41 protein-coding genes (1 of these 41 running past the window's edge) are annotated in these 57,671 nt (G+C 41.9%); 17 read left to right on the top strand and 24 right to left on the bottom strand.

The window, feature by feature from the left end; genetic code table 11:
- Window positions 1–229: 229 nt before the first annotated feature.
- Both BMW53_RS04000 and BMW53_RS03995 read left to right on the top strand, forming a co-directional pair.
- Window positions 230–3,493: a SusC/RagA family TonB-linked outer membrane protein gene (locus tag BMW53_RS04000; RefSeq protein WP_038558835.1), complete on the top strand. Its 3,264-nt coding sequence runs from the start codon at window positions 230–232 to the stop codon at window positions 3,491–3,493.
- Between the two features lie 107 nt (window positions 3,494–3,600).
- Complete coding sequence (locus tag BMW53_RS03995) at window positions 3,601–5,055, top strand: SusD/RagB family nutrient-binding outer membrane lipoprotein (RefSeq protein ID WP_038564721.1); 1,455 nt, start codon at window positions 3,601–3,603, stop codon at window positions 5,053–5,055.
- Window positions 5,056–5,525: 470 nt separating this feature from the next.
- On the opposite strand, the gene BMW53_RS03990 is transcribed toward BMW53_RS03995, so the two are convergent.
- Both BMW53_RS03990 and BMW53_RS03985 read right to left on the bottom strand, forming a co-directional pair.
- Complete coding sequence (locus BMW53_RS03990) at window positions 5,526–6,227, bottom strand: hypothetical protein (protein WP_038558838.1); 702 nt, start codon at window positions 6,225–6,227, stop codon at window positions 5,526–5,528.
- Window positions 6,228–6,366: 139 nt separating this feature from the next.
- Window positions 6,367–6,567: a hypothetical protein gene (locus BMW53_RS03985; RefSeq protein WP_038558851.1), complete on the bottom strand. Its 201-nt coding sequence runs from the start codon at window positions 6,565–6,567 to the stop codon at window positions 6,367–6,369.
- 270 nt (window positions 6,568–6,837) lie between these two features.
- Between BMW53_RS03985 and rlmF the strand changes: the two genes are divergently transcribed.
- Window positions 6,838–7,800, top strand: a complete 963-nt coding sequence (gene rlmF, locus BMW53_RS03980) for a 23S rRNA (adenine(1618)-N(6))-methyltransferase RlmF (protein WP_038558854.1) — start codon at window positions 6,838–6,840, stop codon at window positions 7,798–7,800.
- Window positions 7,801–7,896: 96 nt separating this feature from the next.
- Here the strand turns inward: rlmF and BMW53_RS03975 are convergent, their stop codons facing one another.
- From BMW53_RS03975 to BMW53_RS03940, 8 genes are all read right to left on the bottom strand, one after another.
- Window positions 7,897–9,162, bottom strand: a complete 1,266-nt coding sequence (locus tag BMW53_RS03975) for a hypothetical protein (RefSeq protein WP_038558857.1) — start codon at window positions 9,160–9,162, stop codon at window positions 7,897–7,899.
- A gap of 431 nt (window positions 9,163–9,593) precedes the next feature.
- Entirely contained in the window at window positions 9,594–11,126 is a 1,533-nt protein-coding gene (gene dnaB / locus BMW53_RS03970; protein WP_038558860.1) for a replicative DNA helicase, read from the bottom strand.
- A gap of 136 nt (window positions 11,127–11,262) precedes the next feature.
- On the bottom strand, window positions 11,263–12,252 hold the full coding sequence (locus BMW53_RS03965; protein ID WP_038558863.1) for a D-alanine--D-alanine ligase: 990 nt from the start codon (window positions 12,250–12,252) through the stop codon (window positions 11,263–11,265).
- A complete protein-coding gene (locus BMW53_RS03960) occupies window positions 12,245–13,285 on the bottom strand; it encodes an RluA family pseudouridine synthase (protein ID WP_038558866.1) in 1,041 nt (346 codons plus the stop codon). The genes BMW53_RS03965 and BMW53_RS03960 overlap by 8 nt, the downstream gene beginning before the upstream one ends.
- Window positions 13,286–13,288: 3 nt before the next feature.
- Window positions 13,289–14,095: a PASTA domain-containing protein gene (locus BMW53_RS03955; RefSeq protein WP_051567851.1), complete on the bottom strand. Its 807-nt coding sequence runs from the start codon at window positions 14,093–14,095 to the stop codon at window positions 13,289–13,291.
- 209 nt (window positions 14,096–14,304) lie between these two features.
- A complete protein-coding gene (rpmH, locus tag BMW53_RS03950; protein ID WP_074780230.1) occupies window positions 14,305–14,463 on the bottom strand; it encodes a 50S ribosomal protein L34 in 159 nt (52 codons plus the stop codon).
- Window positions 14,464–14,712: 249 nt separating this feature from the next.
- On the bottom strand, window positions 14,713–15,420 hold the full coding sequence (locus BMW53_RS03945) for a response regulator transcription factor (RefSeq protein WP_038558868.1): 708 nt from the start codon (window positions 15,418–15,420) through the stop codon (window positions 14,713–14,715).
- 3 nt (window positions 15,421–15,423) lie between these two features.
- Window positions 15,424–16,689: a sensor histidine kinase gene (locus tag BMW53_RS03940; protein WP_038558871.1), complete on the bottom strand. Its 1,266-nt coding sequence runs from the start codon at window positions 16,687–16,689 to the stop codon at window positions 15,424–15,426.
- Window positions 16,690–16,847: 158 nt separating this feature from the next.
- Between BMW53_RS03940 and BMW53_RS03935 the strand changes: the two genes are divergently transcribed.
- The 4 genes from BMW53_RS03935 (at window position 16,848) to BMW53_RS03920 (ending at window position 22,732) form a co-directional block, all read left to right on the top strand.
- Window positions 16,848–17,945 (top strand): DUF1573 domain-containing protein, encoded by a 1,098-nt coding sequence (locus BMW53_RS03935; RefSeq protein WP_038558874.1) that lies wholly within the window; start codon window positions 16,848–16,850, stop codon window positions 17,943–17,945.
- A 93-nt stretch (window positions 17,946–18,038) separates the two neighbouring features.
- On the top strand, window positions 18,039–19,151 hold the full coding sequence (gene meaB, locus BMW53_RS03930) for a methylmalonyl Co-A mutase-associated GTPase MeaB (RefSeq protein WP_038558878.1): 1,113 nt from the start codon (window positions 18,039–18,041) through the stop codon (window positions 19,149–19,151).
- A 210-nt stretch (window positions 19,152–19,361) separates the two neighbouring features.
- Complete coding sequence (gene lpdA / locus BMW53_RS03925; RefSeq protein ID WP_038558881.1) at window positions 19,362–20,753, top strand: dihydrolipoyl dehydrogenase; 1,392 nt, start codon at window positions 19,362–19,364, stop codon at window positions 20,751–20,753.
- A 338-nt stretch (window positions 20,754–21,091) separates the two neighbouring features.
- Window positions 21,092–22,732, top strand: a complete 1,641-nt coding sequence (locus BMW53_RS03920) for an OmpP1/FadL family transporter (protein WP_051567852.1) — start codon at window positions 21,092–21,094, stop codon at window positions 22,730–22,732.
- Between the two features lie 378 nt (window positions 22,733–23,110).
- Here BMW53_RS03920 and BMW53_RS03915 read toward each other — a convergent pair whose 3' ends face one another.
- Window positions 23,111–23,764: a NigD1/NigD2 family lipoprotein gene (locus tag BMW53_RS03915; RefSeq protein WP_038558884.1), complete on the bottom strand. Its 654-nt coding sequence runs from the start codon at window positions 23,762–23,764 to the stop codon at window positions 23,111–23,113.
- 50 nt (window positions 23,765–23,814) lie between these two features.
- Window positions 23,815–25,047, bottom strand: a complete 1,233-nt coding sequence (locus BMW53_RS03910) for a serpin family protein (protein ID WP_051567853.1) — start codon at window positions 25,045–25,047, stop codon at window positions 23,815–23,817.
- 464 nt (window positions 25,048–25,511) lie between these two features.
- Here BMW53_RS03910 and BMW53_RS03905 point away from each other — a divergent pair, with 464 nt between their 5' ends.
- The 4 genes from BMW53_RS03905 to BMW53_RS03890 all read left to right on the top strand — a co-directional run bounded on the left by BMW53_RS03905 (window position 25,512) and on the right by BMW53_RS03890 (window position 31,395).
- Window positions 25,512–26,087 (top strand): RNA polymerase sigma factor, encoded by a 576-nt coding sequence (locus tag BMW53_RS03905; RefSeq protein WP_038564731.1) that lies wholly within the window; start codon window positions 25,512–25,514, stop codon window positions 26,085–26,087.
- The gene (locus tag BMW53_RS03900; RefSeq protein ID WP_038558887.1) at window positions 26,072–27,499 is read left to right on the top strand and encodes a porin family protein; all 1,428 of its coding nucleotides are present in this window, start codon (window positions 26,072–26,074) and stop codon (window positions 27,497–27,499) included. Before BMW53_RS03905 ends, BMW53_RS03900 begins: the two co-directional genes overlap by 16 nt.
- Window positions 27,500–28,017: 518 nt before the next feature.
- On the top strand, window positions 28,018–30,111 hold the full coding sequence (pta, locus tag BMW53_RS03895; protein WP_038558890.1) for a phosphate acetyltransferase: 2,094 nt from the start codon (window positions 28,018–28,020) through the stop codon (window positions 30,109–30,111).
- A gap of 87 nt (window positions 30,112–30,198) precedes the next feature.
- Window positions 30,199–31,395: an acetate/propionate family kinase gene (locus BMW53_RS03890; protein WP_038558893.1), complete on the top strand. Its 1,197-nt coding sequence runs from the start codon at window positions 30,199–30,201 to the stop codon at window positions 31,393–31,395.
- A 214-nt stretch (window positions 31,396–31,609) separates the two neighbouring features.
- Here the strand turns inward: BMW53_RS03890 and BMW53_RS03885 are convergent, their stop codons facing one another.
- From BMW53_RS03885 to BMW53_RS03840, 10 genes are all read right to left on the bottom strand, one after another.
- Window positions 31,610–35,143 (bottom strand): PAS domain S-box protein, encoded by a 3,534-nt coding sequence (locus BMW53_RS03885; RefSeq protein ID WP_051567855.1) that lies wholly within the window; start codon window positions 35,141–35,143, stop codon window positions 31,610–31,612.
- 164 nt (window positions 35,144–35,307) lie between these two features.
- Complete coding sequence (locus BMW53_RS03880) at window positions 35,308–37,323, bottom strand: transketolase family protein (RefSeq protein ID WP_038558896.1); 2,016 nt, start codon at window positions 37,321–37,323, stop codon at window positions 35,308–35,310.
- A gap of 316 nt (window positions 37,324–37,639) precedes the next feature.
- On the bottom strand, window positions 37,640–38,812 hold the full coding sequence (locus BMW53_RS03875; protein ID WP_038558899.1) for a phosphoglycerate dehydrogenase: 1,173 nt from the start codon (window positions 38,810–38,812) through the stop codon (window positions 37,640–37,642).
- Window positions 38,813–39,266: 454 nt separating this feature from the next.
- Window positions 39,267–39,896 carry a Crp/Fnr family transcriptional regulator gene (locus tag BMW53_RS03870; protein WP_074780227.1) on the bottom strand — a complete coding sequence of 210 codons (630 nt, stop codon included), beginning with the start codon at window positions 39,894–39,896 and terminating at the stop codon, window positions 39,267–39,269.
- Window positions 39,897–40,093: 197 nt separating this feature from the next.
- Complete coding sequence (gene dnaJ / locus BMW53_RS03865; protein ID WP_038558904.1) at window positions 40,094–41,260, bottom strand: molecular chaperone DnaJ; 1,167 nt, start codon at window positions 41,258–41,260, stop codon at window positions 40,094–40,096.
- A gap of 18 nt (window positions 41,261–41,278) precedes the next feature.
- Window positions 41,279–41,869, bottom strand: coding sequence for a nucleotide exchange factor GrpE (locus BMW53_RS03860; protein ID WP_038558907.1), 591 nt, complete (start codon window positions 41,867–41,869; stop codon window positions 41,279–41,281).
- A gap of 159 nt (window positions 41,870–42,028) precedes the next feature.
- Window positions 42,029–42,553: a peroxiredoxin family protein gene (locus tag BMW53_RS03855; RefSeq protein ID WP_051567857.1), complete on the bottom strand. Its 525-nt coding sequence runs from the start codon at window positions 42,551–42,553 to the stop codon at window positions 42,029–42,031.
- 83 nt (window positions 42,554–42,636) lie between these two features.
- Window positions 42,637–43,941 (bottom strand): UDP-N-acetylglucosamine 1-carboxyvinyltransferase, encoded by a 1,305-nt coding sequence (murA, locus tag BMW53_RS03850; protein ID WP_038558909.1) that lies wholly within the window; start codon window positions 43,939–43,941, stop codon window positions 42,637–42,639.
- A gap of 25 nt (window positions 43,942–43,966) precedes the next feature.
- Window positions 43,967–44,551 carry a DUF4290 domain-containing protein gene (locus BMW53_RS03845; RefSeq protein ID WP_038558912.1) on the bottom strand — a complete coding sequence of 195 codons (585 nt, stop codon included), beginning with the start codon at window positions 44,549–44,551 and terminating at the stop codon, window positions 43,967–43,969.
- 188 nt (window positions 44,552–44,739) lie between these two features.
- Window positions 44,740–47,070: an ATP-dependent helicase gene (locus tag BMW53_RS03840; protein ID WP_038564739.1), complete on the bottom strand. Its 2,331-nt coding sequence runs from the start codon at window positions 47,068–47,070 to the stop codon at window positions 44,740–44,742.
- A 315-nt stretch (window positions 47,071–47,385) separates the two neighbouring features.
- Between BMW53_RS03840 and BMW53_RS03835 the strand changes: the two genes are divergently transcribed.
- Window positions 47,386–48,678 carry a T9SS type B sorting domain-containing protein gene (locus BMW53_RS03835; RefSeq protein ID WP_038558915.1) on the top strand — a complete coding sequence of 431 codons (1,293 nt, stop codon included), beginning with the start codon at window positions 47,386–47,388 and terminating at the stop codon, window positions 48,676–48,678.
- 443 nt (window positions 48,679–49,121) lie between these two features.
- On the opposite strand, the gene BMW53_RS03830 is transcribed toward BMW53_RS03835, so the two are convergent.
- Entirely contained in the window at window positions 49,122–50,069 is a 948-nt protein-coding gene (locus BMW53_RS03830) for a DUF7544 domain-containing protein (protein WP_074780225.1), read from the bottom strand.
- Window positions 50,070–50,606: 537 nt separating this feature from the next.
- Between BMW53_RS03830 and BMW53_RS03825 the strand changes: the two genes are divergently transcribed.
- Window positions 50,607–51,056, top strand: a complete 450-nt coding sequence (locus BMW53_RS03825) for a hypothetical protein (RefSeq protein ID WP_038558934.1) — start codon at window positions 50,607–50,609, stop codon at window positions 51,054–51,056.
- Window positions 51,057–51,797: 741 nt separating this feature from the next.
- On the opposite strand, the gene fusA2 is transcribed toward BMW53_RS03825, so the two are convergent.
- On the bottom strand, window positions 51,798–53,954 hold the full coding sequence (gene fusA2, locus BMW53_RS03820) for an elongation factor G2 (RefSeq protein WP_038558937.1): 2,157 nt from the start codon (window positions 53,952–53,954) through the stop codon (window positions 51,798–51,800).
- 636 nt (window positions 53,955–54,590) lie between these two features.
- Between fusA2 and BMW53_RS03815 the strand changes: the two genes are divergently transcribed.
- From BMW53_RS03815 to cysI, 4 genes are all read left to right on the top strand, one after another.
- Window positions 54,591–54,830 carry a DUF2061 domain-containing protein gene (locus BMW53_RS03815; protein ID WP_217642879.1) on the top strand — a complete coding sequence of 80 codons (240 nt, stop codon included), beginning with the start codon at window positions 54,591–54,593 and terminating at the stop codon, window positions 54,828–54,830.
- A gap of 18 nt (window positions 54,831–54,848) precedes the next feature.
- Entirely contained in the window at window positions 54,849–55,301 is a 453-nt protein-coding gene (locus BMW53_RS03810; RefSeq protein WP_038558940.1) for a precorrin-2 dehydrogenase/sirohydrochlorin ferrochelatase family protein, read from the top strand.
- 41 nt (window positions 55,302–55,342) lie between these two features.
- Entirely contained in the window at window positions 55,343–57,166 is a 1,824-nt protein-coding gene (locus BMW53_RS03805; protein WP_038558943.1) for an assimilatory sulfite reductase (NADPH) flavoprotein subunit, read from the top strand.
- Between the two features lie 149 nt (window positions 57,167–57,315).
- A protein-coding gene (gene cysI, locus BMW53_RS03800; RefSeq protein WP_038558944.1) for an assimilatory sulfite reductase (NADPH) hemoprotein subunit crosses the window boundary here: on the top strand, window positions 57,316–57,671 show its 5' end (the start). It continues 1,345 nt past the right edge of the window; the window shows 356 of its 1,701 coding nt (coding positions 1–356); the start codon lies at window positions 57,316–57,318; the stop codon falls past the right edge of the window.

Raw genomic sequence — 57,671 nt, 5'->3', positions numbered from 1 at the left:
TATTTATGAATGGAATGGAATAGGAAAAATTACTTTTTAAAGACAGGAGTTCTCAAAAGTGAAACAATAGAAAAAATGTTGAAAAAATATGACCGGGAGGTGCTCACTCTACATTTACTCACAATTACCCTTCGTAGAATCTTGAATCCTCCCGGTTTTTCTCAAATATGAATAAAAATGCTAAAAACAATTTTTATAGCGCTTTAATTAATAACTTAAAATTATTTCTATGAAAAAAATTGCGATTTTTCTATCGATTCTCCTTTTCATGGGTAATTTGGTAGCTTTCGCTCAAACGCAAACAATAACCGGTACGGTTATTTCTGCTGAGGACGATATGCCAATACCTGGGGTTTCGGTTTCGGTTAAAGGTACTACATTAGGAACAGTCACCAACATTGATGGTGAATATACTATAAAAGTACCTCAAGACGCACAGTCACTGATGTTCAGTTTTGTTGGTATGAAAACTGAAGAAGTGGCCATTGCCGGTTCTACGGTTGATGTTACTTTACAACCTCAGACCATTGGTGTTGACGAGGTAGTTGTAACAGCTCTTGGTATTTCAAGAGAGAAAAAGTCACTGGGTTATGGTGCGCAAAGTGTACAAAGCGACGCTTTAACAAAAGCAGCATCACCTAACGTTATGAACTCTCTTTCGGGTAAAGTTGCCGGTGTACAGATTAACCAAACCGGTGGTCAGGTTGGAGCTTCTTCACGTATTGTTATTCGTGGTAACAGCTCGTTTGGCGATAACCAACCACTTATTGTTGTGGATGGTATTCCAATTTCAAACTCAAACCATACTGCCGGCGACGTTGACTTTGGTAGTGGTTTGAATGATATTAACCCACAGGATATCGAAAATATCTCGGTACTAAAAGGTGGTGCTGCGGCTGCACTTTATGGTATGCGTGCAGGACACGGTGTTATCCTTATTACAACAAAATCGGGTAAAGGCGCCGCAAAAGGTGTTTCTGTTACCTACGATGGTAATTATAATTTCGACCAGGTATCACGTATCCAGGAATTCCAGAACAAATACGGACAAGGTTACTTAGGTAGTGAATTTTGGCATCAGTACTATGCTCCTGAAATGTCGTACCAGGAATTTGCAACAGGAGGTTTCGATCCGGGTATGGGTTTCTCGTATTACGATGGTATTGGTAATGGTGTAAACGATGGTGTTGACGAAAGTTGGGGACCACGTTTGGATATTGGTTTAAATATTCCGCAATACAACAGCCCTGTTGACGGTAGTGGAAACAGAACTGCAACTCCATGGATCTCTCGTCCTGATAATATTAGAGACTTATACGTTGTTGGACATACAACCAGTCATAATATCGGAATTACTTCGGTAGGCGATAATTCAAGTACTCGTTTTTCATTAGGTTATATGGATCAGGCCGGTACATTGCCTAATACTGGTTTAACACGTTACAATGCCGGTGTTAATTCAAAAGTAACTTTGAATAAATACGTAGAGTTTAACACCACAATTAACTATGCACGTACCGAAAGTGATAACCTGGTACAAACAGAGTACAACGCAAGTAACCCGTTGCAATCAATTGGTCAGTGGTTCGGTCGTCAGGCCGATATGGTTGACCTGAAAGAAAACTGGCAAACCAAAATGGACAATGGTTTCCCATACAACTGGAACAGTAATTACCACAACAACCCTTACTGGAGTTTGAATAACAACACCAACGAATTGCAAAAAGACAGGGTATTTGGTAAAGCATCTATTTTTGTAAAACCGGTTACCGGTTTAACTATCGAAGGTCGTTTAGGTATGGATTACTACAGCCAGCGAATGATGCGTGTCACTTATTCTGGTTCAAACGAAACCATTTTGAGCGCATCAAATGCTGAATTCCACGGTGGTAGTTTTAATCAAGACAAAATCAGCCGTTCTGAAATAAATGCAGACATTATCGCTTCTTATCAGATAAATTTTGGTGATTTTGACCTGAGTGCACTTGCAGGTGCTAACTACCGCGATATGCAGTACGAAAGTTCTGCTCTTGGAGCATCTCAGTTAACTGTACCAAACTTGTTTACTGTTTCGAATGTTAGTGGTAGCCCTTCTACTGGGATGGATCACTCATGGGTTCGCACAAACAGTGTGTATGGTAATGCTTCATTAGGTTATGATAATTTTATTTATGTAGATGTAAGTGTACGTAACGACTGGAGTTCAACTATTGAGGATCCTTTCTTTTACCCTGCAGTAAGTATGAGTTTCTTGCCACTTGAAGCATTTGATATTGAATCAAACACTATCTCGTACCTGAAACTTCGCGGCGGTTGGTCTAAGGTTGGTGCAGCAACAGGTGCATACAGAACTGATCCTTATTTCACTGCAAGTTCAAGCACTATTTATGGTGTAACTCAGTATTCTCAGGCAACTACATATCCTCCACTTAGTTTGAAGCCGGAAAATATTCAAACTACAGAGGTTGGTCTTGAAGCGAACTTCTTTAATAACCGTTTGGGTGTTGATTTAGCGTACTACGATAAAACAACTACCGACCAGATTATGAGTGTTTCAATCTCAAAAGCTACCGGTTATAACGCAACATTGGTTAATGCCGGTGAGATAAACAACAAAGGTATTGAAGTACAGTTAACAGGAAGCATCCTGAAGAAACGTAATGGTTTGAACTGGGATGTAACGCTGAACTGGGCAAGAGATAAATCAGAAATTATTGAGCTTTATACCGACCCTAATACAGGTCAGGAACTTGAGTCGTACCAGATTGGTAGCCAGTGGGGAACTACTGTTGAAGCACGCCCGGGTGATGAGTGGGGTGTAATTTACGGAAACGGTATGGTTCGCGTTGAAGAAGGAGCAAATAAAGGTGCTATTATCGTTGGTAGCAACGGAAGACCAAAAATAGAAGGTCCTAAAAAATTAGGTGCTGTTAACCCTGACTGGATGGGCGGTATCAGCAACGAATTCTCATACAAAAACTGGAGCGCCGGTTTCTTAATCGAAGTGCGTAAAGGTGGTGATATATTTAGTGTATCGAATATGTTTGGTGCTTATGGTGGTCAGCTTGGTTTTACTGCTACAGGCGATGTTCGTGAAAACGGTATCGTTCTTGGCCAAAACTTCTTTACCGATAAAACTTTCGTAAAAGAAGATGGTTCGCCTAACGATATTACTACTTCAGCTCAAAGTTTCTTCGAGTCGTACTATAGTAACCGCGAGTTATCTGTTTACGATGGTTCGTATGGTAAATTGCGCGAAGCACATATTACCTACAATTTCCCTAAAGGGCTTTTTGGTAGTGGAAACTTCATTAAAGGAGGTTCGGTATCGTTGGTTGGAAACAACCTGGCAATTCTGTGGTTGCACGATTCAAACATGGCAAAAATCGATCCTGAAAACATAACAGGTTCAGGTAACGGTGGTGTTGGTCTTGAGTCAACTTCTCTTCCTTCATCAAGAAGTTTTGGTGTTAAATTGAATTTGAAATTCTAAAACCATAACAAGAGATGAGAACACATGTTATAATACGTAACCTTTTAGGAAAAGGGAAGTATTCGGGCGATGTTCTAAATTCAATTGATAAAATAAAAATGATAGATATGAAAAATATAATAGGAAAATTACTTGCAGTTAGTTTTCTCATGGCCTTCCTAGTAGTGGGATGTACCGATGATTTCGAGGAGATTAACACCGACCCGGACCGCGCCAAAGACGCACCGGCAACAAACGTACTGGCCTGGGTGCTGCGTTACCATACCGATACTTTTTACGATTCGTGGAACAATATGAACGAGCCTTCTACTTACGGAGGCCACATCGCAAAAATTCAGTACATCGACGAAGCTCGTTACGTTTTCCGTCCGGGTACTGTAGAAAACAAATGGTACTATGGTTATATTCAATTAAATAACCTGTACGAAATCCGTAAAAAAGCAGAAGCTGACGGTGCCGACAATATGTTGGCGGTAGCTAAAATTTTGGAAGCAATGATCTTCCAGATTATGACTGATACATGGAGAGATATACCCTATTTTGAGTCAATTAAGTTGGGGGATGGCGTATTACTTCCATCGTATGACACTCAGGAAGAGATTTATCCTGCCATGTTAGCTTCGCTTGAAGAAGCCAATACTTTGCTTAACTCAGGGTCGAATGATAACCTGGGCGACGGTGATGTTCTTTTTGATGGTGATACTGAAAAATGGCAAAAATTCTGTAACTCTTTACGTTTGCGTATGGCAATGCGTATTTCAGAGGTTGATCCACTAGGAAAATCGACCATCGAAACCATTATGGGAAATCTTTCGGCTAACCCAATTATGGATAGCAACGATGATAACGCTTTCTTCTGGTACCCTGGAAGTACTCCATACCAGGAGACTTGGTACGAAGATGGAACAGGTCGTGATGACCATGGTGTTGCTGATGTTCTAATTGATGCTTTAAAGGATCTAAATGACCCAAGATTATCGATTATTGCAAAACCTGCAACTGAGGATGGCGAATTCCGCGGATTTACTATTGGTGCTACTGCACAACCTGCTTTACCAACTATTTCGCGTATTGGTGCTATTTACAGAGACGACGCTGCCGGATTCTCTCCATTCATGCGTTATGCCGAAGTAATGTTCCATGTTGCTGAAGCTGCCCAAAAAGGATACAATGTTGGTATGAGTGCTGAAGAGGCATACGAAGCTGCTGTTACCGCATCTTGTGAAGAGAATGGTGTAGAAGCTGCCGATATCACTGCTTATTTAGCTGCTGATGCTGCTTACGACGGAACATTGGAGCAAATTTACTGGCAAGAGTGGATTGCCCTGTTCAAACAAGGTATGGAAGCCTGGTCGTTGTACCGCAGAACCGGTGTGCCAACAACACACTATGTGGCTCCTGGTTCTCCTTATACAGGTCATAACACACCTCCTTTCCGTTACCCTTATCCGAACAATGAGCTTACATTGAACGGTGGTAACTCAAGTTCTTTTGCTGCTGAAGTAACAGACGACTTCTGGGGAAAACAAATGTGGTGGGATACCCGTACCGGTGTTCAATAGATCACGTTTAATCGAACGTCAGATTATAAAATACAGAGAGCTGCGGCAATATGCCGTGGCTCTTTTTTTTAAAAGTCACTTTGGTAAAAACAAAAAAGTTCACGCAGAGTAGATCACTAAGTTTTCGCAAAGCACGCAAAACAGATTCTATATCTTTGCGAATTTTGCGCTTCTTCTTTTCTTTGCGTGAAACAATATTGATGTCCTTTCATCATATTGTTGGTGATTTCCGGGAATCATGAATGTTTGATGTTGTAATTAGTTACACCGATTGACTGATTAATTCGTAGTTCTCGCTGACTACGCTATTACGTATCGAACTTTCAGTCCGGTGAAATCAATAGGGGCAAAGCCCCGATACTTTACAGCATCGGTCGTTAAGCGCGATGAAATTAATTGGGGCGACAATTTTTTTGCGTACAAGCTATTCAACAGGTTACTTTACGTCAACTGCTGAATAGGTTATAGGCTTACAACGAGTTATAATACTCAACAAGTTGTGTCAGGTCTTCGGCATTTTTAAATTTTATCTTGTTTTTCTTGATATAAACATCAATCTCTTTTTGGTGCTGATCGATCAGTTCATCCATATCTTTACTTTTTCTGATCTTAATGGCCGGCGCTCCTGGCTTTTGCATGTAGTATTCGTCGGGTTTCGGAATAAACTTCGGCGGCTGTGCTTCTTTGTAGGCGGCTTCTTCTTTGGCTTCCTGGTAAAAAATATCAGGTTTGGCCAATAGGGTAAGATCGCCTTCTGCCAATAGTTTAAAAAATCCCTTCCTGGTACTGTTTGTAGTGGTAAGGTAATTGGTAAAAATCATTTCGGTTTCGCCCAGTTTTGCCCGCTCAACTGTTTCGGGGTGGGCCAGCTCCAGAATAGTGCCATCGCTTGTTTTAAACTCAAGGTTGTCGTTGTAAATGTTGTAGCGAAGCGGAACGTCAGGCACCTGGGTTTTGGCAGTGGTGTAAATAGTGCCGTTAACAAAAGCATCGTCGAGGTAGGGCGAGCCTTCAATTTTATACTGGGCAATTGTAGGGCTTGGTTTATTGGTGGTCATCTGGTTGGTTCTCAGATAATCCATTTTTTCTATAATCTCGTAATTCAGGTATTGGGCCTGCGCGAACGCAATACAAACGATTACAAGTAAAAGTGTTACTGATAATTTCTTCATTTCTTGTTGTTTATTGTTCTCTTTAAAGATATAAAATTACGCTGAAGCAGAAAATAGCCGCAAAAAAGGGAGACGCGCACCAGGCAACGTCCCCTTTTAATTTTTGTTTACCCCAGAAGTTTACTTTATTCTGTTACTACTACATTTTTTCTGCGTCGCTTTTTAACCGCTTCATTGTTTTTTCGGCTATAACGAAGGCTAAGGTGCCGGCATAAGTGCCCTGGGTTTCTACATCAACAATTTCCATGGCACGCAGGTAGGCCACAATTTTATCGTTGATTGGATAAGTAACTTCATTTGGGATTGAGATACCTCGTTCGCATGCAACGGGGCAGCTCATTAATAGTTGGTAACATTTAGTAACAAGGGGTTTATACTATTAATTAGTATTTATTACTTTTAAGCAACCAGAAAACCAAAATTACCAAATACATTGATCCCGAATCTCTAAAATAACAAACTGCAAATCCATCAAAGGATGGCGAGCAAAATGAATTATTTTAGCCATGTACAGATTTGTGGTATATTAGAATGTAAGTTTCATAGTTACGAACATAAATGTTCTACATAATTAGGATTTTAAATAGAATATAAAAACCCATAATAAATCATGTCAGCAGAAAAAAGACAAGAAGAAAAAACAAGGTTACATCCTCGAAACAAAAACAGGAAAAGATATGATTTAAATGCATTAATAACATCCAATCCTGAATTAGTAAATTATGTAAGGTCTAATAAATATGGCGATGATTCAATCGATTATTCAAATCCTGTTGCAGTAAAAGCTCTAAACAAAGCAATACTAAATTATTATTACGGTATTAAAAACTGGGATTTCCCGGATGAGAATTTATGTCCTCCGGTTCCAGGCAGAGCAGATTACATTCACCACATTGCGGATTTATTAGCTGAAAATAATTTTGGCACAATACCATTTGGTGATAAAATTACTTGCTTTGATGTTGGAGTAGGAGCTAGTTGTATTTACCCTTTAATTGGAGTTACAGAATATAATTGGAAATTTATTGGGTCTGACATTGATCCTAAATCAATAAAATCAGCTATTAATATTGTAAATTCTAATCCCTCGCTTAATGGTAAGATTGAGTGTAGATTACAAAAAAGCAGGAAAAATGTTTTTATTGGAATAGTAGGTAGTGAAGATAAAATCGATTGCTCGATATGTAATCCTCCTTTTCATTCTTCTTTCGAAGATGCACAGAAAGGAACACGAAGAAAAATCAAGAACCTCTCAGGGAAAAAGGAAAAAGCCCCAACACTTAATTTTGCGGGAATTAGCAATGAACTTATATGTGATGGTGGAGAATCTAAGTTTATTCATAAAATGGTTATGGAAAGTAAAAAGTTCTCTAAAAACTGTTTTTGGTTTTCAACTTTAGTATCTAAACAGTCTAATCTAAAAGGAATTTATAATTCATTAAATGCAATTGAGGCTAGTCAGATTAAAACGATTCCCATGGGAACCGGGAATAAAACCAGTCGGATTGTAGCTTGGACATTCTTCACAAAGGAAGAACAAAAAGCATGGAGAAAAACCAGATGGAAAACATAAGTTACGCACTAATGTAAAAAAGGGTAATAGCTACAGCATTGCATATAGCTTATGTTCTGTAAAAGACTAAATTCAAGGTTTAAAACATCCAACGGCTTAGGTTTTCCTTTTCTTCTTTTTAGCCGCAGGAAACAGCACGTTATTCAGAATAAGCCGGTAACCCGGTGAGTTGGGATGAAGGCTCAGGTCGGTTGGCGGGTCGCCAATCAGGTGGCGGTAATCTTCCGGATCGTGGCCGCCATAGAAGGTCCAGAATCCTTTGCCTTTTTCTCCGTGGATGTAGCGTGCCTCGTTGGCCGGTTTGTTTTCGCCCAGCACCAGCACGTTCGATTTCAGCACCTCTTTGCGGTAAGCTGTTGTTTGCCCCATAAAACCTTTAATCAGGTTGCGGTGGTTTTGGCAAAGCATGGTGGGGATAGGGTCCCACTTGGCCGAAAAATCAAACAGGGTAAAGTAATCGTTTTCGCGGGCAACATGGCGGTGGTCGGTAGCATCGATATTCGAAAACTCGTACACATACGGGCTTTTCTCCAGCGTAAAATTCTCGAAGGCAAAGGTGTTGTGGAAATCAAGTTTCTCATCAACGTTGGCTTCCATCGGGTCGCCGTCGAACATATTTTCGCAAATATCAACACCCACCGCAGCCAGCGAAATATCGTACGTATCGGTAGCTGCGCACATGGCAAACAGAAAACCTCCGTTTTGAACGTATTGCTGTATCTCGCGGGTAACAAACGATTTCATTTCCGACACCTTCAGAAAACCCAGTTTTTGTGCCAGCTGTTTGTTAATGTTCACTTCCTCCTGGTACCACGGCATGTGCTGGTACGAACGCCAGAATTTGCCAAACTGCCCGGTAAAATCTTCGTGATGCAGGTGCAGCCAGTCGTAATCTTTTAGGTTGCCGTTCAGTATTTCTTCGTCGTAAATAATATCGTAATTAATTTCGGCGTAGGTTAGCACCAGGGTTACGGCATCGTCCCAGGGCTGTTTGTTGGGCGGCGAATACACTGCAATTTTCGGTGCTTTGTTCATGGCCACGGCATCCTGGTTTGCATCGGGCTGGGCAATTTCGTTTAAAATTCCCGTCGCCTGTGCATCACTTATCAGCTCGAAACTTACACCCCGAATCACACACTCATTTTCAATTTCGGGGTAGTGCTCCATTAAAAAACTTCCTCCGCGGTAGTTAAGCAGCCATTTAACCTCAATGTCCTGCTCCAGCACCCAATAGGCAATGCCGTACGATTTCAGGTGATCCTTTTGCACGTCATCCATGGGAATGAGCAGCGAAACGGCTCCGGCTTGCAATGCCATAAAAAGCATTACCGGCAACAGGAATATTTTTATGAGTATGCGCATGTTGTTTTTGTATTAGTACAGCAAAACAGGCAATTGGTTCAAGTTGATTTGCGAATGCTGATTAACGATTTTCGATTTCAGAAGTAATTTCATCGGGTACGCGTATTCTAAATCTCAAATCTCAAATCTGCAATCTTCAATCATCATTCAATATTCATCCTTCAACTTGATTTTCGAATGCTGATTAACAATTTTTGATTTCAGAAGAGGTTTCATCGGTTACGAGTATTGTAAATCTCAAATCTTCAATCGTTAATCTTCAATCATCATTCAATATATATCCTTCATCCTTCAACTTGATTTTCGAATGCTGATTAACGAACTATGATTTTCAGAAGTGATTTCATCGGGTACGCGTATTCTAAATCTCAAATCTACAATCGTTAATCTTCAATCATCATTCAATATTTATCCTTCATCCTTCATCTTTCCTAAAACGGTGCATCGCTGGTTGATGAATGATGGCTGTCGAATCCGCTGTTTGACGACATTCCGGCCGCCAGGTTGTCGTCGTCTTCATTCATCGATGAGCCAAAAGTTTGAACCTCCTGCCTGAAATCTCCCGAGTCGAATTGCGGATCGAGATCGGAGAAGCGTGCCATTTCTTTCTGGAAGCGCAGTGGAACATCGGCCGTGGCACCGTTACGGTGTTTGGCAATGATGAGTTCAGCAATTCCCAGCAGCGAGTTCCCCGATTCGTCTTCGGTAATACCAAAATACTCCGGACGGTGGATAAAACACACGATATCGGCATCCTGCTCAATCGCTCCCGATTCACGAAGGTCGGACAGCTGCGGACGTTTGCCTTCGCGCGATTCAACGGCACGGCTCAACTGCGACAGTGCAATAATTGGCACATCCAGCTCCTTGGCAATGGCTTTCAGCGATCGCGAGATCATACTTACTTCCTGTTCACGACTTCCGCGGGTATCGGTTCCGGCGGTCATCAGCTGCAGGTAATCGACAATGATAATATCGATGTTGTGCTGCATCTTCAAACGGCGGCATTTGGCCCTGAACTCAAAAATTGAAAGGGCAGGCGTATCGTCGATAAAAATAGGCGCTTCATCAAGCGTTTTAATTCGCTGGTTCAGCTGTGCCCATTCGTAATCTTCCAGTTTCCCGGTTTTAATTTTTTCACCACCCAATTCCGATTCAGCGGAAATCAAACGGTTAACCAACTGCAACGACGACATTTCGAGTGAGAAAACAGCCACTGCCTGACGGTGATCAACAGCCATGTTTCGGGCCATCGACAGTACGAATGCTGTTTTACCCATTGCCGGACGTGCAGCAAGAATAACCAGTGCCGAGCGTTCCCAACCCGAAGTAATCCGGTCAACCGCAGTAAATCCCGATGGCACACCACTTAAGCCGTCAGGCTTGCTACGTGCAGCTTCAATTTGCAGCACCGCCTGGTTCAGGATGGGTTTAATAGGTACAGTCTCTTTCTTAATATTTCCTTCGGATACCTGGAATAATGCCGATTCTGAAAAGTCGATCAGGTCGTCAACGTCGATGGTATCGTCGTAAGCTTTTGTTTGAATTTCGGAAGAAACACGAATTAACTCGCGCTGCATAAATTTTTGGGCAATAATACGCGCATGAAATTCGATGTGCGCCGCCGACGCCACACGGCGGGTAAGCTGGGTAATGTAACCCGGTCCGCCAACCTCGTCGAGCTGGTTGCGGTCTTTCAATTCCTGGGTTACCATCAGCAAATCGACTGGCTTTTCCTTTCCCGAAAGGGTCTTTATCGCGTCGAATATTTTGCGGTGTTCCTCTTTGTAAAAACTGTTTGAATCAATCGTGTCGGCAACCGTAACATACGCGTCGCGCTCAAGCATTAGCGCCCCAAGCACAGCTTCCTCAACGTCAACTGCCTGAGGCGGCAATTGTCCGTATTGAGCGTTAATTTGTTCTACTGTGCTTTGTTGTTGATTGGTTCTTTTTCGTTGTGCCATGTTGTTTCTGTGTGCATAAAAATTTACCGCTACCTTCTTTGTTAGCGGCTATCAAAAATAGAAATTTACCTTGCCTGTTACAAGAAATTCTGCTCTCTCTTATCAACTCGCGCTATTCACAATTGTTGATAGTTTTCTAGCCTAATTTTTCTTCAATTATTTGGGTAATAATGCTTTTTAGTGTGCTTCCCATTGCGCTAATTTGCTGCGGAATAAAGCTGGTGGCAGTCATTCCGGGCGTGGTGTTTACTTCCAGGAAATAGAACTCTTCTCCTTGCAAAATAAAGTCGATTCGAACGATTCCGGAACATTCGCATAAGTCGTAAATCTTTGAAGTCAGTTCCTGGCATTTTTTGAAAAGCGGTTCGGGCAACCTTGCCGGCGTAATTTCCTGTGCAGCTCCCGGCGTGTATTTTGCTTCGAAATCGAAAAATTCATTTTGCGGAATTACTTCGGTAACCGGGAAAACCACTTTTTCTTCTTTCAATCGAACGGCGCCGCAGGTAAACTCGTGCCCGTCGATAAATTGTTCTACCAATGCCTCGTCGCTTTCCTCCCAGGCCTTTTCAATGGCGGCTATAACAGCGCCGGTTTCTTTTACTTTGGTAATTCCAAAGCTTGAACCTCCGGCATTTGGTTTCACGAAAATGGGTAATCCCAGATCTTCAACAATCGCTTCGGCATCAACTGCTTCGCCTTTTTTGAACTTTTTCGAGACGGCCATTTTAATGCCGTGCGAGCGCAGGTAGTTGTTGCAAAACCACTTGTTAAAAGTAAGCGACGACGAGTGAACGCTGCAGGTAGAGTAGGGAACTTTCAGCAATTCGAAATAAGCTTGTAAAATCCCGTCTTCGCCGGGTGTTCCGTGAATGGTGATGTAGGCAAAATCGAATTTTATCTTGTCGTTGTTTATGGTAAAACTAAAATCCGATTTGTCGATGTCGGCAATTTTCTGCTCGTTTTGAAAAACTTCCCAGTTTAGCCCCTGCATTTGCACCAGCCACGGGGTGAATTTTTCAGTATCCACAGCCTTTAAAACGTTTGCTCCGCTTTTTACCGACACCACAAATTCCGATGAATCGCCTCCGGCAATTACCGCTATATGGGGCTTGTTGTTCTTACTCATTTCTGTTTGCTATATAATTTTCCCATTTATCAATTGCCGTGGCCATGTCTTCAGGCAATTCCGAATTGAATAACATCTTTTCTCCTGTTGTTGGATGAATAAACCCGAGTGTTTTGGCATGCAGCGCCTGGCGGGGCAGCACTTTAAAACAGTTTTGTACAAACTGGCGGTATTTACTGAAAGTAGTACCGCGCAAAATCTGGTCGCCACCATAATTGCTGTCGTTAAACAGCGTGTGGTTTATGTGTTTCATGTGCACCCTAATCTGGTGTGTGCGCCCGGTTTCAAGGCGGCATTCAACCAGCGTAACATAGCCAATTCGGCGCAATACTTTGTAATGGGTAACGGCATGTTTTCCGTAATCGCCTTCAGGAAATACGGTAAAAACCTGCCTGTTTTTCAGGCTGCGGCCAATGTGCCCGGTTATTGTGCCTTCGTCTTCTTTTACGCTTCCCCAAACCAATGCATGGTAGCGACGCTCGGTGGTTTTCTCGAAGAACTGTAGCGCCAGTTTGTTTTTTGCCAGTTCGGTTTTGGCAACCACCAGCAATCCCGACGTGTCTTTATCGATCCGGTGAACCAGCCCCGGACGCGGATCTTCGCTGTTAAACAACGGAAGGTCGCGAAAATACCAGGCCAATGCATTCACCAACGTTCCGGTGTAGTTGCCATGTCCGGGATGTACCACAAGGCCCGGTGGTTTATTTATCACGATCAGCTGATCGTCTTCGTAAACAATATCCAGCGGAATATCTTCGGGGATAATCTTGAGCTCGCGCCTCGGAAAATCCATTACGATCAATATTTCCTCGTTGGGTTTTATTTTGTAGTTGGGTTTTACGGGTTTCCCGTTCACCAGAATATTTCCGGCGTCGGCAGCAGCCTGTATGCGGCTTCGCGAGGCATTGTCGATCCTGTTCGAAAGAAATTTATCGATGCGCAGGGGAGATTGCCCCGGATCGACAGATAAACGGTAATGTTCATATAAACCGTTCTCTTCCAGCTCTTCGTTTTCCTGATTGTAATCTTCCATGAATTAAAAATTTCTTTCGTAAGCCTGATTAATAATTGTAGTGTCGGTGGTTAACCAGATATCAACTGATGATCCCAGGTTTACCTGTTTGGTAAATTGTGGATTTGGTTGTTGTTTCCATATTCTTGCACTGGCCGAGTCTTTGGCAGTTTCAGCAGTTTCGTCGTAAATAACAGCGCCCATATTCAACATGGCGTCGGTAATGGTCGATTTCGCTTCTTCCAACGAAAAACCGGTGAGGTTGGGTAAAGTTGTTTGCATATTTCCCTGGCTGCGACCCACAACCAGATCAACCTCTGAGCCTTTAATGATTTTGTTGCCTTCGAAAATCTCCACCGAATCCTGCAGCGATTTTAATACAAGGTCGTTGTATTCCGATGGCTGATAAGAAATATTTCCCACCTGTAATCCGGCACTTTCAATAAGTACCTGTGCCTGGCGGAACGAGATATCGGTTAAGCGCGGCAGAACAACTTTTTCGGGCTCGTTTGAGTTTATGGTAATGCGAATCACACGATTTTCTTTTACGCGCGAATTGGCCAGCGGCAATTGATCGACCACAGTGCCCGGCTCGAAATTTTTGTTGTAAACCGAATCGATTACTTCCACGCGCAGCATATTGGCTTCGGCGCTGGCAGTGGCTTCATCCAAACTTAGTCCTGTTAATGCCGGAACCGGATAAGAAACGCCATGTTGGGTGTATCGTTGCAATCCTTTAAAGGTGATAAAAAAGAGAAGCGCCACAAGCCCAATGGCAATTAGCAGGTGCCTTACAAAAGCACGACTGGTGATAAATTTTCCTAAACTCATTTTTTTTGTACAGTACTTATTTAAGAGAACAAAAATAAGTCAAAAAAAGTATGATGAAAGGATTTCGACGATAAACAAATTTCAAATATTGAATAAAATGATTTTGGAGGATGGGTTCGGAGAAACCACTTTGCAAACACGCATAAACACGAAAAGGTAAAGAACTGAATTCTTTACCTTCCCGCAAAAATGTAACAAGATAAAATGAATTATCTTTTATGTCTTGGCTCGTCTGAGACGCTAAGTTTTTTTCTACCTTTTGCTCTACGGGCTTTTAATACTTTACGGCCGTTTGCAGTCGACATTCTTTCTCTGAAGCCGTGCTTGTTCTTTCTTTTTCTATTCGATGGTTGAAATGTACGTTTCATTTCTATAAAGTTTTACTTGTTTCTATTCAGAATTTTCGGACTGCAAAAATAGTGCTTTTTTTAATTCTTCCAAAAGGTTAAACACTTTTTTCTGCAAAAATACACCTTGTGTGTTTATTTCTATTAATCAGTGTTTTATCAGCGCAAAGAAAAGCATTTTTTTTAGCGCCCGGTATTCTTTTACAATAAATTTGTTCTGAAAGCTTTTAAATGCAGTTGTGGCGCTTTGTTCAGCCGTTTGCCATTTTCCTATTTTTCCTTTTTAACCGAGAAGCGGAATCCAATACCATGCAGGTTGATGATTTTTACCGAAGCATCGGCCTTAAAATATTTCCGCAGGCGCGAGATAAAAACATCGAGGCTGCGGCCCAAAAAATAGTCGTCGGAGCCCCAAACATTCTCCAGAATTTCGTTACGGCTAAGCACTTTGTTGGCATTTCGGGCAAAGTAGCGGATCAGTTCAGCTTCTTTCAGCGTGAGATTCCGGGCTTCTCCATTTAGAGTTAACGAGAGATCGTCGAAATGAAAATCGAACTGCCCGATTTTTAAAACGCCCGACGATTCACTGTCGACAGGTTGCGATTGGCTTCGTTTTAAAAATATCCTGATTTTTAGAAGCAGCTCTTCCATGCTAAACGGTTTGGGTATGTAATCGTCGCCGCCAATGGTAAGTCCGGTAATTTTATCTTCGGTCATGCTGCGGGCCGTTAAAAATATAATCGGTACCTGGTCGTTGGTTTTTCGTATGGTTTCGGCCACCTTAAAACCATCAATTTTTGGGAGCATAACATCAAGAACAATCAGGTCGAAGCTGTTTTGCTCAAAAAGTTCAAGTGCAATTTCGCCGTCGGCAGCTACCTCAACATCGTAGCCATGTTCCGTTAAATTATCTTTTACAATAAAGCGAAGTGCTTCGTCGTCTTCAACCAATAATATTCGAAATAGATTGCTGCTCATAGTTTATTTTGGAATGATTAGGCTAAAAATACTTCCCCCTTTTGGGTTTTCGTTCACTTTTATTTTCCAATTGTGTGCTTTAACAATTTTGTACACATAGTCGAGTCCAAGCCCGAAACCTTTTACGTTGTGCACGTTTCCGGTAGGAATTCGGTAGAATTTTTTAAAAATCCGCTTCCGGTATTCGCGCGGAATTCCTATACCGTTGTCGATAAAATTAAGCTCGTAACTATTCTGTTTTTGCAGAAGTTCAATATCGATCACCGGCGTTTTATCGCAATATTTTGCTGCATTTTCAAGAATATTCGAAACCAGGTTGGCAAAATGAAAACGATCGGCAAGTATGGTGCAATCTCCGGTTTTTGTTTTTATTTCAACTTTCGCGTTCTGACCGGCTTTCGATTCCCTGAAACGATCGCTGGCTTCGTGTAAAAACTCACTGAGATTTACTTTCTCCAGGTTAAGTAATATCCGGCTTTTCTCGATCGACGCTAAGTTAAGCACTTTTTCAACATTTTTCGAGAGCCGTGTAGTTTGTTCCTGTATAATATGTGTGTAATCAAACAATCGTTTGGGCGATTTCAAAATCTTTTCGTCGTTAATAACGTTTGCTGCCAGTGCTATCGACGAAATGGGTGTTTTTAATTCGTGGGTAAGGTTGTTGATAAAGTTTTTCTGAATTTCGGATAATTGCCTTTGCCGAATGATTACCCAAAGCGTGTAGCCAAAGAAAAAAATGACCAGCATTAACAGCGCGGTTAGGAAATACCAAATGGAGAGCTGGTTTAAAAAGTAAGGCGACCGGTCGGGAAAATGAATGCCAAAATAATTGGTATAGTCCTCGTTTAACGGAAAATCAAAATCCGATGGCTCTTCATTTTCGTCGATACGCACCAAGGTAGTTTCGTCCATTTGTTCCTGAACGGGGCTGTATATCGAAAATTCGTAATCGTAATAAATATCGTGTCTTTTTAGCTGGGTAGTAAGGTTTTGTTTTAAAAGTTCTTTATCGATTGCCACGCCAACATTCACCAAATACGTGTTGTTCGAAATTACTTTAACCGGTGTAATACTATCGAAAATTTCAGTGGTTCCGGTAGCCAGCATCACTTGCCAGGCAACTTCTTTTAAAGCCACACTTGCGCTTTCCTGAAATTGCGTTTCTGAAAGATTATAGGAACTGCGTATAAAAGCAAACTGCACTAAAAAAATGCCAACTATCGATACAGTTGCCAGCATTATAATGTATTTTAGTGTTTTTCCTTTCATATACTTTTGTTCGAAGCTAAACTATATATTTTTTTATTTGCCTGCCCGGGTTAACAACTCGTTAACAAAATATTGAATTCAATTAACAGCGAAACTAGTCAAGCATCAATACATTTGTTTTATACATTTCGGAAAAACACAAATTTAATGAATAAATTATGAAACGCATTCTACAATTATTAGCTGTTTTTGCACTGGTGATTGCCGTTAACACAGCAATGGGCCAGGGGCAACCAAAAATTGTTTTTGACAGCGAAGTGCACGATTTTGGTTCGTTTAAAGAATCAGACGGTTTACAAACAACAACTTTTAAATTTACAAACAAAGGAGATGCACCATTGGTACTGTCAAATGTTCGTGCATCGTGTGGCTGTACAACTCCAAAATGGACGCGTGAACCGGTAGCTCCGGGCGAAAGCGGAAGTATCGATGTAAGTTATAATCCTAAAAACCGTCCGGGGTCATTCAATAAATCGGTAACTGTTAGCTCAAATGCCGAGAACCGTACGGCGATTTTAAGAATTAACGGGAAAGTTGAACCACGCGAAAAAACACTGGCAGAGAAATATCCAAGAAAAATTGGAGATCTTCGGGTAAAATCGAACTATGTGTCGTTTGCAAAAATTAAGAAGGGCGAAAAAGCAACCAAAGAACTGGAACTGGTTAACGATACGGATAAACCGGTTGAAGTTGGTTTTCGTACCGTGCCAAAACACCTTACTGCAAAGGTGGAACCGGCAACAATTCCGGCAAACGGAACCGGTAATTTAATTGTAACATACGATTCGGATGCTGCCGACACTTATGGATTTGCATCACACCGAATTTACTTGTCGTTAAACGGAAGTAACGACTACAAAAACTCAGTGGGTGTAAGTGCTACCATCGAAGAAGATTTCTCGCACCTTTCAGCAGAAGAACTGGCAAACGCTCCTGTGGCCGATTTCAACGAAACATCATTCGATTTTGGCGACATGAAGCAGGGCGATAAAAAGGAACATACTTTTACTTTAACCAACAATGGTAAAACTGATTTGATCATCAGAAGAGTTCGTTCATCATGCGGATGTACTGCTGTTGCTCCATCGAAAAGTGTAATTGCCGCTGGCGAAACAGCTCCAATTAAAGTAACTTTCGATTCGCGCGGAAAACGTGGCCGTCAGAGTAAATCAATTACGGTTATTACCAACGATCCGAAAACACCAACATCAACGCTGCGCATATCAAGCCAGATTGTTGTTCCTAATGCAGGCTAAGTTTATTTAACGTCAATATTTCAGAAGGTGTTGCAGATGAAATTTGCAGCACCTTCTTTTTTGCTTTACTTTTGAGCGATAAAAATTATTCAGATGTCAGAAAAGGATAATCACCATATAGAAAATGATCCGCAGTACAAAGGATTAATTGTAAATGCAGGAGTTGAAAAGCCGGATATGGTAAACAACGATTCTATTCAGCGTTTTTTGAAAAAGAAGAGAAAATTACTGTCGGTTGACGAGTACGTAAACGGAATTTTAAAGGGCGATATCACGTTGTTGAGTAAAGCCGTTACTTTGGTTGAAAGCTCAAAAGCGGAACATCAGCAGCTGGCCCAGCAAATTATACAAAAGTGTTTGCCACACAGTGGAAATTCGGTACGAATTGGAATAACCGGAGTGCCCGGTGTTGGCAAAAGTACCTTTATTGAAGCACTGGGGAAATACCTCACCAATAAAGGCGAAAAGCTTGCCGTACTGGCCATCGATCCGAGCAGCGAGCGTACCAAAGGAAGTATTTTGGGCGACAAAACACGCATGGAAGAATTGGCCAACGATAGCCATGCGTACATTCGTCCCAGTCCGTCGGCGGGATCGTTGGGAGGTGTTGCCCGAAAAACCCGCGAAACCATTATTTTATGCGAAGCTGCCGGTTATAAAAATATTTTTATTGAAACCGTTGGGGTGGGGCAAAGCGAAACCGCTGTTCACTCCATGACCGATTTTTTCCTGTTGTTAATGTTGGCCGGAGCGGGCGATGAACTTCAGGGCATAAAACGCGGAATTATGGAAATGGCCGACCTGATTACCATAAACAAAGCCGATGGCAACAACATGGAAAAAGCCGAAATGGCCAAAGTGCAATATCGAAATGCCATTCATCTTTTTCCGGCCAAAGATTCAGGATGGGCTGCCAATGTAGTTACTTGTTCGGCCTACAAGAAAACCGGGATTGATACCATTTGGGAGCAAATTGAAAAATACCGGAAACAAACGGTTGACAACGGGTATTTTTTCAGAAAGCGAAACGAACAAGCTACCTACTGGATGTACGAAACCATTGAAGAACAATTAAAACGAAACTTTTACGATCATCCCGACATAAAAGTGAAACTGAAATTGCTCGAAAACTATGTGCTCACCGATCAGATGAGTTCGTTTGTGGCAGCTACCGAGTTATTGAATACTTATGCAAAACTAAAATAAGCGGAGCTGTTTATTTGCGTTAATAAACAGTAACGGTAAACAAGCAGGCAAAGACAGCGTTTCTCTATCCTTTTGCCTGCTTTGTTTTATGCGATCTTTCATTCGGTTAGCACTTTTAAATCCATCATAAAAGAAGTAAATTTGTTAGAACCTTTCTGAGGGTAAGGTGTTACTTACATAAATCAAATATCTATAAAATATCAAAATATAATGAATTACGATGTAATAGTAATAGGTAGCGGACCAGGTGGATATGTTGCCGCAATTCGCGCGTCGCAGCTGGGGTTAAAAGTTGCCGTGGTTGAAAAAGAAAACCTGGGCGGAATTTGTTTAAACTGGGGATGTATTCCTACAAAGTCGTTGCTGAAAAGTGCACAGGCTTTTGAGTATGCTACCCACGCTGCCGATTATGGTGTAACCATTGAAGGAGAAGTGAAACCCGATTTTGGTGCAATGGTGAAGCGCAGCCGCGATGTTGCCAACGGAATGAGTAAGGGAATTCAGTTCTTGTTTAAGAAAAATAAAGTGGAATCGATTTTTGGCTGGGGAAAATTAACCGCGAAAAATACCGTTGAAGTAACCGACGACAAAGGCGAAAAATCGTCGTACACCGCTAAACACATTATTCTGGCAACAGGAGCACGCTCGCGGGAATTGCCAAATCTTCCACAGGACGGTGAAAAGATTATCGGTTACCGAAAAGCCCTTACCCTCGACAAACAGCCCGAAAGTATGGTAGTTGTTGGATCGGGTGCTATTGGTAGCGAGTTTGCCTATTTTTACCATACCATCGGAACCAAAGTAACGCTGGTTGAATTTATGCCTACATTGGTGCCGAATGAAGATGAGGAAGTTGCCAAACAGCTGGAACGCAATTTCAAAAAATCGAAAATGAAGGTAATGACCGCTTCGTCGGTTGAAAGCGTGGATACTTCGGGCGATAAGTGCAAAGTAACCATTAAAACCAAAAAAGGCGAAGAAGTGGTTGAGGCCGACATTGTTCTTTCGGCAGTGGGTATTGCTCCGAATACCGAAAATATTGGTTTGGAAGAGCTGGGTGTTGAAACCGACAATGGTCGTGTTAAAGTTGATGAATACTACAAAACCAACGTTGACGGTATTTATGCTATTGGCGATATTGTTGCCGGACCCGCATTGGCTCACGTAGCATCGGCCGAAGGTATTACCTGTGTTGAAAAAATTGCCGGACTGAATCCGGAACCGATCGATTACGGAAATATTCCGGGATGTACGTACACCAGCCCTGAGGTTTCGTCGGTTGGATTAACCGAGGCCAAAGCCAAAGAAGCCGGTTACGAAATTAAAGTAGGAAAATTCCCCTACTCGGCCAGTGGAAAAGCAAGTGCTGCCGGACAAAAAGATGGTTTTGTTAAATTGATTTTCGATGCGAAGTACGGCGAGTTGCTTGGCGCGCATATGATTGGAGGTAACGTTACCGAAATGATTGCCGAAATGGTAGTGGCCAAGAAACTGGAAATTACCGGACACGAATTGATTAAGACCATTCATCCGCACCCAACAATGAGTGAAGCTGTAATGGAAGCCGCAGCTGCTGCTTACGACGAGGTGATACATATTTAAAAAAGAGAATATCACATAAACAAAAGAGCCCGGGGTTTTAACTTCGGGTTTTTTTTTGTAATTAATTCGAACAAGTGACGAAATTGTTCTGAAAAATCATAAAAAGCTGAAAATCAATCAGGAAGTTTTTGTATTTAAGAATAAGTTTTAAATTTGCCGCTCAGGCATCAACTACAGTACCCGTAAATTTTTCGGAATACTATTGTTAAACAAAGGGAAAAATTCTCTAATAAAAACTGATATAAATGGAACGATCATGGCCAAATTAGCCATAAAAGCATCTGATAAATCCATGGGAGTTACATCTTATACCATTGAAAATGAATAATTATAATAAGATGAAAAAACTGACATTGATGGTGGCATTTTCTATGCTGCTTCAACTTGCTTTTGCCGGAGGTTTATTAACTAACTACAACCAAAGTGCACAATACATTCGTATGTTGTCGAGAAATGCAGCGTTAGAAATTGATGCTGTTTTCTACAACCCCGCAGGACTGGTAAAAATGGAAGATGGCTGGCATTTTGCTTTCTACAGCCAAACTATTTTTCAAACGCGCGATATCGATACTCAGTTTCCAACATTAAATTCAGGACATTACGAAGGAGAGACCACAATTCCTGTTTTCCCTGATGTGTATGCCGTTTATAAAAAGAATAACTGGGCCTTTTCGTTAGGAATTGGTCCGGTAGGAGGTGGTGGAACTGCCGAGTTTCCGGCAGGTATTCCAACGCTTGAGGTTCCGTTTTCGCTTATTCCCGGTCAATTGGCTCCGTTGGGACAAATCGATCCGGCATTGGCAGTAAATAGTTACGATCTTGAAATGGCTTTGGAAGCTTCTTCAACATTTTGGGGAATTCAGTTGGGAGCATCCTATGCCGTTAACGATAAATTCTCATTCTATGGCGGAATGCGTTTAGTGCCGTCAACCAATACATACGAAGGTGTAATTCGTAATATTCAGCTAAATGGAGTGGATGCCGCAACCTGGTTAAACGGAGCATCTTCACAAGTAGCCACTATGGCAGGAAACTTAAACGCTTTAGCCGGTGTACCTGATGTGTTGGCGCCAATTCTTCCTACAGCCGGCGAATATACGTTGGACCAGTTGGTGGGCGCCGGGCAAATGGATCCAGTACAGCAGGGACAAATTGAGGCAGGTTTGCAATTGATGGGACTTTCATCGGAGCAGATCGATGCTATGAACCTGAATCAAATCAATGGTGCGTATGTACAGGCAGCTCCGGGTTTTGCGTCAACCGCCCAAACATTAAGCGGTACTGCGCAAACACTTACCGGAACAGCTACACAAATGGGTGATAAGGAAGTAAAAACCAAACAAAAAGGAATGGGTTTTACCCCGATTATTGGTTTTAACATTACGCCAAACGATGACTGGACTTTTGCCGTAAAATACGAGTTTAAAACCAAGTTGACTTTGGAAAATGAAACTGATGTTGACGATATGGGGTTATTCCCTGATGGAGCTGAATCATCGAATGATATTCCTGCAATTTTGGCTGCGGGTGTAGGTTATCGTGGTTTGGATTGGCTGGAAGCACAACTTTCATTCAATATGTATTTTGATAGAGGTGTTCATTTCGGTAACAATATTCGTTACTCAACTCTTGGCGCGCAGGTGCACCGCGATATTGAAAGTAACTACACCGAGATAGCTCTTGGTCTCCAGTTTAATGTAAGCAATAATTTTGCGTTCAGTGTGGGGGGAATGCGTTCGAAAAATGGCGTAACACCCGAGTACCAAAGCGATTTTAGTTTTAGTAATTCATCGTACACGCTGGCCGGTGGAATTATGTGGAAAATTACCGACAAACTGACTTTTGATGCCGGAGTACTTAATACCTTTTATCAGGATGATACCGTAGCTTTTTCGCACGCTGGTGTTGGAACGTACAACGAAACCTACGGAAAAACAACGACAAGTATTGCAGCCGGTATTTCATACAGCATTTTTTAAACCAATAGCAATATAACGCAAAAGCGGGGGACACTTTTTGTTCCCCGTTTTTTATGCTATCCCTCATACACAAATACAAATTTTGAAAAACAAGGAAGATGATCAATATTCAATAACGAATATCCAATGTAGAATAACGTAAAATGCATCAATTCGAAGCTGACTTGGATATTGATCTATTCTAAATTGGATATTTTGCATTTTGAATAGTGATAAGTGAAAGGTGTAATATGGAGGGAAAAGATGTGTATAAAGGGACGTTTTTGTTGGGCAGATTAGCAGGGAAAGTGGTATAATCCGAGTCACAAAAAAAATAAAGGGCCGGTCTACTAACCAACCCTTCGGAGAACTAACTAAGCAGCAAAATTAGTGGAATACCTAATCTAGCTGAAAAATTTTGTTGTACACTTCGTCGCCGATAAGTTTGGCGGTAAGTACAAATTCGGTTTTTCCTTCGGCTTTTAAATCCGACAAATCGAAACGGAACTCGCGGGTAAACCAGGCTTCGCACAAATCGCCATTGGCATTGTGCCTGATCTCAAAAGCAGGAACCGTTGAGCTGCTGGCCGTCGTCGGATGCATGCGCGCCAAATCGATGGTGTGATCCTGGCAACCTCCGCTGTACGATAGTTTAAAATACAGGCAGTCGCCGTCCATGTAGGCTTCGTGCAAATGAACGGGGTCACTAGCCAAACTGTCGTAATTGTCGAAAAAAAGATCAACATACGGCGAGCACGATAATTCTTCGGCATAGGTTACTTCGCAAGGCACGCCCTGATCGCAGCTTATGTAAACATTGTTCAGCTCGGTGTAAGTAATTAGCACACGCTGTCCCTGCGAAAACGTAAAATCATCGGGGTAGTACAAAGGCTGAACCTTGTTGCCGTTATCCAGCTCAATAATGAAACCACAGTCGCCCGTGCCGGCATAATCCATTACGGTACCTTTTGCGTCGAACGATATCAGTTCATCGTCTTGGCAACTGGTAAATACAATAAGAAATACAGAAAGTATTGCGACTAATTGTTTCATGGCTTTTTATAATTTTATGTACAACGCCGGTAATTTGCGTTTATTTCGCTCTATTCCTCGCTTTCAGGATTTTTAACAGTTCCCATAAAAAGTATTGCATCCGTGTCTTTTTCGGTAATGGCATATAAAAACGGACGATTTACATTAAACTGCATATTCTGTGGTCCTACACTCGTATATCCAATGGCAACAACAGTTACAGCAGCAGCTTCAGTTCCTTTTTCATTTACTTCAATAAAGGTTTTATGTTTTACGTAATCAATTTTCAGGCCACCACCCTTGTTAATTCCTGTAAAATCGGCACCATCACCAAACGCAACTCCCATTCCCATATCGGCGAGTACTTCGTTTAACGTTATTTCGTATTTGTATTTAAGGCGTGGCAATTTTAAGTCGATGTTTACCGTGTCGGTAAAACTTTCCATCCAGCTTTTCCAAGTGTCAACACTGAGTTCATCAACAATATCTTCAAGCGAATTTTCTTCTTGTGGAAGGAAAACAAACATGTTGTAGTTGCCGGCACCATAAGCCAGTTTTACCGCCCTGAATACATTGTTTGAATAGTAAGGCAGCGATTCGGTTTTTTGCATGGTAGGTACTTGTGCCGTCGAGCCGTTTTCCAGGTAAAAAGGTAAGTCTTCGGTGTAGTCCTCGTCAAATTCCGATTGCCATATTCCTTTAAAGTAAATGGCATTCAGTAAAAACATTACATGATCACCGCTAATGTTATCCAGTATTTTATCGATTTTATCGTGCGTTTTATCGGCCACCCAATCATTAATGATATTTACAGCTTGTGGAGAACTAAAATTCAGCGCCTCAACTTCTGCATCGTAATAATTTTGGTTAGTGGAAACAAAATCCTGCTCAACCGGAAAACCTTCGCGGTAATAAATGGCATTGGCAATTTCGAGTATAACTTTCGGGTCGAGCGATTTTAATGCTGCCACAAGCGATGCATACGATTCGTTAATTTCGTCGGGCGAAAGGCCATACACTTTCAGCGTTTCTTCCATGGCTTTTTGGGTTTCGCCGTTGGCTCCGTTGTAGGTCATGGCCAGTGCCAGGCTTACACTCAGTGGCGATACCATAATGTTATCAGCCGCTTCTTCACCGGCATAAATTTTTTGGAAAAGTTCCAACCCAAATTCATTCTCAGCTTCAATTAACTCCGTCGATTTCTCATCGAGGGTAATTGTTTTTGGAAGTGTAATATCATCCTGGTTACACGAAACGGCAAACAGCAGAAATAATACTAACAGGATAGACAATGAAGATTTCATAACAAAGGTTTTAACAAATTTACAACCGATAGATGCATTTAGGCAAGTTAAGGTTGCGTAACAAATGTTAAATACCGTTTTTATCAATGGATTTTAAGGACAGACGAGAAGTGATGGTTTGATTGTTTTGAAAACTTTTGTCTTCAAGTTGACGGGCTCTTTCTTTTCCAGTCGATGAAAAGAAAGCAAAAATCTTGTCAAAAAATAACCTTAGCTTCTTGTCGTCAGTCGTAACTTTTTAGAATATTCTTTCAGCGAAAGGAAAAGTATTTCCTGTAATGAAGAACTTGGTAAATTTTGCTGAGTGCGCGAAAGAATTTCAAACCAACGCAACCTTTTCAACAAACCACACATCTAACCAGTGATTTTAGCTTGAGAGAACTGACTGTTAAAGCAGATGCCAAAAAGAAAGATGAAACCAATTCGTTTTTATCTGTACTTTTGGGTGTTATTTGCCAAAAAATTTGGAAGACCTGAAAAAAATAATAAGCGGTTGTGCTTCGGGGAAAAAACGTGCACAGGAGCAATTATACCAACTTTTTGCGCCAAAAATGTTTGGGGTTTGTTTGCGCTATGCCAAAGATAGTACCGAAGCCGAAGATAACCTGCAGGAAGGGTTTATAAAGGTATTTCAGAATATTGGCAGCTTTAGGCACGAAGGTTCTTTTGAAGGGTGGATAAGGAGAATAATGGTAAATGTATCGTTGGAGAAATTCAGGAAACAGCATGTTCTGCATCCGGTGGAGGATGTAAGTATTTACGAGGGGCAAAATGTGTCGGACGATATTCTGGCCGGAATTTCAGCAAAAGAATTAATTGCAGAAATACAGCAGCTGCCGCCTCGTTACCGCATGGTTTTTAACCTTTTTGTAATTGAAGGAATGAACCACCAGGAAATTAGTGAAGAGATGAAAATTACTGTGGGCACATCAAAATCGAACCTGGCACGCGCCAGAGAAATTTTGAAACGCCGGGTAAAAGAACTTTATGGAGATATTGAGAAAACAAGTAATTACACAGCCGGATGGGTAAAAAACTAAATATTGACGATTCGATCCGCGAAAAACTTGATGGTTTTTCGGCTGCGCCACCGTTGCATGTTTGGGATGGTATTCAATCGCAACTCGACGGGCAGCGGAAAAAGCGCCGCATGGCTTATGTTGGCTGGATATCGGCTGCGGCAGTAGTTCTGTTGGCGTTTATTGCCGGCTGGTACTTTAGCGGAAAGTCCGTTGTTGAAGAACCGGTGATGGTTCAACAGCAAACTACACCTGAAAGCAATCAGGAACCTGCCGTTTCGCCACAAGATAAAAACATTGAAATAGCTGTTGACCAATTGGCCGGTACACAGGAAATAAATAGTAACGAAGAAAATAACTACGAAACAATAGCTGATAATAAAATACTGGCAGAAGTTGAACTTCCAGCTCAGCAAAACAAGTCTGAATCCCGTCAGGTGATTGCAGCGCGCCCGGAGGAAAACTACAGCTTTTTACATCGAATTGAGGCCATATTTACAACAAATCAATCCAATGTTTCATTAGCGAAAAAGAGAAATGAAACTAAAATTCAGGAAAGTTTTACCGCCGATAAAATGCTTATTGCCGCCAACCTGCAAAATTTAAACGAACAAAAACAGCAGGAGCACGGATGGATTGTTGGAGCTCAGATTTCGCCCGGATATTCTTCGCACTCGGCCAGCCACAACGAATCGTATGCCCGAAACATGACTTACGAAAGCGATAATGGCGGGAGCAATATTGGCGGAGGAATTTCGGTGCAGTACAAAACCGGTAAACGCCTGCGCGTTGAGAGTGGTATTTATTATGCAAAAGATGGGCAAAAAGCTGATAACTCATTTAACCTGTTTGCATCTCGCAACGATATGCTTTATGAGGCAGCTCCTAATGCATCGTACGATGCATCGACTCCCGGCTTTTCAAATGTAGTTCAAACCGGAAGTGGAGGAAGTGGAATTTCGATGAATAGCACAGCCGGTGTTATTGAAATGGAATCTACACCTCGTGGTGCAAATATTGCCGCTAAACTTGAAAGCTCGAAAGACGCAACAGCAGATGTATTGTACGCCGATGGGGAGTTCTCGCAGGTATTCGAGTTTGTAGAAGTGCCGCTGTATATCCGTTATAGCGTGCTCGACAAGAAAGTGGGCATAGAGCTGCTTGGTGGAATTAATGCCGGTTTTGTAATTGGAAACAATGCCTACCTTGATAATAATTATGGTGTACAAAACATTGGAAGTACCGCCGATATTTCAACGCTTAATTTCTCGGGAACACTAGGCATAGGGCTAAATTACGCATTGGGTAAACACTTCGCTGTTGCTTTGGAGCCTCGCCTGAATTACTACCTTAATTCGATAAATTCGAACCCCGATGTTGATTATCGTCCGTACCGGATAGGTATTTACACCGGAGTTTATTACGAGTTTTAGTATCCGAATATTTTTTCATAAAGGTGATATGCCACAACGGAATGTTAGCGCATAAAAGCATTATGCCCCTTAACGCTGAAACCGAAAATTCAGGTTTAATGTGATCGATGTTTTTATGAAGATCGTAAATTTCTACTTGCAGTTTTGTCCGCTTCTTTTTTGGGCATAATTGTGCAAAAACCGAAAAAACGTAAAAGAGAAGAGCGGAGCGTAGCTTCGTGATCGTAAAATAATCATTTCGCCGGCGTTTAGAAGACAATCTCTCGGTGATAACTGATTCAGGTCGGATACTGTCCAATTCTCAATTTTTCTCAATATGATGATTGTCAGGTGTTAATTTCAACGAAATGTGAAATTTTGCGTAGTTAACAGTTAATTAAGATTGTTGCTGAATGACAAGAAGATATCTTTTATACTTTTGCCAACTATTCAACGCAACCTAAACGATTCATCAAATAACCCAATGGTGTTCGTTACACAAGGAAATAATTAATATAGAGAGTTTTTAAAATTTTCGAATGAAAACTGGAATTTATATCACAAACACCGAAAGCAATACAGGTAGATCGCTTGTTACGCTGGGTGTTTTAAAAGTGTTACTTTCAAAAGTAACTAAGGTCGGTTATTTCCGGCCAATCATTAACGATTATCCAAAGGGAGTTCACGATAATCATATCGAAACCATGATATCGTATTTCAACCTGGATATGGAGTACAAAGACGCTTATGGTTTTACCATGTCGCAGGTGGTTAAGTACAAAAACATGGGGCAGGAAGCACGTCTTATCGATCAGATAATCGACCGCTACAAGCAGTTAAAAGAAAAATTTGATGTGGTTGTGGTTGAAGGTTCGGATTTCGACAATAAGGGCGCTACCTTTGAGTTGGATCTGAATATTGAGTTTGCCAAAAACCTTTCGATTCCTACCATTTTGGTAAGCTCGGCGAAAGATAGAAATATGGGTAGTGCCATTGCCAATATCGATCTGGCTATTAACTCATTTGCCGAAAGAGATGTGGTGGTACAATCGGTTGTAATGAACCGTGTTGAACCCGGAAATTGCGAAATGATGCGCGAAGAACTGAGCAAGGTAGTACCTGCCGAAACTTCGATTGAGATTATTCCGGAAATTAAAAAATTGGGCAGCCCTACAATAAAAGAAATTAACGACGAATTGGGTGGTACTGTACTGTTTGGCGAAAACCTGTTGTGCAAACAGGCCGATCGCTACGATATTGGAGCAATGCAGTTGCGCAACTACCTCGACAGGGTAGAGGAGAATAGCCTGATTATTACTCCGGGCGACCGCTCCGATATTATTCTGGCGGCACTTCAGGCCAATGCATCGGCAAATTATCCAAGCATTGCCGGTATTGTGGTTACCGGTGGTATTGCTCCCGAGCCACAAATTGTACGACTGATTGAAGGTTTGCCAAATATTGTTCCTATTATTTTGGTTGACGATGTAACTTTTATTGCAGCCAAAAAAATATCGGATGTAAAACCAAAATTGCACCCGGGCATACCACGTAAAATCGATTTAAGTATTTCTACCTTCGAAAAATATGTGGATACCGACTTTCTTATCGACAAATTCAGAAGTTTTAAAACCGATGTAGTAACACCACATATGTTCCAGTATAACCTGGTTGCAAAAGCTAAATCGAAAAGGCAACATATTGTTTTGCCCGAAGGTACCGACCCTCGTATTTTGCAGGCCGCTTCAAGTTTGGTTGACCAGGGGGTGGTTGAAATTACTCTTTTAGGAAAACGCGATGAAATTATTGCCAAAGCTACCGAAATAGGTGTGAGAATCAACGGTAATATAAAAATCATCGATCCGGTAGAATCGGAGTATTACGAAGACTACTGGAGAACCTACCACGAACTGCGTAAACACAAAAATATACCTGAAGATATGGCCCGCGATGCTATGGCCGATGTTTCGTATTTCGGAACAATGATGGTTTACAAAGGCCATGCTGACGGCATGGTTTCAGGTGCTGCACATACTACAGCACACACCATTATTCCGGCACTTCAGTTTGTAAAAACCAAACCGGGCGTTAAAACGGTTTCGTCGGTGTTCTTTATGTGTCTCGACGACCATGTTTCGGTAATGGGCGACTGCGCGGTAAACGTTAGTCCAACGGCGGAGCAGCTGGCTGAGATTGCTGTTACATCGGCCGATTCGGCAATTGCGTTCGGTATCGATCCGAAAGTGGCATTGTTGTCGTATTCATCAGGTACATCAGGATCAGGTGTTGAGGTTGATAAAGTTCGCAGTGCTACTGAGATAGCTGTTGCTGCACGTCCTGATCTGAAGATTGAAGGACCTATACAATACGATGCCGCAGTTGATCCGAGCGTAGGAAAAAGCAAAATGCCCGATTCGCAAGTGGCAGGGAGAGCCAACGTGCTTATTTTCCCCGATTTGAACACAGGAAACAATACATACAAAGCCATACAGCGCGAGACCGGAGCTCTGGCAATTGGCCCGATGTTACAAGGCTTAAACAAACCGGTTAACGACCTTAGCCGTGGTTGCACAGTCAACGATATTTTTAATACCGTTGTAATTACAGCTATCCAGGCTCAGGAAGGATTTTAAAAGTAAATTCATACTTTTTACGATAACAGGCTCACTGTCACGAGAATGGTTGGCCTGTTACCAAAATTATAACAGATATATTTTAAAATGAATATTTTAGTAATTAATGCAGGTAGCTCGTCAATTAAATATCAGTTGATTGATATGAACACCGAGTTGCCATTGTCGAGTGGTATTGTAGAACGGATCGGTCTGGAAATGGGATTGATTAAACACAAAACATTTGTTAACGGTTCGGAAGAAAAGACCGTTGAGGAATTCCCGATTCCCGATCATGGCGTTGGTTTAAAACGTGTTGCCGAATTGCTTACCGACAAAAAAGTGGGGGTTATCAGCGAGCCGTCAGAAATTCAGGCTGTTGGTCACCGTTTGGTACATGGTGGCGAAACTTTTACCGAAACAGTAGAGATTACCGATGAGGTAAAAGCTAAAGTAAAAGAATTGTTTCCATTAGCACCATTGCATAATCCGGCTAACCTGATTGGCGTAGAAGTGGCCGAAAAAGTATTCCCGAATGCCAAACAAGTTGGTGTGTTTGATACTGCTTTTCACCAAAGCATTCCTGAAAAAGCATTCCGCTACGCTTTACCTGAGAAATTCTACAGTGAATTGCGTATCCGTAAATATGGATTTCACGGAACTTCGCACAAATTTATTTCAGAAAAAGCAATTGAGTATTTAGGAAATCCTGATGCAAAAATTGTAACCATTCACCTGGGCAACGGGGCATCGATGGCTGCTGTAAAAGGTGGTGTTTGTGTTGATACGACCATGGGAATGGGACCGTTAAGCGGATTGATTATGGGAACCCGTTCGGGCGACATCGACCCGGCAATTATTTTCTACCTGGCACAGCAAAAAGGATATTCGATAGATGAAATTTCAGACCTGCTGAATAAAGAAAGCGGAATGAAAGGCCTAACCGGTTTAACTGATATGCGCGATGTAGAGAAACTACAGGGCGAAGGAGATCCGGTTGCTGTTCTGGCCCTTGAAATGTATGCTTACCGTGTAAAACAATACATTGGAAGTTATGCCTCGGCCATGAACGGTGTTGATGCCATTGTATTTACTGCCGGTATTGGCGAAAACAAAACTTCGGTTCGCGAGATGGTTTGCGAGGATATGGATTACCTGGGAATTACCTGGGACGAAGAAAAAGATAAGAACCGCAATGGCGATGTTCACGAAATTAACGTGGATGGCGCAAAAGTTAAAGTGCTTATTATCCCAACCAACGAAGAGCTGGAGATTGCAAAACAATCGTTGGCACTGATGAAATAGAGCGAAAAATATAATAACAAAAAGGCGTATCCGATCACGGGTGCGCCTTTTTTAATACTCCTTTTTTTGTGTTTTATACCGGTTAGTAATTAAAAGCCTTGCACGCTTTACGCCACTTCAATTGGCTATTGGCATTACATTCTGAATACAAACAGATAGAACCTGTTGTTGTTTGGAAAAATCGCTTAAGATTCAAATCGAAAAACAATGGGTGTTAATTATTAAAGAGTTGTTTTATCGATTCGTACAGTTGTGCTTTTGCAATTGGTTTTAGAATAAAATCGTTGCAGCCGGCATCTTTCGCCCGCCTGATATCTTCGGGCTGTGCAAATGCCGATTGGGCAATAATTTTTACCGATTTATTGAATTCCCGGATCTTTGAAGTAGTAGTAAAACCGTCGATTATGGGCATTTTTATGTCCATTAATATCAAATCAATATCAGTGTGGGCCTTTACAGTCTGAAGGGCTTCCTGCCCATTATTGGCAACCAGTATTTCTGTGGCAATGTCTTTTAGCAGTAGTTTCAACAATTCAACCGATACCGGATCGTCTTCAGCTACCAGTAATTTAAGGTTCTGGTTCAGTAGTTTGTTGTTTGTATTGTGCAGTTCGTATTTAGGTGGCTCATTGTTGCGTGCTGTCGTTGGGATTGGCAAGCTAACTGTGAAGGATGTTCCTTTTCCAACTTCCGATTGTAAGCTGATGGTTCCGTTTAACATTTCGGTGTACGATTTTGCGATAGACAGGCCTAATCCTGATCCTTCAAAAACCCTCGAATCGGCCACATCGGCCTGTACAAACCGGTCGAAAATAGCTTTTTGTCTGTCTTGGGGAATTCCAACACCGGTGTCGTTTACATAAAAATGAATAAACTCCTTGTTAATGGTATAGCCAAACTCAATAGTGCCCGATGGAGTGAATTTACAGGCATTTTTGATTAGGTTCGTTAAAATCGAATTTAACTTGTCGGGATCGGAGTGAAGCAGGTTTAACGGATTGCCATTGTTTTCGTTCAGCCTGAAATCGATTGCTTTGCTTTGCATTGCCGGTTGAAAGAAAACATACATATCATTCATAAACGCCGGAAGATTGATGTCTTGCATAGCGATGTTTACCATTCCCGATTCAATTTTCGAAATATCGATAATATCGTTGATGGTGTTTAGCATTCTGTCTCCACTGGTTTGAATAACATCAATAAACTCTGTTCGTTGCTCGCTGGATAGGTTCGGCGTTTTTAATAATTCGGTAAAGCCAAGAATTCCGTTCATTGGAGTACGAATTTCATGGCTCATATTGGCAAGGAAAGCAGATTTTAGTTTATCACTTTGTTCTGCTTTTTCTTTTGCCTGCACAAGCTCTTTTTCTATTTGTTTTTGTTTCGTTATATCTCTGAATTCAACTACCCGAACATTTTTGTTGTGGTACGGAATCATTTTACCCTCTATACGAATTGGGTAAGTTTGCCCGTTTTTACGGATTCCAACGGTTTCATAAGGTTTTGAATATTGTCCCTCAATATGTTTTATTACCAGGTCGCGTTGATCTTCTGTAATTAAAAGCAACCCATCCATACCTATTAGCTCTTCGTGCGAATAGCCGGTAATTATAGATAAGCCGTGGTTACAATCCAAAATTTTCCCATTATCGTGTATGGCTATTCCTCCAAACGAGGCATTGTGCAAGGCTTTATAGCGTGCTTCGTTGTGCTCGGCTATTTCTTTGGATTGTTGCAGTTCTTTTAATGTTTGTTTCTTTTCGGTAATGTCTTCGCGAACAGCTACAAACTGAACAATTTCGCCATGGTTGTTAAAAATGGGGGAAATTATGGCTTGCTCCCAGTACAGTTCGTGGTTCTTTTTTTTGTTTAGGATTTCGCCTTGCCATATTTTACCTGATTTTATGGTTTGCCAAAGACCCTTATAGAATGATTTGCTGTGGCTCCCGGAACTGAGAATATTGGGATTTTTTCCAATAACTTCTTTTTTAAAGTATCCTGTTTTTGCTTCGAAAAACGGATTTACGTATTCAATATTTCCATTGATGTCGGTAATTAAAATGCTTGCTGAACTTGATTCAACGGCTTTCGATAGCATTTCGTTGGTTTGCTCCAGAGTTTTCCTTCGGGTTATTTCGCTAATAAATCCTTCAAGTAGTATTTTGTTGTTGTTGTAAAAAGCCTTACCGCGTTCCCAAACCCACTTTTGTTGGTTCTCCTTACTGGTAATGCGGTATTCCAACTCGTACGATTGTTTTTGTTTTATTGCGTTCTGTATGGTTTGGCGAACGAAGTTTCTGTCGTCGGGGTGAACTATTGAACTGAAGCTTATGCTATCGCCAATTAGTTCTTCCGGTTTGTATCCAAAAAGTGCATAACATCCTTCGCTCAAAAAGTTCAGGCTCCACTTTTCGGCGTTTTCAAGGCTTATACAATTGAAAGCAACTCCCGGAAGATTATCGAGCAGGCGATTTAATTTTTCTTTGTTTCTTTTAATTTCGTCCTGAAGTTGAAAACGTTCCGAGACATCGCGCAATGCCGCTATTCGCACAATTTCTCCTTTGTATGAAATACTGCGCGATTCAATTTCAACATAACCAATGGTGTGGTCTTTTTTTCTAATACCAACAATAAAAGGTGTGGAACACTCGTGTTGCATGCTTGCAAGCACTTGCGGGATATTTTCCTCAAGAACAAAGTTTAATAAAATATTTTTACCAATTAATTCTTCTCTTGAAAAGCCGGAGATGTTGAGCAATGTTTGATTTACATCGCGTATAATACCATTTTGGTGAATAATTATACCTTCGAATGATGCTTCGGAAAGAAACCGGTAATGTTCTTCATTTTCTTTTAATTGTTCGAGTAATTTTTTAGACCCTGAGTTATCGTGCAGAATCATCATAATTGCAGGGCGATTCTCAAAGTCGGTTTTAACTGCTGTTATTCCAAGCGGAAAAGTTTCTCCCGATTTTGTAATGGCCGTGGCTTCCTGATTTTTTGGGGTGATGTTTCCCGATAAGATATCGTTATAGAGCTGTTTCGCGCGGTTTAATTCTTTAGGGGCTACCAGTATTGTGAACTGTTTGCCATGTAACTCGCCTTCGGAATACCTTGTTAGTTGGCACAAGGCCTGGTTAACGAATTTAATTACACCATCCTGTATAATAATTACGCCATCGTTTAAGGAGTTTATCAGGTTTTTATAACAGCGTTCGTTTGTTTTTAACTCTTTGGTTTGTTTAAGTTTTAATAAGGCATTGGCAATATTGTTAGCCAGGTCGGTAAGGCAAAGTTCTTCTTTTGGGTGCCTGGCATCTTTGGCAGGAACTGCCACGCACATTACGCCTAAAGCTTGTTTGTCTTCATGTACAGGAACAAGAAGCAGAGTCCATTCTTTCGTGTCTAGCTGGTGTTGCCAATGGGCGGGCAGATTGCTAGTTATGGAATAATCGCCATTTAAGATGTCCTTCCTGATATCATCAGAAATACCGTTTGTAAGCAGTTGATGTTTTACACTGTTAATGCTACGCTGGTCGCCTGACCCGGTAAAATAGTTAATGTCTCCATTATCATTAAACAGCGTTGCACATGCAAAAAAATAACCGCGGGTAGCAACTAATACATCACAGGTTTTACCTAATAATGATTCAGGTGTTTTCTCTGAAATTATTAATCGTTCAATTTTTCGTGTGGTATCAATTATTTTATGGAGGTGTGCAATTTTTTGATCGGCCCGCTTATTCATCCCCGGCTTGTTCTGATTTTATATAAGGTGCACAAGGTACTATACCTTAGGCGGCGCAAATATAGCAATTTTAAAGAAGTTTTTATCCTGAAAAAGAGGGCTGGAGACAAAAAAAGGTACCTCAAAAATGAAGCACCTTTTTATATCTGATTATTGCTTTTTTCTTATGCCAATAATTCTTTCACCTGGTTATATACATTTTCGCCTGTATAGCCCAGTTTTACGTCTAATACTCCGGCAGGAGCAGAGAATCCGAATGATCCGAGACCAAACACTTTCCCGTCCATTCCAACCAATCCTTCAAGTGTTACAGGCAATCCGGCAGTTAAACCAAATTTAGCAACTCCTGCAGGAAGAACTTCTTTTTGGTACTCGGCACTTTGTGTGCGGAATAAACCTTCGGAAGGAACAGAAACGATACGGCTTTTCACACCATCTTTGGCCAATAATTCGGCACCGTCAACCAAGGTACTTACTTCCGAACCGCTTGCCAAAAGAATTACATCTGGTGTACCTTCGCAATCCTGAAGAATGTAGGCTCCTTTTGTAGCTCCCTGTGCTGTTTCGTAGGTAGTAACATCTTTAATTCCTTGGCGCGACAGAATAAGCGCTGTTGGCGTATCGGTATTTTCCATTGCCATTTTCCATGCAACGGTAGTTTCGTTGCCATCGGCCGGACGCAATACCAACATTGAGTTTTTGTGGTTGTGGTTTTGCAATTTCTCCATCAGGCGAATTTGCGCTTCCTGCTCAACCGGTTGGTGAGTAGGACCATCTTCTCCAACGCGGAATGCATCGTGTGTCCAGATGTATTTAACCGGCAACTCCTGCAAGGCTGCAATACGTGCGGCCGGTTTCATATAATCGCTGAATACGAAGAACGTACCACATGCCGGAATAACTCCGCCGTGCAGTGCCATACCGTTCATAATGGCAGCCATTGTTAGCTCGCAAACACCTGCCTGCAGGAATTGTCCGCTAAAATCGCCTTTTTTAAATGCTATTGTATTTTTTAGGAAACCGTCGGTTTTATCCGAGTTTGAAAGGTCGGCAGACGACACGATCATATTCTCAACCTCTTTGGCAAATACCGAAAGAACAGCGGCAGACGCACCACGTGTTGCGATACCTGCTTTTTGTTCGATTTTGCTGTAATCGATTTCCGGAACTTCGTTCGAGAAGAATGCTTTTAGTTTTGCTGCCAATTCAGGATTTGTAGCTTCCCATTTTGCCTGTACAGCTTTTTTCGCTGCCGCAGCTTCAATAAGCGCAGCTTTGCGTTTTTCGTAGTATTCTTTTACGTCGTCGAAAATTACGAATGGGTTTTCAGGATCGCCACCCAGATTCTCGATTGTTTTTGCAAAAGATGCTCCGGCGCCCGATAATGGCTGACCGTGTGTTGAACACTGACGCTCGAAGTTTGCACCATCTTCGGTAATAGCGCCTTTACCCATAATTGTTTTACCAATTATCAGGGTTGGTTTTTCAGTTTCTTCCTGTGCATTTTTTAAAGCTTTACGAATGGCATCAGCGTCGTTACCGGCAATGGTTACCACGTTCCAGCCCCAGGCTTTATATTTCATTTCAGTGTCTTCAGTAGTCACCTCGTCGGTTTCTGTTGACAACTGAATGTCGTTTGAATCGTAGAACATAATCAGGTTGCTCAATCCCAGGTGACCGGCAATTCTCCCAGCACCCTGTGAAATCTCTTCCTGAATACCACCATCAGAGATGAAAGCGTATGTTTTGTGCGCCATCCATTCGCCAAAACGAGCTACTAAAAAGCGCTCGGCAATAGCTGCACCAACTGCCATAACATGGCCTTGTCCGAGTGGGCCGGATGTGTTTTCAACACCACGCTCAACGTCAACTTCGGGGTGTCCCGGAGTTACGCTTCCCCACTGACGGAAATTGGCAACATCTTCCATGCTGTAAAAACCTGCCAAAGATAGAATTCCGTAAAGCATTGGAGACATATGGCCCGGATCGAGGAAAAAACGGTCGCGGTTTGCCCATGTCATGTCCGATGGGTCGTAATTAAGGAATTCAGAATAAAGGATGTTTACAAAATCTGCTCCGCCCATTGCTCCGCCAGGGTGGCCCGAATTTGCTTTTTCAACCATTGCGGCAGCGAGAATACGAACGTTATCAGCTGCTTTAACTTCAATACTTTTACTCATTTTTTTGTACTTTTTTCAATTTACTTTAGGCAGGACAGGAACGCCAAAAATAGTAAAAAAGAGGGACTTGGAAAGCGGGCCGGCTTGTTGTTAATAATAATTTAGCAAAGAGGACTAAGTGTTTAAAAGTTTGAAACACAATTCTTTTCCTACGCCTTATAGCCGGAATGAAAATTATGGTTTCCACCTAACCTTTCTGATAGGGTGGAATTGTAGTCGTTTGAGGGATTTCGGAGGTGGTTAAATTGAATAAAAAAAGAGAACCAGATGCGAACCTGATTCTCCTTTAGTTGAAATATATTTTATTGTTGTTGCCTTATGCATTTATCAGACGAACCATAAAAATGCCATCGATAGCTAACAGTTTTTCTTTTACGCTGTCGTTAATTTTTTCGGCATCAACATCGATAATGTTATAGGCAATATTGTCGCGTTTTTTGTTCAGCATATTATCAATGTTCAGTCCTTCGGCAGCCAATACAGTCGAAATCTGACTAACCATATTCGGAACATTGCGGTTGGCAATCAGAATACGGCTTCCGCCGTTGCGCTCCAGTTCGGCAGCCGGGAAATTCACCGAGTTTTTAATGTTACCGTTCTCGAGGTAGTCGCGCATTTGCTCAACAGCCATAATCGCACAGTTGGTTTCCGACTCTTTTGTTGAAGCACCCAGGTGAGGAATTGAAATTACATTATCCAGTTTCAGGCATTCTTCATCCGGGAAATCGGTAATGTATTTGGCTACTTTACCCGATTCGATAGCCACTTTTAAATCGGCATGATCTACCAGGCCTCCACGTGCAAAGTTCAGAATTTTAACGCCATCTTTCATCATGGCAAATTTGTCTTTGTTAATGTATCCTTTGGTATCGGGTAACAACGGAATGTTGATGGTTACAAAATCGGCTTGTTGCAACAACACCTGAATACCTTCAACCACTTTTACCTCGCGGCTCAGTTTCAGTGCGTGTTTTACCGACATATATGGATCGTAACCAATAACGTTCATACGAAGTGCCGACGCAGCATTTGCTGCCAGAACACCAATAGCTCCCAAACCAATTACGGCCAGTGTTTTTCCTTTAATTTCTTCTCCGGCAAAGTTCTTTTTTCCTTGTTCAACCAACGACGGAACGGCATCGCCCTGTCCGATTAAGGTTTTTGCCCAGTTTGCTGCTCCGATATAATCGCGCGAGGCCATTAACATTCCGGCAATTACAGCCTCTTTAACTCCGTTGGCGTTTGCACCCGGTGTATTAAAAACTACGATTCCTCGCTCGGTGCATTTCTCAATTGGAATATTATTTACACCCGCTCCGGCTCTTGCAACAGCTTTTACCGAGGAGGGAATTTCAACATCGTGCATTTTAAAACTGCGCAAAACAATCGCATCCGGATTTGGAAGCTCGCTTGCAATCTCATAATTGTCGAGAGGGAAAAGTTTAAGACCATCGGGGTCAATCTTATTCAGAGTTTGAATTTTAAACATGTAGCTTGTTTTTTAATTGATATTCTCTGTAGCTGATAACGCTATCCAAAACTGCAAAATAGTGGGTAGCATAAGTTTTAATGACAAATATCAGCATTATATCTATAAATTATAAGCGATGGGGGGGATTAATTTTCAATATGAAATTAACATTAATGAACGAAGCCCGATAATACACCCGATTTTTTGATGTGCCGGAGCCTTGCTTTTGAAAACGAATTGATGCTAAACGTTGGAGGTGAGTGGATAAGGAATTTCAAATCGCTATCTTATCAGGAAGCTGATTCAGTTAAGAGCAAAAAAAAGCCAGACTCTCCAGCCTGGCTCATCAACCTTCAACTACTAACCGATTTTATAACCCAAAAAATTATGAAACAATAGTTTGAACTATTATGTCTTTAGATTTAATACATGCAAATAAAAGAATAGAATACTAATGGGTATGTAATATAGGTCACAAAAGGCCGGAAAAATCAATAAAATTTCGAGAAAGTGAAACTTTTCCGTTTTTTTCCAGCTTTTTTAGCAGGCGTGAGATCACTTCGCGCGACGAATTAAGTTGAAGAGCCAGATCCTGATGTGTGCCGGAATAGGTATGAACGCCCGATTTTTTATGTCGGTCGATAAAAAATTTGACTAAACGTTCATCGAGTTTTAAAAAGGCAACTGCATCGAGTGTATTTATTAATTCGCGAAATCTGTTTTGAAAGGTTTGCATTACGTATTGTTTCCACAGCGGATATTTGCTGGTCCAGGTATCCAGCATTTCAACCGGAATTAACAGCACCTCGGTATCTACTTCGGCAATGGCATTTACTTCGCTAATTTGGCGGGCCATGCAGCAGGTTAACGACATGGCACAAACTTCGTTGGCTTGCAGATAATAAAGCAGCAATTCGTTTCCGGCTTCGCTGGTGCGCGAAACCCGTATCAGCCCTTTCAGTACCATCGGGAAGCTAGAGATAAACTGACCTTCGCGAATTAAAGTTTCGTGCTGTGAAAACTGTTTTCGAATGCCAACCTTCAGTATTTCTTCCTGTAGTTCGGGTTCAAGAAAATTGTATTGGTTGTAAAAGTCTTCCATGTTAGTCGTTCAATTTTAGCAAATTTAATGTTGTGCCGCATTTCTGCAAAAAAAATCAACGAAATACGCTACTTGTGTAATTTTTTCTAATTGAAATGGTTATCCATACTCGTTGAATTGGATCAGCTATCCGGAAACAAAAAAAGATTCCCAATCAATCAGGAATCTTTTTTTTGTTTTATGGTTTTCAAATGTTACTATTCAAACATATCTTTCATTTTCTGAAAGAATGATCTTTCCTGTGCTGAAGGTCCGCCCTGAAACCCGGGCGAGTCCTGTAATTTTTCCAGCGCCCGTTTTTCGTCGTTGCTTAGTTTTTTCGGAATCCAAACATGCACACGAACCAATAAATCGCCGCGGCCGTAGCCGTTTACATCGGGAATACCTTTTCCGCGTAAACGAAGTATTTTTTCGGGTTGCGTACCGGGTTCTATTTTTACTTTCACTTTGCCATCAACCGTAGGAATTTCGGATGTGGTACCCAGCGTAATTTCCGGAAACGACAAGAACAGGTTGTAGATCAGGTTGTTTCCATCGCGAACCAATTCGTCTTCGTCGGCTTCGGTAATAACCACCAGCAAGTCGCCGTTAATTCCGCCGCGTCGTCCGGTGTTTCCTTTTCCCGAAACATTAAGCTGCATGCCTTCGCCAACACCAGCCGGAATTTTAATGTTGATCACTTCTTCCTCGCGAACCACACCTTCGCCGGCACAGTGATTACATTTGTCGGTAATCATTCTCCCTTCGCCACCGCAGGTAGGGCAGGCCGAAGTGGTTTGCATTTGCCCCAGCAAAGTATTCTGAACACGTGTTACCTGGCCGGCACCACCGCAAGTTCCGCAAGTGGAGTACGATGAGCCGTTTTTAGCTCCGGTTCCGCTACAATGCTGGCAGGCAACGTATTTTTTTACTTTTATTTTTTTCTCAACACCGTTAACAATTTCCTGGAGGTTCAGCTTTACTTTAACGCGCAAATCGGAACCACGGCTCACTCTTCGGCCACCTCTGCTACGGCCACCGCCGCCGCTAAATCCACCGAATCCGCCAAAATGTCCGCCAAAAATGTCGCCAAAAGCCGAGAAGATATCTTCAATGTCGGAGAATCCGCCTCCGCTAAAACCGCCACCACCGGCAGCGCCGCTCATTCCGGCATGGCCGAACTGATCGTAACGTTGTTTTTTCTCCGGATTGCTAAGTACCTCGTAGGCTTCGGCGGCTTCTTTAAACTTCTCTTCAGCTTCCTTGTCATCCGGGTTTTTATCCGGGTGATATTGGATCGCCTTTTTACGGTAAGCTTTTTTTATCTCCTCAGCAGAAGCACTTTTGCCAACTCCCAATACCTCGTAATAATCTCTTTTTGCCATTCTTCCTCCTCTGAATAATTATTCTCCGATTACAACTTTGGCAAACCGGATTACCTTTTCGTTTAAGCAATAACCTTTTTGAATTACATCAACGACTTTGCCTTTTAATTCCTCGCTTGGCGCCGGAATTTTTGTAATGGCTTCGTGCAGGTCAACATCAAAATCAGTGTGTTGAGCTTCAATTTCTTTTACGTTGTTTTGTTTCAGGAATTCCTGAAATTTCTTGTAAATCAGTGCTGTTCCGTGTTTGCCAGCATCTTCATCCTCAAGGTGTTTCATCGAATCAAGCGCACGCTCAAAATCGTCGATAACAGGAAGTATATTCACGATAACCGATTCGCCACCCGTTTTAATCAAGTCGGCTTTTTCTTTCATCGTTCTTCTTCTGAAGTTGTCAAACTCAGCTTGCAAACGCAGGTGTTTATCCTGAAGTTCCTGAAGCTTTTCGCCCAATTCTTCCAATTGTTCTTCCTTTTTATCCTTTTTCGATTTTTTCTTCTTGTCTTTTTTCTCGTCCGCTTTTTCTTCCTTTTCGGTAGCAACATCTTCAACCTGTGCTGCTTTATCTTTTTCTTCTTCCGTTTCCTTGTTTACTTTTTCTTCTGCCATTTTACCTAAATTTTCAGTATAAATAATTAACTGTAAGCCTTTTTTATGCTACGCTGACATAGCAAAAATTTTGCCATGCAAATATAAACGACAAATTGGCACCCGAAACGGAATTCGAGTGCCAATTTGAACGATTTATACTATTTTTAAAGTAGTGTCTTACAGCTCTTCTCTAAGAATTTTGTGGAGAGCAGCATCAAGTGCCGGGCCACGCAGCTTTTTGGCAATTATTACTCCGTTTTCATCAATTAAGTAGTTATCGGGAATACCGCGAACCTGGTAAATCATCCGGTATTTTGAGTTCCACTTTTTGAAATCACAAATATGATTCGGCCATTCCAGGCCATCTTGTTCAATGGCTGCTTTCCATCTTTCGGGCGAATCATCGAGCGATACGCCAAAAACGGTAAAACCTTTGCCATTGGTAAATTTGGCGTCTTTGTATTTTTGGTAGTTGGCAACAACAGTTGGATTTTCACGGCGACACGGACCACACCACGATGCCCAAAAATCAATCAAAACAACTTTGCCTTGTAAGTCGGATAATTTAATGGTTTCGCCATTGGGGCCTTTGCCAATCAGTTCGGGTGCTTTGTTGCCAATGTTTAAACCAAGTTCCTGCGCATTAACAAAAGGAGTGCACATAAAAATGATCGCTGCCAGTAAAATAAATCTTTTCATCATTTGCGTATTGTTATTTCTAAAAAGTTCAAATATAGAATTTTATGTAGTAACACAAAGCTCCAATTAATGTTTTAACAACGCGTTTATATTCTTGAAATACGGGCGCCGAGGGCATTTAAACGGCCATCGATATTTTCGTAACCGCGGTCGATTTGTTCGATATTATCGATGGTGCTGGTTCCTTTTGCCGACATGGCTGCGATTAACAATGCGATTCCAGCACGAATATCGGGCGATACCATTTTGGTGGCACGCAAAGTATTTTTTCGGTCGAGGCCAATTACGGTGGCGCGGTGCGGATCGCAAAGAATGATTTGGGCTCCCATATCAATCAGTTTATCGACAAAGAATAAACGGCTTTCGAACATTTTCTGATGAATGAGAACACTACCTTTTGCTTGTGTGGCCACCACAAGGAAAACACTTAGCAAGTCGGGTGTTAGTCCCGGCCACGGTGCATCCGAGATGGTCATTATTGATCCGTCGATGTAGGAATCGATTTCGTAATTTTCGGTGTCTTTAATCAGCAGATCGTCGCCATTTTGTTCCACGTTAATTCCCAACCGGCGAAATGATTCGGGGATAATTCCCAGGTGCTCAATACCCACATTTTTTATGTTGATTTCGGAAGCTGTCATGGCAGCGAGGCCAATAAAACTTCCCACTTCAATCATATCGGGAAGTGTGCGGTGTGTGCATCCTGTTAACGACGAAACTCCTGCGATGGTAAGCAGGTTGGAACCAATTCCTTCAATTTTCGCCCCCATGGAAACCAGCATTTTGCAAAGTTGCTGCAGGTAAGGTTCGCAGGCTGCGTTATAAATTGTGGTGGTTCCTTCGGCCAAAACGGCTGCCATTACTATGTTTGCTGTTCCGGTAACCGAAGCTTCGTCGAGCAACATATACGCTCCGGTAAGTTTTTCTGATGAAACGGAGTACCATTTGTTTTCGGGATCGAAATCAAAACGGGCTCCCAGTTTTTGCAGGCCAATAAAGTGGGTGTCAACCCTGCGGCGGCCAATTTTATCGCCACCGGGTTGCGGAATAAAACCTTGTCCGAAACGAGCCAACAGCGGACCGATAATCATTATCGAGCCTCGAAGTACAGCCGCTTGCTGAGCGTATTCCGGACTTTTTAAAAAGTTGATGTTTACTTCGGAGGCGTCGAAACTATATTTGCCTTTTGACAGGCGCGTTACCTGAACCCCCAATCCTTTCAGAATTTCGATTAATTTCAGCACATCCCGAATTTCAGGAATGTTTTCAATGATTGTTTGTTCGGCTGTTAGCAGCGTGGCACAAATTATTTGAAGCGCCTCGTTTTTTGCTCCTTGCGGCTCAAGGTCTCCTTTTAATTTAAAACCACCTTCAATTTTGAAAGTTGACATGGGGTGTGATATTATAGCGTATTATCTATTTTTTCTTTTTGACTTTTTTCTTCTTTGGAGCACTAACCAGTGTTTTGGAGTCGGCCAGTTGAGTTCCCTCAGGTACTTTTAATTTTCCACGCGACATTTCTTCCAGATCGTTAAAAATCATATGGTCCTCAACAGCATCTTTATTCCATGCGAGGTACGATTTTTTCATGTGGTTGGCCAGTTGTTCGATAATGATGTCACGCTCTTCACCTTCAAAGTTATCGGCTTCCTGGATTAAAAGTTCCATTGTGCGGCCGTAGTGTTTGTGCTTAATGCGGTGTTTGGTGTATGGTACCGTATTGGGGCGTTCTTTTAATGATTCCGGCGTTGGCGGATCGTAAGGGTAATCGATGTCAAGTTGAAAATCAGACATAATGGCCAGGTGATCCCAAAGTTTGTGTCGGAATTCCTGAACATCGCGTAAATGAGGGAAAAGGTTGCCCATTACATCGATAACCGTTTGTGCCGATCTGTTTCGTTTTTCGCGGTCTTCGATGGTCATCAGGTAGTCAACCATGTTTTGTATATTCCTTCCATATTCAGGAAGAGCCATTTTTTTTCTCTTGGTATTATAATCCATCTGTAAATGTTTAATGCTAAAAATCTAACTTTCAAGTAAATTGGATTTATTTGCGAAATGATGTTGCAAAACTAATCATTTCCCGACAAATCCCGAAGTTTTATTTTTTAGTTCGTTTTTATTCGATTCTGGATACTTGATCTTTGATTCTGGATGCTCGATCCTTGCAGTTTGTCTCAATAATCCGTTTATCCTTTAATTTTCAACTTGGCGAATTTTAGCAGCAACTGTTTCTGTGTACCCGATTTAAAAAATACAGTAGCTTTTATGTTTGGTGAAACTCCTTCAATATTAATTACTTTTCCTTCGCCAAAACGTTGATGTTCAACCACCATTCCGGTTTGTATTTTTTCCGGTGCATCGCCCTGAAAAGTGTTTTGCGCTCTGCTGCTTTCCTTTAACGAAACGAGTTTTTTATTAAAAAAGTTTTGCGACTCGGGAGTTTTAAATGCTCCGGGAGGCTGGCGGCGAACCGGATTTTTGTGATAACGTTCGGGCTGAATGTCGTCGTTACTTTGTGCCCGGCGTGTTGGAGAAGACGATGCTGCTATTCCTGAAGTATCAAGAAACTGCTCATCAATTTCTTCCAGAAAACGACTTGGTGTACAAAAATCGAGATTTCCCCAACGGTAGCGCTGGTTGGCATACGAGAACCATGCATTTTCTTCGGCGCGGGTGAGTGCAACGTAAAACAGGCGGCGCTCTTCTTCCAGCGTTTCGGGTTTGTTATCGCCATTTTGGTTCGATGGGAAAAGGTTCTCTTCCATTCCCACAACAAACACATTTTTAAATTCCAGTCCTTTCGATGAGTGCACCGTCATTAGTGTCACTTTATTGCGGTCTTCTTCTTTTTCGTTGTCTTGATCGGTAAGCAGTGCCACATCTTCCAGGTAGTTTTCCAGTTTTTCGGGTTCGCCGGTTTCTTTGGCGTTAATGCTAAATTCCTGGATACCGTTCAATAATTCCTGTATGTTTTCGTGGCGGCTCAATCCTTCGGGCGACTTGTCGTTATACAATTCTTTCAGAATACCGGTTTGTTCGGCAATGGTTTTTGCCGTGTCAAAAGCATCGCAGTCTTCCGACAGTTGCATAAACTTCTGAATTAAACCTACAAAGTGCAGAATTTTACCGGCAGTTCCTTTATTTAAATTGGCGTGATTAATGGTTGGCAAATCGCTAATAATCTTCCAAATCGATGTTTCGTTATTAATTGCCGCTGCCTCCAGTTTCGCAAGGGTGGTGGCCCCGATTCCGCGCGCCGGATAATTAATAATACGTTTTAGCGCTTCGTTATCGGCCGGGTTAATGGTCATTCGGAAATAGGAGATGAGGTCTTTAATTTCCTTGCGTTGGTAGAAACTCAGGCCGCCATAAATTTTGTACGGAATATTTCTTTTTCGCAACGACTCCTCAAAAATCCTCGACTGCATGTTAGTACGGTACAGAATTGCAAAGTCTTCGTATTTGTAATGATCGCGCAATTGCGATTGGGCAATTTCCTGTGCTACCAAAAATCCTTCTTCGTTGTCGGTAAGTGCCGAAATCAATTTGATGGGTTTACCAGTTGCATTCTCGGAAAAAACCTTTTTCGGAATTTGCCGTTTGTTTTTGGCAATTATACTGTTGGCCGCGTTTACAATGGTTTGCGTTGAGCGGTAATTTTGCTCCAGCTTAAACACTTTATGCTCGGGGTAGTCCGATTTAAAATTCAGAATATTTTCGATACGCGCACCACGAAACGAGTAAATACTTTGCGCATCGTCGCCCACCACGCAAATGTTTTTATGCCCTGCAGCCAGTTTTTTAACAATCAGGTATTGCGAGTAGTTGGTATCCTGGTACTCGTCAACCATCACGTAGCCAAAGCGCTCCTGGTATTTTTTCAGTACCTCGGGATGATCGCGAAACAGCACATTTGTTTTCAGCAGCAGATCGTCGAAATCCATGGCACCTGAAAGTAAACAGCGTTTGGCATATTCTTTATAAATCTGGGCAATTTGCGGCATACGCATGCTTTTATCAGCCTTGCGAATTTCGGCCGAATTTTCATAGGCATTGGGCGTAATCAGGTTGTTTTTTGCCATTGAAATACGGCTGGCAACCACTCCCGGTTTATAAATTTTATCGTCGAGCTGAAAGCTTTTGATGATCGTTTTTATCAAACTTTTACTGTCGGCACTGTCGTAAATCGTAAAGTTCGACGGGTAGCCGATAATTTCGTGTTCAAAGCGCAGAATACGCGCAAAAATACTGTGGAAAGTACCCATCCATAGGTAGCGGGCAGTGTTTTCGCCTACTACGCTGGCAATACGTTCTTTCATTTCGCGGGCTGCCTTATTGGTAAAAGTCAGCGATAAAATGCTTGACGGTTTGGCGCCTTGTTTTAGCAAATTGGCAATACGGAACGTTAACACACGCGTTTTTCCCGATCCAGCTCCTGCAATAACCAGTGCAGGTCCTTCGGTACGGAGAACAGCCTCTCGTTGGGCCTCATTTAAATTTTGAAGATAATCGAACACTATAGATTTCTTTTTTCTGCTTACAAATATAAAATATTGATTGTATTGAATGATTTCCCGGTTTGGTTTGGGGCGAGGTTGGTAATACATTCAGCATTCAATCGTAGTAAAACAACAACCGTTACGCCAGGTTGTTCTGCGTGCAAAATTAATGATGTCAGGTGGAATCTTTCTCTTATTGCCGGTGTTTTATTAACAAATTATACCAATTGTATTTCAAAGTAAAGCTTAAGCGAAACGTTGAAAAACAATTAGTATAACACGCAATTAAATGAAATTTATACGTTAATATTGTATCTTAAAGAGCAATAATTTATGAAGCGAAGTCTTTTTATTGTAACTATTCTGGTATTTTCCTTTTATGCGCTACAGGCACAAATAACCTCGCCCGGAGCCAACGCCACCGATGTAACACAATACCCGGTATTTCCGGAAACTGATGACATTTTTATTTTTTGTAGCAATGATTCCTCGGCTGAAGTTGGTGCTTTAACTGCCACTACCGCGCTGTCGGGAACAAAAAACTGGTTGTGGGAGAAATACGATGAAACAGCCGGAGCATTTGATTTGCAATACCAGGAAACTACCGACGCCGCTTCGTCGCAAATAAGTGCCTTGGCCGATGGTTGTTACCGAATTACCATTACGCAGGGAGCCACTACAGAGGTGGACCGTGCATGGGTTTTTAATAACTGGATGTATGCCGGAGGGGAAGTTGCTGTTTCAGACTGCGAACATTTCGTAATGAATGGAGAAATGAAGTCGGCCGTGCTGACGTATTACGATTTAAGTAGCAACGCACCGCTTTTTGTGAATAAAGATGTGCAGGTGGAATGGCTGGAAAATGGTGACCGCATTGCATCGGTAATCAACTTGACGGTTTATGATCCGCCGGCAGAGAATACAAACTACACTTTGCGTGTTTACGATAAATTCGACTGTGATGCACAGGCAACTGTTTTGTACGAGTCGATTGTTGCCAAAGCCAGTTTTACCGCTAATCCGATGAGTGGCGAAGCACCGCTTGAAGTTACTTTTACAAACAATTCGGAGAATGCAACAGCGGGTTACTATGAATGGTTTTTTTACCGCGATTTAGATGCGATTAAATTAGATGCGGAAGGAACTGAAAATCCGGTTGACAGTATCGATTTTGTAGCCTACGACGATGCGCCTGTTTATACTTACGAAAACTCCGGAACGTACATGGTTCGGCTGGTTTCAAAGCACCTTTCTGATACGCTGACCTGTGCCGATACTGCTTATATGGAAGATTATATTGTAGTTGATACGTCGTTTATTGCCGTGCCGAATGTATTTACGCCAAACGGCGACGGAGTAAACGATGAGTTTGTAGTGCAATTCTGGTCGATGCAAAGTATTGAAATCAGTATTTTTAACCGCTGGGGAAAACGCGTGCATTATTGGAAAAGTGGCGATGTGCGTGGTTTTGATGATGCTTACATCGAAACCGTTTGGGATGGCCGTATTATGGGAGGCCGTTACGCCAGCCCGGGTGTGTATTACTACGATGTTGTGGGGCATGGCCGCGATGGAGAAAAGCGCAAAAAACATGGGTTTGTGCATCTGTTCCGCAATAAGGACTAGGAGCTTTTTTTTTAAGTCCCCATCATTCTTATCTGTATTGTCTTTTGAGTTTCGTCCGGGAGAACCATCTGGCTTCGATCTGCTTTCTTCGCCGGACGATTTCGCTTTGGTCATTTCATCCCGGCGCTACGCATCGGGTTATCGACATTAGACGCTTCCAGCGTCATGAATAATTTGCAATTCCGACATAGTTGGTCAATAAAGTCGTTTTAACTTTGTAATCAATTCAATATCCCGAAAGGATAAAATGTGACTAACCCGAGGTGAAACCCGGGGGTGATGAGGGAGCAAATCAAAGGCGCAAATAATTAGTTATTCAACGCACAATCGCTGTATGCGCCTCGTAATCTGATTATTTTTGTGAATTGCAGTCGTTAGACCACACTTTTATTCCTGTTGGTGATTCCCGGGAATCATGAATGTTTTTCTGAATTAATTATCATTTATTCCTTAGCAATTTCGTTCCTGTCGTCAGTTAATTCAGCTACCGGCGGAAATACATTGTATTTGTCGCCAAACTGTGCCAGAAATTCAATACTAAAAGCTCTGAAAGTGTAACTTATTGGCAATAAAATTACCGCTCCAATATAGGGGATGGCAATAAGCAGTAAGCCAATGCAGCAGGTAATCAGCGCAAAGAAGATAATGGTAATGCCAACTGCAATTCCCAGAACAAAAATAAACAGCCCGTAAAGGATAAACGGTAACGCCCGTTTCCCGAAGAGCAATAGAAATTTACCCCAGCCTTTTATTACGCCTACACGATGTTTGTACATTATGGGTACCACAAAGTCCTTCAGAAACAGTGATATATATCCAAATACAATCAGATACCCGATAAACAGCAAAACCATTTGTGTGATTCCGGCAAAAATAACTGCCTTTGGTGCATGTGTAAGGTATAAATCTTTACCGGTAATAAAGCTGTAGGCGGCAATTAATGCAAACACGGCAAAAGCGAACCAGCTCCAAAAGAATTGAAAAATAAAAAGTGAGTTTCCCTGTTTTCGGAAGTCGTGCCAGGGTTTGCTGATCTCGGCTTTGTCGTGCGCCACATTATGCAAAAACATAAATCGTCCGCGCGAACTTACCCAAATAACCACCGAGATTATTATAAACAATATAACCAGACCCACAAGAATAAGGTTGGCCCAAACCGGGTTGTCGAGCAGCCAGTCCCATGCCGTTTGCGGGAAATTGAAAAACTCGTCCCAGTTGGCATTGTTTCCGGTGCTGTTTCCCGATCCGCTGCCACCGCCACAATCGGTTAGCCCGGCCAGCCAGGCTGTAAATCCAACTTTTACCCATTTGTTAATATCGAAGGGTTGGAATAGGGCCTTTTTCATGCGGTTCCAACCTGCAGAAAGTGGTCGGCTGTAGCTGATTTGCATGGCAGTAGTTTTTTGGTTTTATGCAAGTTATAGCATTCGTTAAAAATTACCAAACCAATTGCCCACAAATAGCTACTCAGTTAAATTCGTTATGCTGTCGGCTATCGTGCGTCGTTTTGGCGGGCATTTTTAATTCGTTAAAATTTTAAACTACAAGTTCGCATTTGTTTATTTCTATTCCTTATATTTGTTTGCTCAGGCAAACCTTAATTATATTGTGCGTATATTCACGGAGTGTATATGTTTAAATGTACAAGCCGTATTCATCTTTACTGTTGAATAACAAGTGTAGAGATTGTGCGTTACTTGGATAGTTTATTGATTTTTTACAGATATTCGGCCACAGGTAAAGGCCCGGCCATTAAATCGAAAATTGTTTGTTATATGAAAAGGATATTTGCTGCAGTTGTATTGGTTTTTGTCGTTTTTAATTCCTTCGCCAAAAAGGACATAAATGCCTGGAAACAGGAACAATCATTGCCCCGCTAATACGAAGTTTTTAAAGAGAACCTTAATTTTTGGAATGGATCTTATTTTTTGAAAGAAGATCAGTTGGATGATTTTTACGAGGCACTTACCGATACCATTGGTGTGTTAGAGAAAAGTGCAGAGCAGAAAAACGCACAGATAAGAGACTTGAATAGCCAAATAAGCTCGAAAGATGCACAGATGAATACGCTGCAGGAGCAACTCGACGAGAGTTTGAAATTGCAGAATTCAATTGTGGTTTTAGGCATGAAACTAGATAAGAATGTTTATTCGGTTACGATGTATTTGCTTATTGCCGGAGTTTTGGTGTTGGCCGGTTTTGTATTTCTTTTATACAAACGAAGTCTTTCTGTTACGCATCGCACCAAAAAAGATTACGAAGAGTTAAAAGCGGAATACGAAACGCACAAAAAGAATGCACTGGAGCGTTACACCAAAATGAATATGGAGTTGCATCAAACGCGTTTGGAGCTGAAAAAGGGCTCGATAAAATCGTAGAAAAGTTAAATTATCAGATATTGTTAGAACAGCCGAACTTTTAAGTTTGGCTGTTTTTGTATTTAGTGCTAAAGGATCCGATCCGTATAAGTTGCGTAAATACGGATCAGATCCTTTTTTATTGTACTTAAGGCCTAAAGCCCATTTTTGGTAGTGGAATCACTAACCCCGGCATTAATGCCGGGGCTAAGCTTAGCCCATCGAAAACGGGCTTTAGTCGTTTAACCTTATTATAGGTGTTTTTATGGAGGTTTGTAATCTTGTTGTCTCTGTAACTCGCCGATATTAGGTTTTCTGCGGTCGTGTAATTGCCCGGCAAACTTTGTGGCTGGCTTGTTGCAGCGCTGCGGCAAACAAAAAAACTTATTGGCTCGGCTGTTGCACGGCTGCAACAAGCAAGAAATTTTTGTGGCGAGCTTGTTGCACGGCTGCGGCGTGCAAGAAAATGTTTTTGGAGGCCTGTTGCAGCGCTGTAATTAGGAAAAAGTTTTGTGGCTCGCCTGTCGCAGTGTTGCAACACGCAAAAAAATGTTGTGGAAGGCTTGCCGCAGAATTGTAATTAGGAGGAAATTTAGTGGAAGGCTTGTCGCGCAACTGCAGGAGGCGGGAAAAAAGTGTGGCTCGCCTGTTGCAAGGCTGCGGCAAGGTGATTCGGTCTTGTTGTGCCATAAAAACAAAACCCCGATCCGTTAAAAACGAACCGGGATTTATTAGTTATAGTAAAATGGATTAGAAAATGGTCTATTCTTCTTCCTGCTCGGCTTCGTAAGCTTTCAGCAGTTCTTCCTGTACATCGGCAGGAACTTTTTCGTATCCGTCGAAACTTATGCTAAATACGCCTCTTCCACCGGTAATCGAACTCAGCGAAGTAGTGTATTTAAACATTTCTTTCTGTGGAACTTTGGCTGTAATTTTTTCCAGGCCTTTTTCCGAGCCCATGCCCATAATCATGGCACGACGTCCCTGCAGGTCGCTCATGGCATCACCCATGCGGTCTGATGGTACCCAAACTTCAAGATTTAAGATTGGCTCAAGAATTTTAGGACTGGCATTTTTAAAGGCCATGCTGAAGGCATTACGTCCGGCCAGTTTAAACGAAATTTCGTTCGAGTCAACCGGGTGCATTTTCCCGTCGTAAACATAAACGATAATATCACGGGCATACGAACCGGTAAGCGGGCCTTCCTCAATCTTTTCCATTATTCCTTTCAGAATAGCCGGTAAAAAACGGGCGTCGATCGATCCACCAACAATACTGTTAACAAATACCAGTTTTCCGCCCCAGTCCAATTTGTGCTCTTCAACGGCGCGAACCGAAATCTTCTGTTCCTTATCGCCAAATTTAAACATGGTTTTAGGTGCAGCACCTTCTTCGTAAGGTTCAATAATCATGTGTACCTCGCCAAACTGTCCGGCGCCACCCGATTGTTTTTTGTGGCGGTAATCGGCCTGGGCAGGTTTGGTAATGGTTTCACGATACGGAATTTTTGGCTTCAGGTATTCCACATCTACTTTGTGAACATGATCGAAATACCATTTTAATACGTTAAGGTGGTATTCGCCCTGTGCGTGTATCAGTTGTTGTTTTAATTCTTTCGAGTACTCAATTACGTAGGTTGGATCTTCGTATTTGATCTTGCTTAAAATTTCGCCTACTTTCTCGTCGTCGGAATCGTTAACAGCCTTGGCTGCTACCGTATGGCGCGGCGTAGGGAACTCTATCGGAGCAAAAGCCGTTCCAATTTCTTTGGCTGCCAGGGTTTGGTTAAACCGTGTTTCTTTCAGTTTAACGGTGCAGCCCAGGTCGCCTGCATGAAGCTCGTCCACTTTCTCGCGGCTTTTACCATCGGGTACAAACACCTGCGATAAACGCTCTTTGTTGCCTGTTTTCGAGTTGATGAGGTCTAAACCCTCTTTTACAACCCCCGACATTACTTTGAAATAGGTGATCTCGCCAACGTGTGGTTCAACAGCAGTTTTAAAAACAAAAAGGCTTGGCGGTTGCGAAGCATCCATTGTTACCTCTTTACCGGCAACAATTTTACCCATTTTCTTCTCTTTAGGTGTCGGAGCAATGTTGGTAATAAATTCCATCAATCGGCCAACGCCAATACTTTTTCTGGCGCAGGTACAGAATACCGGGAACAAGGTAAGGTCGAGCATTCCCAATTTAATACCTTTGCGCATTTCGTCTTCGGTAAGTGTTCCTTTATCGAAATAAAGCTCCATTAAAGCTTCTTCGTTTTCAGCTGCTTTTTCAACCAGTTCGTTGTGCAGTTCTTCTGCTTTTTCCAATTCCGATTCAGGAATATCTGAAATCTCAGGTTTTCCGCTATCGTCTTTGTAGGTGTACATTTTCATTTTAAGTACATCGATGATAGCCGAAAAGCCTGTTCCTGGATCAACGGGGTACTGTACTACAGTGGTTTTATTGCCAAAAGCAGTTTTGCACTGGTCGAGGGTGCTGTCGAAATTTGAGTTTTCGTGATCGAGCTGGTTAAAAACCACAACAAGTGGCGTATGTGCATTGTCGGCATGGCGGGCTGCGGCTTCGGTACCGGCCTCAATACCGTTTGATGCGTTAACCGTTAGCAAGCCAAGTGCTGTAACACTTAACGACGAAACAACACCTCCGCAAAGATCGTCCATCCCCGGGGTGTCCATTATATTTATTTTCTTTCCGTTGTATTCGGTATGCATCAGGGTTGAAAAAACAGAATTGCCATAATCCTGCTCAATCGGGTTGTAGTCGGATACGGTATTCTTCGAACCCACATCACCTTTACGATTTATGATTCCACCCTCGAACAGCATAGCTTCTGCAAGGGTGGTTTTCCCACTGCCGGCATTACCAATTAGAGCAATATTCCGAACTTCATCGGTTTTGTAAACTTTCATAGTATATAAGTTTTATTGATTTGTTTATACTCGTTTTCTTCATCGTTTTGAAGCGAGGTTCTCAAAAATAGTAATAATTAATTAACAATCAAGAGGTAAAAATCAGGAGGAAATAATATATAATCCGGCCCTTGTTTTGTGCTGTGGTTAATGTGCATCAATACAGCTTTTTAAGCACTTTTGTTAATAAATGTTATAGTCTGAAATCATTATAAATAAGGGGGTGGCGCGAATTATCAGAATAGCATAACAATTATGTCGGCTAAAAAACATATGTGCTGATTTGGGGTGTTTCAGCATCCTTTTGTTTTGTTAATTAATTTAGAACAAATAAAAATAGGTAGATAAAATACTTTTTTGTCTTAAAAAATCGTTTACATTTGCAGTGTGTGATATTAGTCACATAGAAATAATTTTAAAGCGCGATGGTTAATAGTTTTTCGAAAATAACAATGATGGAAATGACATGTATGACATGTATGATGTGTATGTGTTGTAACGGTATTGTTGTGCAGAGGAACTGACCATAGATTGAAAATATTACTCGATTTTAAAGGCTCTTCTGTATTTGCAGAAGAGCTTTTTTTTTGAGAATAATTCAGATGACGATTGATATTTTAAACCGTAATATGGCCAATGGGAAAAGAAAATGGAAATACAGTTGAGCGAAAACGAAGGAGTATCGTAAAAACGATTTCGTGGCGTACCATCGGAACGATTGATACAATTCTGATTTCGTGGATGGTGGTGGGCGATATAAATTTTGCGGTAACCATTGGCGGTGTCGAGCTGTTTACTAAAATGGCTTTGTACTTTTTTTCACGAGCGGGCATGGAACAAAATCAGCTTCGGAAGGGTTACACATACACCAATTGAATACGAAATTTAAACAGTATGGCAAACCAAAATTTTTTACCCATTGCAATTGATATTGCCAACCAGAAAATACTGATTGTTGGAGGCGGACAAAGTGCTTACAGCAAGCTAAAGATTTTGCAGCGACACAATGCCGAGGTAGAAATACTGGCCATTGATGTATGCGACGAAATAAAAAACAGCGGAGTGAAATACATGCAAGCACCGTATCACAAAAGCTATTTAAAAGACTATTTAATGCTTTATTCCTGCTCGAATAACGCCGAGCTGGACAGGCAGATAGAAAAAGACTGCCGCGAAGAAAAGGTATTAGTTAATATTCATGATAAACCATCTCGCTGTCAGTTTGTTTCTCCTGCTATCTACCGGCATGGAAATATTTCGGTGGCGGTGAGCTCGAATGGCGAGAATGTTTATGAATCGATAAGAATAAGAAATTTAATAAAAGATAAGTTGCAACTTGAAGATTGAGTTGGGTGATTTCAATTCAGTCTCGTAATTAAAAATCAAAAATGAGTTTAAAAACAAATCCATTAAATGATGCACAGTTAAGTGCTTTAAGCCAGTTGGTTGAAGGCTTGAATAAAGAGCAGACTGTATGGTTAAATGGTTATTTTGAAGGGCGATTGGCAGCCCTCGGAGGAGTTGACGTGCCAGCTGTTACAGGAACAACTGTTAGCACCGCAGCAGCAGCTCCGCCACCGCAAAGTTCGATTAAGCTTACCATTTTGTATGGTACCGAAACCGGACATTCGCAGGGACTGGCCGAAAAATTGGGTGAGAAGGCTTCGTTTAAAGGAATTGATGCCCGGGTTTTGAGTTTGTACGATTACAATTACAAAAAGCTGAATGAAGAAGACAATGTGGCGATAATTGTTAGTACACATGGCGAGGGCGATCCGCCTGATATGGCCGAAGATTTTTACAAATATGTAACCGGGCCGCGTGCTCCTCAACTTAATGGCGTAAACTATTCGGTGCTGGCCTTGGGCGATAAAACCTACAAGCATTTTTGTAAAACCGGCGAAGAAATTGATGTGGCCTTAAAAAGCTGCGGTGCATACCGTGTTACGCCGGCCGTAAAATGCGATGTGGATTACGAACAACCTTCGGAAACATGGATGAACCTCTTTTTACTGAACCTCTCACCGGCTGAAACTCCGGAACCTGTGGTTACAAGTGCGCCAACAGCACCAGCATCATCTTCAGCAGGAGGTTTTGGCGAGGAGTTCTCAAAATCAAATCCGTACATGGCCACTGTGCTCGAGAAAGTTAGGATTACCGGAGACGATTCGGATAAGGAAGTGTATCATGTTGAACTTTCGCTTGAAGGATCGGGCCTGGAATATGAACCTGGCGATTCGCTGGGGATTTTTACCAAAAACCCGGAAGCTCTGGTCGGGGATATTCTGGCTTTTACAGGATTCGATGCGGAGCAGAAAGTTGATGTTGGTGAAGAAGAAATGAGCATAAAAGAGGCTTTGTCGCACCATCTTGAAATTACAATGCTGACCTTCGATCTGCTGAAAAAATACCAGGAGAAAACAAAGAATGCCGAACTCGCAAAACTACTTGTCGACGATGAGGCGCTCGACGAATATTTGTATGGTCACGATGTGCTCGATTTATTGGAAGACTTTCCTTACGATTGGAACGCTCACAAATTAGTAGAAGTTTTACGCCCGATTCCGCCACGTTTGTATTCTATCTCATCAAGCATGGAAAGTGTGGGTGAAGAAGTTCATGTAACGGTTTCAGTTGTTCGTTACGAGCGTAAAAACCGCAAACGCAACGGCGCATGTTCGTCGCACCTGGCCGACAGCATTGAGATTGATGAGCAGATTCCGGTTTATATCGACAAAAATCCGTCGTTTAAGTTGCCGGCCAATGGTTCAAAAATTATCATGGTTGGTGCCGGAACAGGTGTAGCTCCATATCGTGCATTTATGCAGCATCGCGAAAGTTTAGGCATTAAAGGCGAGTCGTGGTTGTTTTTTGGCGACCGTCGTTTTAACTCCGATTTTCTGTACCAAACCGAGTGGCAAAAGCTGTTAAAGAACGAAATACTAACCAAAATTGATGTAGCTTTTAGTCGCGATCAGGAAGAAAAAGTTTATGTGCAGCACAAGCTGAAAGAGCAGCAAAAGGAGGTGTTCGATTGGCTGGAAAACGGTGCGCACTTTTATTTGTGCGGCGACATGAAATACATGGCCAAAGATGTAAACAAGGCTTTGCTTGATATCATTCAGACTCAGGGTGGTGTTCGCGAGGAACAAGCCGAAAAATATGTGAAAAACTTGAAACGTGAGAAGCGTTTCCAAATCGATGTATATTAGTGAGACTAAACTTTTAAAAGAGAGAGAAACGCATTAAAAGTTTTTAGTCGAACCGATCCCGATAATAAAGTTCGTCGGGATAAATTAAATAAAAGGAGCGATTACAACTACCTTCATGTAGTCGCTCCTGAAACTATAACCCAAAAATTATGAGTGAAAGTATTAACTGGCTTGAGCTTTCAGAAGTTGAAAAGCTCAAGTACGATAGTAATTACCTACGCGGAACTTTGCCCGAAAGTCTGGCCGACCCGATCACCGGGGCCATTTCGGATGGGGACACGCAAATTTCAAAATTCCACGGAATTTACCAGCAGTGGAACCGCGATGTTGATAAAGAGAGAAAGCGTCAAAAGCTGGAACCGGCTTTTTCATTTCTGATACGACTGCGCATGCCCGGCGGCAAGTTTACGCCAAAGCAGTGGCTGGCAATGGACGAACTGTCGGATAAATATGCCAACGGTACCCTAAAACTAACTACGCGGCAAACGTTTCAGTTACATGGTGT

The sequence above is a fragment of the Draconibacterium orientale genome, from assembly GCF_900111425.1.
In the GTDB taxonomy this organism is placed as follows: domain Bacteria; phylum Bacteroidota; class Bacteroidia; order Bacteroidales; family Prolixibacteraceae; genus Draconibacterium; species Draconibacterium orientale.
This window is presented reverse-complemented; position numbering and strand designations above follow the sequence as displayed.

Excerpts from the sequence above, each read along its gene's own strand:
- BMW53_RS03810 (WP_038558940.1), top strand. The coding sequence starts at position 54,849 with ATGGCAAACCAAAATTTTTTACCCATTGCAATTGATATTGCCAACCAG.
- meaB (WP_038558878.1), top strand. The coding sequence starts at position 18,039 with ATGTCAGAAAAGGATAATCACCATATAGAAAATGATCCGCAGTACAAA.
- BMW53_RS03935 (WP_038558874.1), top strand. The coding sequence starts at position 16,848 with ATGAAACGCATTCTACAATTATTAGCTGTTTTTGCACTGGTGATTGCC.
- BMW53_RS03900 (WP_038558887.1), top strand. The coding sequence starts at position 26,072 with ATGGGTAAAAAACTAAATATTGACGATTCGATCCGCGAAAAACTTGAT.
- BMW53_RS03835 (WP_038558915.1), top strand. The coding sequence starts at position 47,386 with ATGAAGCGAAGTCTTTTTATTGTAACTATTCTGGTATTTTCCTTTTAT.
- BMW53_RS03995 (WP_038564721.1), top strand. The coding sequence starts at position 3,601 with ATGAAAAATATAATAGGAAAATTACTTGCAGTTAGTTTTCTCATGGCC.
- pta (WP_038558890.1), top strand. The coding sequence starts at position 28,018 with ATGAAAACTGGAATTTATATCACAAACACCGAAAGCAATACAGGTAGA.
- BMW53_RS03965 (WP_038558863.1), bottom strand. The coding sequence starts at position 12,252 with ATGAGTAAGAACAACAAGCCCCATATAGCGGTAATTGCCGGAGGCGAT.
- BMW53_RS03815 (WP_217642879.1), top strand. The coding sequence starts at position 54,591 with ATGGGAAAAGAAAATGGAAATACAGTTGAGCGAAAACGAAGGAGTATC.
- BMW53_RS03830 (WP_074780225.1), bottom strand. The coding sequence starts at position 50,069 with ATGCAAATCAGCTACAGCCGACCACTTTCTGCAGGTTGGAACCGCATG.
- fusA2 (WP_038558937.1), bottom strand. The coding sequence starts at position 53,954 with ATGAAAGTTTACAAAACCGATGAAGTTCGGAATATTGCTCTAATTGGT.
- BMW53_RS03855 (WP_051567857.1), bottom strand. The coding sequence starts at position 42,553 with ATGATGAAAAGATTTATTTTACTGGCAGCGATCATTTTTATGTGCACT.
- BMW53_RS03940 (WP_038558871.1), bottom strand. The coding sequence starts at position 16,689 with ATGAAAGGAAAAACACTAAAATACATTATAATGCTGGCAACTGTATCG.
- BMW53_RS03945 (WP_038558868.1), bottom strand. The coding sequence starts at position 15,420 with ATGAGCAGCAATCTATTTCGAATATTATTGGTTGAAGACGACGAAGCA.
- lpdA (WP_038558881.1), top strand. The coding sequence starts at position 19,362 with ATGAATTACGATGTAATAGTAATAGGTAGCGGACCAGGTGGATATGTT.
- BMW53_RS03955 (WP_051567851.1), bottom strand. The coding sequence starts at position 14,095 with ATGAGTTTAGGAAAATTTATCACCAGTCGTGCTTTTGTAAGGCACCTG.
- BMW53_RS03915 (WP_038558884.1), bottom strand. The coding sequence starts at position 23,764 with ATGAAACAATTAGTCGCAATACTTTCTGTATTTCTTATTGTATTTACC.
- BMW53_RS03805 (WP_038558943.1), top strand. The coding sequence starts at position 55,343 with ATGAGTTTAAAAACAAATCCATTAAATGATGCACAGTTAAGTGCTTTA.
- BMW53_RS03870 (WP_074780227.1), bottom strand. The coding sequence starts at position 39,896 with ATGGAAGACTTTTACAACCAATACAATTTTCTTGAACCCGAACTACAG.
- BMW53_RS03875 (WP_038558899.1), bottom strand. The coding sequence starts at position 38,812 with ATGTTTAAAATTCAAACTCTGAATAAGATTGACCCCGATGGTCTTAAA.
- rpmH (WP_074780230.1), bottom strand. The coding sequence starts at position 14,463 with ATGAAACGTACATTTCAACCATCGAATAGAAAAAGAAAGAACAAGCAC.
- BMW53_RS04000 (WP_038558835.1), top strand. The coding sequence starts at position 230 with ATGAAAAAAATTGCGATTTTTCTATCGATTCTCCTTTTCATGGGTAAT.
- BMW53_RS03985 (WP_038558851.1), bottom strand. The coding sequence starts at position 6,567 with ATGAGCTGCCCCGTTGCATGCGAACGAGGTATCTCAATCCCAAATGAA.
- dnaB (WP_038558860.1), bottom strand. The coding sequence starts at position 11,126 with ATGGCACAACGAAAAAGAACCAATCAACAACAAAGCACAGTAGAACAA.
- BMW53_RS03880 (WP_038558896.1), bottom strand. The coding sequence starts at position 37,323 with ATGAGTAAAAGTATTGAAGTTAAAGCAGCTGATAACGTTCGTATTCTC.
- BMW53_RS03990 (WP_038558838.1), bottom strand. The coding sequence starts at position 6,227 with ATGAAGAAATTATCAGTAACACTTTTACTTGTAATCGTTTGTATTGCG.
- murA (WP_038558909.1), bottom strand. The coding sequence starts at position 43,941 with ATGTCAACTTTCAAAATTGAAGGTGGTTTTAAATTAAAAGGAGACCTT.
- BMW53_RS03910 (WP_051567853.1), bottom strand. The coding sequence starts at position 25,047 with ATGAAATCTTCATTGTCTATCCTGTTAGTATTATTTCTGCTGTTTGCC.
- BMW53_RS03960 (WP_038558866.1), bottom strand. The coding sequence starts at position 13,285 with ATGGAAGATTACAATCAGGAAAACGAAGAGCTGGAAGAGAACGGTTTA.
- BMW53_RS03885 (WP_051567855.1), bottom strand. The coding sequence starts at position 35,143 with ATGAATAAGCGGGCCGATCAAAAAATTGCACACCTCCATAAAATAATT.
- BMW53_RS03890 (WP_038558893.1), top strand. The coding sequence starts at position 30,199 with ATGAATATTTTAGTAATTAATGCAGGTAGCTCGTCAATTAAATATCAG.
- BMW53_RS03860 (WP_038558907.1), bottom strand. The coding sequence starts at position 41,869 with ATGGCAGAAGAAAAAGTAAACAAGGAAACGGAAGAAGAAAAAGATAAA.
- rlmF (WP_038558854.1), top strand. The coding sequence starts at position 6,838 with ATGTCAGCAGAAAAAAGACAAGAAGAAAAAACAAGGTTACATCCTCGA.
- BMW53_RS03845 (WP_038558912.1), bottom strand. The coding sequence starts at position 44,551 with ATGGATTATAATACCAAGAGAAAAAAAATGGCTCTTCCTGAATATGGA.
- dnaJ (WP_038558904.1), bottom strand. The coding sequence starts at position 41,260 with ATGGCAAAAAGAGATTATTACGAGGTATTGGGAGTTGGCAAAAGTGCT.
- BMW53_RS03920 (WP_051567852.1), top strand. The coding sequence starts at position 21,092 with ATGAAAAAACTGACATTGATGGTGGCATTTTCTATGCTGCTTCAACTT.
- BMW53_RS03975 (WP_038558857.1), bottom strand. The coding sequence starts at position 9,162 with ATGCGCATACTCATAAAAATATTCCTGTTGCCGGTAATGCTTTTTATG.